At 62.1% G+C, this 57,671-nt stretch carries 31 protein-coding genes (2 of these 31 only partly in view); 16 read left to right on the forward strand and 15 right to left on the reverse strand.

Going from position 1 to position 57,671, the window contains the following annotated elements:
- On the forward strand, positions 1–958 hold the 3' portion of the coding sequence (locus JH25_RS24075) for an LLM class flavin-dependent oxidoreductase (protein WP_032880982.1). 125 nt of this gene lie to the left of the window's left edge; 958 of the gene's 1,083 nt are visible here — the last part of the coding sequence; its start codon lies beyond the left edge, outside the window; its stop codon occupies positions 956–958.
- Between the two features lie 57 nt (positions 959–1,015).
- Here the strand turns inward: JH25_RS24075 and JH25_RS24070 are convergent, their stop codons facing one another.
- Both JH25_RS24070 and JH25_RS24065 read right to left on the reverse strand, forming a co-directional pair.
- On the reverse strand, positions 1,016–1,810 hold the full coding sequence (locus JH25_RS24070) for a class II aldolase/adducin family protein (protein ID WP_005787679.1): 795 nt from the start codon (positions 1,808–1,810) through the stop codon (positions 1,016–1,018).
- Positions 1,811–1,915: 105 nt separating this feature from the next.
- Complete coding sequence (locus tag JH25_RS24065; RefSeq protein ID WP_032876242.1) at positions 1,916–2,821, reverse strand: LysR family transcriptional regulator; 906 nt, start codon at positions 2,819–2,821, stop codon at positions 1,916–1,918.
- A 213-nt stretch (positions 2,822–3,034) separates the two neighbouring features.
- On the opposite strand from JH25_RS24065, the gene JH25_RS24060 reads away from it, so the two are divergent.
- The 5 genes from JH25_RS24060 to JH25_RS24040 all read left to right on the forward strand — a co-directional run bounded on the left by JH25_RS24060 (position 3,035) and on the right by JH25_RS24040 (position 8,460).
- Positions 3,035–3,646, forward strand: coding sequence for a cysteine dioxygenase (locus JH25_RS24060; protein WP_032876245.1), 612 nt, complete (start codon positions 3,035–3,037; stop codon positions 3,644–3,646).
- Entirely contained in the window at positions 3,643–5,226 is a 1,584-nt protein-coding gene (locus JH25_RS24055) for a rhodanese-related sulfurtransferase (RefSeq protein WP_032876248.1), read from the forward strand. The genes JH25_RS24060 and JH25_RS24055 overlap by 4 nt, the downstream gene beginning before the upstream one ends.
- Before the next feature lie 82 nt (positions 5,227–5,308).
- Positions 5,309–6,283 (forward strand): ABC transporter substrate-binding protein, encoded by a 975-nt coding sequence (locus JH25_RS24050; protein ID WP_032876251.1) that lies wholly within the window; start codon positions 5,309–5,311, stop codon positions 6,281–6,283.
- A gap of 66 nt (positions 6,284–6,349) precedes the next feature.
- A complete protein-coding gene (locus tag JH25_RS24045) occupies positions 6,350–7,519 on the forward strand; it encodes an acyl-CoA dehydrogenase family protein (protein ID WP_032880983.1) in 1,170 nt (389 codons plus the stop codon).
- Complete coding sequence (locus tag JH25_RS24040; protein ID WP_032876254.1) at positions 7,516–8,460, forward strand: D-isomer specific 2-hydroxyacid dehydrogenase family protein; 945 nt, start codon at positions 7,516–7,518, stop codon at positions 8,458–8,460. Before JH25_RS24045 ends, JH25_RS24040 begins: the two co-directional genes overlap by 4 nt.
- A 44-nt stretch (positions 8,461–8,504) precedes the next feature.
- Here the strand turns inward: JH25_RS24040 and JH25_RS24035 are convergent, their stop codons facing one another.
- The 5 genes from JH25_RS24035 to JH25_RS24015 all read right to left on the reverse strand — a co-directional run bounded on the left by JH25_RS24035 (position 8,505) and on the right by JH25_RS24015 (position 13,664).
- Positions 8,505–9,386, reverse strand: coding sequence for a LysR family transcriptional regulator (locus JH25_RS24035; RefSeq protein WP_005787668.1), 882 nt, complete (start codon positions 9,384–9,386; stop codon positions 8,505–8,507).
- A gap of 180 nt (positions 9,387–9,566) precedes the next feature.
- Positions 9,567–10,184, reverse strand: a complete 618-nt coding sequence (gene ycaC, locus JH25_RS24030; protein ID WP_032876257.1) for an isochorismate family cysteine hydrolase YcaC — start codon at positions 10,182–10,184, stop codon at positions 9,567–9,569.
- Positions 10,185–10,208: 24 nt separating this feature from the next.
- A complete protein-coding gene (locus JH25_RS24025) occupies positions 10,209–12,047 on the reverse strand; it encodes an amidohydrolase (RefSeq protein WP_032876260.1) in 1,839 nt (612 codons plus the stop codon).
- Positions 12,044–12,634 carry an antibiotic biosynthesis monooxygenase gene (locus tag JH25_RS24020; RefSeq protein WP_032876263.1) on the reverse strand — a complete coding sequence of 197 codons (591 nt, stop codon included), beginning with the start codon at positions 12,632–12,634 and terminating at the stop codon, positions 12,044–12,046. Before JH25_RS24020 ends, JH25_RS24025 begins: the two co-directional genes overlap by 4 nt.
- 124 nt (positions 12,635–12,758) lie before the next feature.
- Positions 12,759–13,664, reverse strand: a complete 906-nt coding sequence (locus JH25_RS24015) for a LysR family transcriptional regulator (RefSeq protein WP_032876265.1) — start codon at positions 13,662–13,664, stop codon at positions 12,759–12,761.
- Positions 13,665–13,867: 203 nt separating this feature from the next.
- Between JH25_RS24015 and JH25_RS24010 the strand changes: the two genes are divergently transcribed.
- Together JH25_RS24010 and JH25_RS24005 are read left to right on the forward strand one after the other, a co-directional pair.
- Positions 13,868–14,266, forward strand: a complete 399-nt coding sequence (locus JH25_RS24010; protein WP_032876268.1) for a helix-turn-helix domain-containing protein — start codon at positions 13,868–13,870, stop codon at positions 14,264–14,266.
- A gap of 58 nt (positions 14,267–14,324) precedes the next feature.
- Positions 14,325–17,096, forward strand: coding sequence for an ATP-binding protein (locus JH25_RS24005; RefSeq protein ID WP_032876270.1), 2,772 nt, complete (start codon positions 14,325–14,327; stop codon positions 17,094–17,096).
- Here JH25_RS24005 and JH25_RS24000 read toward each other — a convergent pair.
- A complete protein-coding gene (locus JH25_RS24000; protein ID WP_032876273.1) occupies positions 17,043–18,548 on the reverse strand; it encodes a winged helix-turn-helix domain-containing protein in 1,506 nt (501 codons plus the stop codon). The genes JH25_RS24005 and JH25_RS24000 overlap by 54 nt on opposite strands.
- A 95-nt stretch (positions 18,549–18,643) precedes the next feature.
- Positions 18,644–19,594 (reverse strand): GlxA family transcriptional regulator, encoded by a 951-nt coding sequence (locus tag JH25_RS23995; protein WP_032876275.1) that lies wholly within the window; start codon positions 19,592–19,594, stop codon positions 18,644–18,646.
- A 181-nt stretch (positions 19,595–19,775) separates the two neighbouring features.
- Here JH25_RS23995 and JH25_RS23990 point away from each other — a divergent pair, with 181 nt between their 5' ends.
- Both JH25_RS23990 and JH25_RS23985 read left to right on the forward strand, forming a co-directional pair.
- Positions 19,776–20,498 carry a pirin family protein gene (locus tag JH25_RS23990; protein ID WP_005787654.1) on the forward strand — a complete coding sequence of 241 codons (723 nt, stop codon included), beginning with the start codon at positions 19,776–19,778 and terminating at the stop codon, positions 20,496–20,498.
- A 145-nt stretch (positions 20,499–20,643) separates the two neighbouring features.
- Complete coding sequence (locus JH25_RS23985; RefSeq protein WP_032876278.1) at positions 20,644–20,913, forward strand: hypothetical protein; 270 nt, start codon at positions 20,644–20,646, stop codon at positions 20,911–20,913.
- Positions 20,914–21,040: 127 nt separating this feature from the next.
- On the opposite strand, the gene JH25_RS23980 is transcribed toward JH25_RS23985, so the two are convergent.
- Positions 21,041–22,000, reverse strand: coding sequence for a GlxA family transcriptional regulator (locus JH25_RS23980; RefSeq protein ID WP_032876281.1), 960 nt, complete (start codon positions 21,998–22,000; stop codon positions 21,041–21,043).
- A 109-nt stretch (positions 22,001–22,109) separates the two neighbouring features.
- Here JH25_RS23980 and JH25_RS23975 point away from each other — a divergent pair, with 109 nt between their 5' ends.
- Positions 22,110–22,652 carry an acyl-CoA thioesterase gene (locus JH25_RS23975; RefSeq protein WP_032876284.1) on the forward strand — a complete coding sequence of 181 codons (543 nt, stop codon included), beginning with the start codon at positions 22,110–22,112 and terminating at the stop codon, positions 22,650–22,652.
- Between the two features lie 6 nt (positions 22,653–22,658).
- Here the strand turns inward: JH25_RS23975 and JH25_RS23970 are convergent, their stop codons facing one another.
- Both JH25_RS23970 and pvdP read right to left on the reverse strand, forming a co-directional pair.
- Positions 22,659–24,011, reverse strand: a complete 1,353-nt coding sequence (locus JH25_RS23970) for a Fic family protein (protein ID WP_032876287.1) — start codon at positions 24,009–24,011, stop codon at positions 22,659–22,661.
- A 74-nt stretch (positions 24,012–24,085) separates the two neighbouring features.
- The gene (pvdP, locus tag JH25_RS23965; RefSeq protein WP_032876290.1) at positions 24,086–25,714 is read right to left on the reverse strand and encodes a pyoverdine maturation tyrosinase PvdP; all 1,629 of its coding nucleotides are present in this window, start codon (positions 25,712–25,714) and stop codon (positions 24,086–24,088) included.
- Positions 25,715–25,856: 142 nt separating this feature from the next.
- Between pvdP and pvdM the strand changes: the two genes are divergently transcribed.
- From pvdM to pvdO, 3 genes are read left to right on the forward strand one after another with little or no spacing between them, the layout of a single operon-like run.
- The gene (gene pvdM / locus JH25_RS23960) at positions 25,857–27,206 is read left to right on the forward strand and encodes a pyoverdine-tailoring dipeptidase-like protein PvdM (protein WP_032876293.1); all 1,350 of its coding nucleotides are present in this window, start codon (positions 25,857–25,859) and stop codon (positions 27,204–27,206) included.
- A gap of 18 nt (positions 27,207–27,224) precedes the next feature.
- Entirely contained in the window at positions 27,225–28,493 is a 1,269-nt protein-coding gene (pvdN, locus tag JH25_RS23955) for a pyoverdine-tailoring periplasmic protein PvdN (protein ID WP_032876296.1), read from the forward strand.
- 28 nt (positions 28,494–28,521) lie between these two features.
- Positions 28,522–29,394: a dihydropyoverdine dehydrogenase gene (gene pvdO / locus JH25_RS23950; protein ID WP_032876299.1), complete on the forward strand. Its 873-nt coding sequence runs from the start codon at positions 28,522–28,524 to the stop codon at positions 29,392–29,394.
- Between the two features lie 121 nt (positions 29,395–29,515).
- Here the strand turns inward: pvdO and JH25_RS23945 are convergent, their stop codons facing one another.
- Positions 29,516–30,343: a formyltransferase family protein gene (locus tag JH25_RS23945; protein ID WP_032876302.1), complete on the reverse strand. Its 828-nt coding sequence runs from the start codon at positions 30,341–30,343 to the stop codon at positions 29,516–29,518.
- Positions 30,344–30,545: 202 nt separating this feature from the next.
- On the opposite strand from JH25_RS23945, the gene JH25_RS23940 reads away from it, so the two are divergent.
- Both JH25_RS23940 and JH25_RS23935 read left to right on the forward strand, forming a co-directional pair.
- Positions 30,546–32,198, forward strand: a complete 1,653-nt coding sequence (locus tag JH25_RS23940; RefSeq protein ID WP_032876304.1) for a cyclic peptide export ABC transporter — start codon at positions 30,546–30,548, stop codon at positions 32,196–32,198.
- 117 nt (positions 32,199–32,315) lie between these two features.
- Positions 32,316–34,757, forward strand: a complete 2,442-nt coding sequence (locus JH25_RS23935) for a TonB-dependent siderophore receptor (protein WP_032876307.1) — start codon at positions 32,316–32,318, stop codon at positions 34,755–34,757.
- Between the two features lie 173 nt (positions 34,758–34,930).
- Here JH25_RS23935 and JH25_RS23930 read toward each other — a convergent pair whose 3' ends face one another.
- Together JH25_RS23930 and JH25_RS23925 are read right to left on the reverse strand one after the other, a co-directional pair.
- Positions 34,931–46,780 (reverse strand): non-ribosomal peptide synthetase, encoded by an 11,850-nt coding sequence (locus tag JH25_RS23930; RefSeq protein WP_032876310.1) that lies wholly within the window; start codon positions 46,778–46,780, stop codon positions 34,931–34,933.
- A 3-nt stretch (positions 46,781–46,783) separates the two neighbouring features.
- Positions 46,784–57,671: the 3' portion of a non-ribosomal peptide synthase/polyketide synthase gene (locus JH25_RS23925; protein ID WP_032876313.1), read on the reverse strand. The gene runs 3,146 nt beyond the window's last position; the window shows 10,888 of its 14,034 coding nt (coding positions 3,147–14,034); its start codon lies off the right edge, out of view — the gene reads right to left on this strand; it ends in the stop codon at positions 46,784–46,786.

The raw sequence follows: 57,671 nt of genomic DNA on the forward strand, positions 1-57,671 counted from the left end.
CGACCGCGCCCTGGTGGCATTCCATTCCAACAGCCCGGACAGCACGTTGATCGCGGCCCATGCGGCCAGCGTCACCACCCGACTGCAATTTCTTATCGCCCACCGCCCGGGCTTTGCCCAGCCCACCCTGGCTGCCCGCCAGTTCGCCACGCTGGATGTGTTCAACGGAGGGCGTACCGCCGTGCACATCATCACCGGTGGCGATGACAACGAACTGCGTGCCGATGGCAGTCATATCGGCAAGGATGAACGCTATGCGCGCACCGACGAGTACCTGAGCGTGGTGCGCCAGGAATGGACCAGCGAGCATCCCTTCGACTTCACCGGCACGTACTACCAAGTGCAAGGCGCGCACTCCACGGTGAAGTCGCCGCAACAACCGCATATTCCACTGTACTTTGGCGGTTCCTCAGCTGCTGCGATCGCAGTGGCCGGCAAGCACGCGGATGTGTATGCGCTGTGGGGGGAGACCTATGAACAGGTACGCGAAGTGGTGACCCAGGTGCGGGCAGAAGCGGCCAGGCATGGGCGTACGATTCGCTTCAGTTTGTCTCTACGGCCGATCCTCGCCGAGACCGAGGAACTGGCGTGGCAACGTGCCGAGCAGATTCTGCAGCAGGCCACAGCACTGGCCGAGCAGCATGGCTTTGTGCGCCGTGAACCGCCGAATGAAGGCTCGCGGCGGTTGCTGGCGGCGGCGGCACAGGGGTCGCGGCTGGATAAGCGTTTGTGGACCGGGATCGCCGGGTTGCTCGGGGCGCAGGGCAACTCCACTTCGTTGGTGGGCACCGCAGAACAAGTTGCAGAGGCACTGTTGGATTACTACGACCTGGGAATTACCACTTTCCTGATTCGCGGGTTTGATCCGCTCAATGATGCGATCGACTATGGCAAGAAGTTGATTCCCCTCACCCGCCAGTTGGTCGCAGAGAGGGAACAGGCCCAACAAGTAGCTTAAGAACAATGCGGGAGGGGGCTTGCTCCCTCCCACATTTGATTTGCTGCGCACTCAGGATCAGTTCTTGTAGTCAGTATCAGTGCGCTCCAACTGGCGTACCAGCGCATTCCAATGCCGTGCCACGCCCGGCCCTTCCCCATTGCTGAACACCTTGGCCTGCTGCTCGACCTTGGCTACCACCTCTGCGGGCGGGAAAACCAACTCGGCATTCCCCGCCGCCTGCGCAGCAATCTGGATATTGCACGCGCGCTCCAGGCCTTGCAGTTGCTGAAAGGCGTGCTCGACGCTGACACCCGCCGTCAACAAGCCATGGTTACGCAGGATCATCACGCTCTTGTCGCCCAAATCCGCGACCAGCCGCTCGCGCTCGTCCAGGTCCAGGGCCACGCCTTCATAGCCGTGGTAGGCCACGCGCCCTGAGAACGCAATGGCGTGCTGGGAGATCGGCAGCAAGCCGCCCTTCTGCGCCGACACGGCAATGCCGTCGCGGGTATGGGTGTGCAGCACCGCTTGCAAATCGTGGCGCGCGCCGTGAATGGCACTGTGGATCACATAACCGGCGTAGTTGATGCCAAGGCCCGTAGGGTCATCGACGAGAGTGCCGTCCAGATCGACCTTAACCAGGTTGGACGCAGTGATTTCATCGAACAACAGCCCAAAGGCGTTAATCAGGAAATGCTCATCGGGCCCCGGCACACGGGCCGAGAAATGGGTATAGATATGGTCGGTCCACTTGTACAGGGCCGCCAGGCGATAGGCGGCGGCCAGTTTGACACGCACCTCCCATTCCTCTGGCGTAACACGTTGGCGGACAGTATTGGAAACACTCGATAGCGAGGTGACGCTGCTCATGACAAAACTTCCTGGATGGCCTTAAGGACGTCAGGCCAGCCTAGGGGAAGCAAAAAAATAATAAAAAGCACATTTTAATCTAAGCTAATTATTATTTTTTTCATATCACGCCACTTCCCGAACCTTATGCAAAGAAGCCGCCACCCATTGCCCGAACGCATCCACCGGCCCTTGCAGGTTGCCGAGAAAGTGCGGATAGATCAGCCACAAATCCATCACCGGTTTGAAATCCTTGAGCGGCATCACTGCCAGGTGCTCGCGCTGAGCGCTGCGTTCCAGCAACGGACGTGGCACCAGGCCAAGGCCCAGCCCATCCGCCACCAGACCCAGTTGCAACTCGGTGCCGAAGGTTTCCAGGTTGACCCGCAACGCCAGGCCCTGGTCCGACAAGGTGCGCTGCAACCCGGCACGGAAGCCGCAACCATCCGGGTTGAGGATCCAGCCGTTCTGGTACACGTCCGCCAGCTTGCAAGGCTTCTTCGGCAGCTGCGCCTTGGCACAGACCACTACCAGTTCCATCTTGCCGATGGACTCGCCGACAACGTTGTCCGGGAAAATCTTGCCCGCCGGGAACAACGCCACCGCCGCATCCAGTTCGCCGCGTTCGATCTTGCCGACCAATTGGCTGCCCCAGCCGGTGGCAACCTGGGCGCGCAGGTCGGCGTATTCAGTGCGCAGGTGCTTGAGCGCATCCAGCAACACCACATCGCCAATGGTTTGCGGGACGCCCAGGCGTAACACGCCGGTGGGCGGTGCATCGGTGGCCACCAGTTCGCGCAGGGCATCCATCTCACGCAAGATCAGCCGGCATTGTTCATAGACGCGGGTGCCGATCAGCGTCGGCTTGAGGGGTTTGGTGTTGCGGTCGAACAGCTCCACCCCCAGCGCCTGCTCAAAGTTCTGCACACGGCGGGTAATAGCCGGCTGGGTCAGTTGCAACGACTCGGCGGCATGGCTGATGGACTGGCAACGAATCACTTCGACAAAGGCATCGATATCGTCAATTTTCATTTGGGCCGCACATAGAGATCAGTCATTAAGATGTGCGTGAAGCATAGTTGTCGCACACCGCTCTGGATAGCCCACCTTGGGATCGATAACGTCTAACGCTATTCACGGCGGTTCTAAATTACCTGTGGCTATAAGCTAATCATTAAAAAATAGCATATTAACTATAAACATTATGCTTATATAAACCCATCACAACAGCACGATGGAATGGTCATGCCCCAGGCCCGACACCCCGAGAGACTCAGAGCCTTCATAGGCGCCCTGGCGGAATTGATCGACGCCAACCCACGTGAAGGCGACCTGCTGCACCGCGGCGGCAAGCTGCTGGCGCAACTGGTCAGCCATGATGACTGGCTCCCCGACGAGTTCGCCCAGCCCGATCCCGAGCGCTATCAGCAATTTTTGCTGCATGCCGATTCGCGCCAGCGTTTCAGCCTGGTCAGTTATGTGTGGGGGCCAGGGCAAAGCACGCCGATTCATGACCATCGGGTGTGGGGGCTGATCGGCATGTTGCGGGGCGCTGAGTTTTCCCAGGGCTTTGCACGTGCGCCCGACGGCAGCCTGGTGGCGCAAGGCTCACCCGTCCAGCTGCTGCCGGGCCAGGTCGAGGCGGTATCGCCCAAGATCGGCGATATCCATCAGGTCAGCAATGCCCACCGCGATCAGGTGTCCATCAGCATCCATGTATACGGCGCTAATATCGGTGCGGTACGCCGTGCGGTGTACCAGCCCGACGGCAGCGAAAAATTGTTTATCTCCGGTTATTCCAACGCCACGCTCCCGAACATCTGGGACCTGTCCAAAGAAAAGAGCCCTGCCCTATGACCACCGTATCGACCCGCAGCTTTGCCCAGATTCGTCAGGCCCTGTTGGACCGTGAGGAGCTGGCGTTGATCGACGTGCGTGAAGAAGCGCCGTTTGCCGAGTCCCACCCGTTGTTCGCCGCCAATATCCCGCTGTCCAAGCTGGAACTGGAGGTGTACGCACGCATTCCACGCCGCGATACCCAGGTCACCCTGTATGACAACGGTGAAGGGCTGGCCAGCCGCGCTGCCGAACGTCTACTTGAGCTGGGCTACACCCAGGTCAGCCTGCTTGAGGGGGGACTGGACGGGTGGCGCCGCGCGGGTGGCGAGCTGTTTATCGACGTCAACGTGCCGAGCAAAGCCTTTGGCGAGCTGGTGGAAAGCCAGCGCCACACGCCATCCCTGGCCGCCGAAGAAGTCCAGGCCCTGCTCGACAGCCAGGCCGATATGGTGGTGCTCGATGCCCGCCGTTTCGACGAATACCAGACCATGAGTATTCCAACCGGTATCAGCGTGCCGGGTGCCGAGCTGGTCTTGCGCGCCCGCGAACTGGCGCCAGACCCGGCCACGCGCATTATCGTCAACTGCGCCGGGCGCACCCGCAGCATTATTGGTACCCAGTCGTTGATCAATGCCGGCCTTCCCAACCCGGTCGCGGCGCTACGCAACGGCACCATCGGCTGGACCCTGGCCGGGCAAACACTTGCCCACAGCCAAGCCCGCCGCTTCGCGCCAACGCCAGAGGAACATCGCCAACCCGCCGCCGAGGCTGCACGCCGCGTTGCCGACAAGGCCCGTGTCGGCCGCGCCACCCTTGACGATCTACACCACTGGCAGCAGGACACGACGCGCACCACCTACCTGTTCGATGTGCGCACCCCGGAAGAATTCGAAGCCGGGCACCTGCCCGGGGCACGCGCCACACCCGGCGGGCAACTGGTGCAGGAAACCGACCACGTCGCCAGCGTCCGCGGTGCGCGCCTGGTGCTGGTCGATGATGACGGCGTGCGTGCCAATATGTCCGCCTCCTGGCTGGCTCAGTTGGGTTGGCAAGTGCACGTGCTGGATGATCTGCAAGCCGAGCACTTCAGCGAACGCGGCGGGTGGGTCGCGCCAGTGCCTGCGCCACCCCAGGCCGAACTGATCAGCCCGCACACCCTCGCCGACTGGCTGGGCCATGGTGACACCGTGGTGCTGGACTTCACCGCGAGCGCCAATTACGTCAAACGCCATATCCCCGGTGCCTGGTGGGTGCTGCGTGCGCAACTGCCCCAGGCCCTGGCCAAGGTGCCGCGTGCCCAGCGCTACGTATTGACCTGCGGCAGCAGCCAATTGGCACGCCTGGCGGTGGCCGAGGTGCAAGCGCTGACCGGCCAGCAGGTGTTCGTGTTGCAGGACGGCACTGCCGCCTGGATCGCCGCGCAACTGCCCCTGGAGGAAGGCGAAACCCACCTCGCCTCACCGCGTATCGACCGCTACCGTCGCCCCTACGAAGGCACCGACAACCCACGGGAAGCCATGCAGGCTTACCTGGATTGGGAGTTCGGCCTGGTCGAGCAACTGGCCCGCGACGGCACCCACGGTTTCTACGTGATCTGACCTGCTGCTGCATCGTTTTCGCCTATCCGACCCCTTCTCCAGGTGGAGGTATCCCCCTTATCCAACGCCTGGAGTGTGTCCCATGCTGTACGCCATCCCTTTCAAACACCTGCTGCTGGGCGCCGCCCTGGCCCTCGGCCTGCTGTCCAGCGTACAGGCTGCCGACCTGCAACCGCTGCGCGTGGCCAACCAGAAATCCACGATCAAGGCGCTGCTGGAAGCCTCTGGCGAAACCCGCAACGTGCCCTACGAAATCAAGTGGTCAGAATTCCCCTCGGCCTCGCCCTTGGGCGAAGCGCTGAATGCCGGCGCCGTTGATGTCGGCGCCCTCGGTGACGCTCCTTATGTGTTCGCCCTGGGCGCCGGCGCATCGCTCAAAGTGATCAGCATCATCCATGCACAAGGGCGTAACACCACCGCGCTGCTGGTGCCCAAGGACTCGCCGATCAAGACCGCGGCCGATCTCAAAGGCAAAAAAATCGTCACCGGGCGCGGCTCCATCGGGCATTACCTGGCGATCAGGGCCCTGAACGATGCGGGCCTGAGCACTCAGGATGTGCAGTTCATATTCCTGCTGCCTGCCGAATCGCGGCTGGTGCTGGACAACGGCACTGCAGACGCCTGGGCCACCTGGGACCCGTACACCACCGTGGTCACCTCACAGAGCAACGCTCGCGTGCTGGTCAGCGGTAAACACCTGCTGAGCAATCACCTGTACTTCGCTGCGACCGGCCAGGCCATTGCCGACAAGCGCGCGCAACTGGACGACTTTGTCGCACGGGTTGACCGCGCCTACGCTTGGGCCAACGCCCACCCCGATGAGTATGCCGCCGCCCAGGCCAGGATCACCGGCTTGCCGCTGGCCGTGCATATCGAAGTGGCCAAGGACACTCACCTGTCGCCGGTCGCGATTGACGACGCGGTGATCAGCGGCCTGCAAGCCACCGCCGACACGTATGTAAAAGAGGGGCTGCTGCCCAATCGCATCGATGTCTCCCAAGGCTTCGACCCAAGCTTTAACGCCAAGCGTGCCACCCTCGACCAGGCCTTGCGCTAAAGAGGGATGCAGTGCGAGCCCCGCTCAAGGCTAGACACCCTCCCACACTTGACCGAGTACATGCTGATGACTCACTCGTCTCTACGCGCTGTAGACGTCGTCGATTTCGACACCACGCTCACTCGCCTCAGCGCCGAACTGGCCGGGACCGCTCATGCCTATGACGAAAGCGGCGCCTTCCCCCACGCCAACTTCAACCTGTTGCACCAACACGGCCTGGTCGCCCTCACCGTCCCCAGCGCCCTCGGCGGCGGCGGTGCCAGCCTGGCACAGGCGCGCAAGGCCATCAGCGCCGTCGCCAAGGGCGAGCCCTCCACGGCGCTGATCCTGGTGATGCAGTACCTGCAACACGCCCGCCTGCAAGACAGCAAAACCTGGCCCCGGCACCTGCGGGTACGCGTCGCCGAGGACGCGGTGCGCAACGGTGCGCTGATCAATGCCCTGCGCGTCGAGCCGGACCTGGGCACACCGGCCCGTGGCGGTTTACCCGCCACCACCGCCGTGCGCACCGTTGACGGCTGGCGTATCAGCGGGCGCAAACTCTACTCCACCGGCAGCCATGGTTTGAGCTGGTTCAGCGTATGGGCGTGCAGCGACGACGCAGACCCGCTGGTGGGCGCCTGGCTGGTGGCCAAGGACAGCCCCGGCGTGAGCATCATCGACACCTGGGATCACCTGGGTATGCGCGCCACTTGCAGCCACGAGGTGGTGCTCGACAACGTACTGGTGCCACTGGACCACGCCGTCAGCGTCAGCCCCTTTAGCGCGCCGCAGCCGGAGCTGGATGGCGAAGGCTTGCTGTGGATGTCGGTGCTGCTGTCGTCGGTTTACGACGCGGTGGCCCAGGCGGCGCGGGACTGGTTGCTGAATTGGCTGCAAGAGCGCAAGCCATCCAACCTGGGTGCTGCGCTGTCCACTTTGCCGCGCTTTCAGGAAACCTTCGGCCATATCGACACCTTGCTGTTCGCCAATCGCAGCCTGCTTGAGGCTGCCGCTCAAGGCCACACGCCGACCGCCAACGCCGCACAATTGAAATACCTGGTGACCGGTAACGCGATCCGCGCCGTCGAGCTGGCCATCGAAGCCTCGGGCAACCCAGGCTTGTCACGCCATAGCCCACTGCAACGGCATTACCGCGATGTGCTGTGCAGCCGCGTGCATACCCCACAAAACGACGCCGTGCTGCAAGGTGTCGGCAGAGCCGTGTTTACCCAACACCAGAAGGAGCGCCCATGAGCCACGTGATAATTGCCAGCCAGTTGGACGAAGACTTCAACCAGGTCATTCGCGAACGACTGGCGCCGCTGCACCCCCAAGCTCAGGTGATCGGTGTGCCGGTGGGTGCGCCGAACGACCTGCCACCCCAGGCCAATATCCTGCTGTTGCGCCCGATCAATGTGCGCGGCTATATCGCCCCCGACACGCCCCCACCGGGCTGGCCCTACGGCGCGCAATGGGTGCACCTGGTGTCATCGGGCATCGACTTCTACCCGCAGTGGCTGTTCAACGGCCCGCCTGTGAGCACGTCCAGGGGCAGCGCGGCCGACAACCTGGCCGAATTCGCCCTGGCAGCAATCTTTGCCGCCGCCAAACATCTGCCGGACATCTGGGTGAAAGACTCGCAGTGGAATTTCACCGCCCTGCGCCCGCTCAAAGGTACCACCCTGGGTATCTTGGGCTTTGGGGCGATTGGCGAAAGCCTGGCGCAAAAAGCCCTGGGCCTTGGCCTCAAGGTGATCGCGCTGCGTCAGAGCCAGGCTCCGTTCAGCGCCGGCGTGGAGGCCGCCACTGACATCCACGACCTGTTCGCCCGCGCCGACCACCTGGTGGTGGCGGCACCACTGACCGAGGCAACGCGGCACGTTATCAACCGTGACGTGCTGGGCAGCGCCAAGCCGGGGCTGCACCTGATCAACATCGCACGCGGTGGCTTGCTGGATCAGGAGGCGCTGCTGGAGGCGCTGGATAACGGGCAGATCGGGCTGGCATCGCTCGACGTGACCGAGCCGGAGCCGTTGCCGGACGGGCATCCGCTGTATACCCATCCCAGGGTGCGGTTGTCGCCGCATACGTCGGCGATTTCTACCAACAGCAAGGAGGAGATTGCGGATACGTTCCTGGCGAATCTGGAGCGGTATGTGGCGGGCCTTGAATTAACCAACGTAGCAAACGCCTGACGCTATTCAAAGTACAGGAGCTGGCTTGCCTGCTCCCACACTTATCAGCAGCCGCCAGCCAGGCGTTCACGCAGGAACTCGACCAACGCCTGTACCGGCCGTGAACTCTGCCGGTGCTGGGGGTACACCGCCGACAACGTCAGGGCTTCGGGCGCGAACTCGTCCAATACGCTGACCAGGCGACCGTCCTTCAATGCCTCGCCGACTATGAACGTCGGCAGGTAGGTAACCCCCAACCCGGCAATGGCGGTGTCACGCAGCAAATCGCCGTTGTTGACCCGCATGCGCCCGCTCACATTCAGCGCTTGCAGCTTGCCCTTGAAACGCCATTGCACCTGGCGGCCGTGACCGTAAGGCAGGCAGTCGTGGTCGGCAAGGTCGTCAGGTTTTTGCGGCGTGCCGCGCAAAGCCAGGTAATCGGGGCTGGCGCAATACACCCTCGGGATGCTGGCGATACGGCGGGCGATCAAGGTGGAGTCTTCCAGGGTGCCGATCCGCAGCACCAAGTCGTAGCCTTCGCCGATCAGGTCTACCGGGCGGTCGCTGAGATCAACCTCCACCGACACGTCGGGATAGCGCTGCAGGAACAGCGGCAGCAGGCAACCCAAGTGCGCCATGGCAAACGAAAGCGGCGCACTGAGGCGAATCGTGCCGCGCGGTTCGCTGTTCTGCCCGGCAATACCCTGCTCCACCTGCTCGACATCACTGAGCAGGCGCAAGGCGGATTCGTAGTAACTCTGGCCCAGTGGCGTGACATCCAGGCGCCGCGTGGAGCGATTGAGCAGGCGCACGCCCAGGCGTTCTTCCAGCTGGATCAGGCGGCGGCTGACAAATTGCTTGGACAGGCCCAGTTGCTCGGCGGCGGCGGTGAAACTGCCGGACTCCATGACCTGACAGAACAGGCGCATGTCTTCGAAGGGGTTCATTGTCGCTACTCGGTGGACGATGGGCTGTTTTATAGCGGGTTAAGAGGCACACCACAAACCTGATGTGGGAGGGGGCTTGCTCCCGATAGCGGTGGGTCAGTCAATTAATCCATATCTGACTCACCGCTATCGGGAGCAAGCCCCCTCCCACAGGGATTACCTACAAGTTTCGAGAACCGGTTATTTGGTAGTAAACGCCGAGTAGCTGTTCATCAGGTTGCGGTAGTTGGGGATGCGCGGCGACAGCAGGTTGGCCAGGCCTTCCATGTCGTTGCGCCAGTCCACTTGCAGCTCGCAGGCCACCGAGAACCAGTTCACCAGTTGCGCACCCGCGGCGGTCATACGTGCCCAGGCAGCTTGTTGCACGGTCTCGTTGAAGGTGCCGGAGGCGTCAGTGACCACAAACACCTCGAAGCCTTCGGCCAGGGCGCACAGGGTCGGGAAGGCAACGCACACATCCGTCACCACACCAGCAATGATGATCTGCTTACGGCCGGTGGCCTTGACGGCCTTGACGAACTCTTCATTGTCCCAGGCGTTGATCTGGCCAGGGCGAGCGATGTACGGCGCGTCCGGGAACAGTGCCTTGAGTTCCGGAACCAGTGGGCCGTTGGGGCCGCTTTCAAAGCTGGTGGTCAGGATGGTCGGCAGGTTGAAGAACTTGGCTACGTCGGCCAGGGCCAACACGTTGTTCTTGAACTCGTTGGGGGAAAAATCCTGCACCAGGGAGATCAGACCGGTTTGGTGATCGACCAGCAGGACAACGGCGTCATCTTTGTTCAAGCGCTTGTAAGTCATGGGTTAACTCCTTCGATTTGCTGATTAAAAGGCAAAGCACGAGCAGCCGAACGCGCCCCAGAAACCCTGGAAGTCGCTGACCGGCACGCTGGAAAGACGGGCTTTTTCATGGCTGTGGGCGTGTACGCCGCACGGGCCGCTGCACTGATGTACCTGCGCCTGCATCGGCGAAGTCGGGCGCCAGTGCCCTGGCACCTTGGCCACCGGCGACCAGTCCGGCAGCACCGGCACGCGCGGCGGGGCGTAATCTTCGAAGTCGCCAGCGCCGTAGACGACCTTGCCGCCGACCACGGTGAGTACCGACTCGATCCACTTGATGGCTTCTTCATCGACACTGAAGAAGTCCGCCGACAACGCGGCCACGTCCGCCAACTGGCCGACCTTGATCTGGCCTTTCTTGCCCTGCTCGGACGAGAACCAGGCGCTGCCGTGGGTAAACAATTCCAGCGCGGTAAGGCGCGGCAAGCCCTCGGCGTGCAGCTCCAGACCGCCGACCGTGCGGCCGCTGACCATCCAGTACAACGAGGTCCAGGGGTTATAGCTGGAGACCCGCGTGGCATCGGTGCCCGCCCCTACCGGCACGCCTTCGGCCAACATGCGTTTGATCGGTGGCGTGGCTTCGGCGGCCTTGGCGCCATAGCGCTCGACAAAGTACTCACCCTGGAACGCCATGCGATCCTGGATCGCAATACCACCGCCGAGGGCGCGCACCCGTTCGATGTTTTTCGGGGTGATGGTTTCGGCATGGTCGAAGAACCACGGCAGGCCATTGAACGGAATGTCACGGTTGACCTTCTCGAACACGTCGAGCATACGCGAGATGGATTCGTCGTAAGTGGCGTGCAGGCGGAACGGCCAGCGCTGTTCCACCAGGTGGCGCACCACCGGTTCCAGCTCCTGTTCCATGGTCAGCGGCAGGTCCGGACGTGGTTCGAGGAAGTCTTCGAAGTCCGCAGCGGAGAACACCAGCATCTCCCCGGCACCGTTGTGGCGCAGGTAGTCGTCACCCTGATGCAGGGTGACGCTGCCGGTCCAGTTCTTGAAGTCGCTGAGTTCTTCCTTGGGCTTTTGGGTGAACAGGTTATAAGCGATGCGCACCGTCAACTGCTGGTCCTTGGCCAGTTGCTCGATCACCGCGTAATCGTCCGGGTAGTTCTGGAAACCACCGCCGGCATCGATAGCGCTGGTCAGGCCCAGGCGATTGAGTTCGCGCATGAATTGGCGGGTGGAGTTGACCTGGTATTCCAGCGGCAGTTTCGGGCCTTTGGCCAAGGTCGAATACAAAATCATCGCGTTGGGCCGCGCCACCAGCATCCCGGTGGGGTTGCCGTTGCTGTCACGTACGATCTCGCCGCCCGGTGGGTTCGGCGTGTCCTTGGTGTAGCCGGCCACGCGCAGCGCCGCACGGTTGAGCAAGGCGCGGTCGTACAGGTGCAGCACGAACACCGGCGTATCCGGCGCGGCCTGGTTGAGTTCTTCCAGGGTGGGCATGCGTTTTTCGGCGAACTGGAATTCGTTCCAGCCGCCGACCACGCGCACCCATTGCGGCGTGGGGGTACGGTCGGCCTGGTCCTTGAGCATGCGCAAGGCATCGGCCAGGGACGGCACACCCTCCCAGCGCAGTTCGAGGTTGTAGTTCAGCCCGCCACGGATCAGGTGCAGGTGCGAGTCGTTGAGGCCGGGGATGACGGTGCGGCCCTTGAGGTCGATCACCTGGGTGCCGTTGCCGCGCAGGGCCATGGCCTCGCCGTCAGTGCCGACAGCGACGAAGCGCCCGTCGCGAATGGCGACGGCGCTGGCGCGTGGGTTTTCCCGGTCCACGGTGTGGAACTGGCCATTGAACAGAATCAGATCGGCGTTCATAGGGTTTCCTTTACAGAGGCTTCAAGCCAGGGAGCGAACAAGCGGGTGGCTGCCGGCATCAGCAGGTACACCACCAACAGCACGATGGTGAGGGTGACCAAAAAGGTCGAGACCACGTAGTTGGACAAAAACGGATGCAGCCGCAGGATCGGCCCCCAGATAAAGGGCAGCAGCAAGGTTTGCGGCAGGATCACAAGCAGGCTGACCACCGCCTGCTTCCAGCGCGGCGGCTTAGCGGCGCCGTCGGCCTGAGGGGCGAACCAGAACTCATTGGCGCCGCCGATTTCAGTCTGATCGCCGTCAGCCAGCATCGGCGCGGCTTCGTCGATCAGGGCCTGGCGTTGTGGGGAGTCGAGCCACAGTTCCAGGGCATCGGTGGAGCTATAGCGCAATACGCAGGTGAACAGGGCCGTGCCGTTTTGCTGGCTGCGCACCACGTCGACGCCCAGGTGGCCGGGGCGTTCGCCAGCGATACGCACGATGCGGCGTAGCCAGGCTTCGTACTCTGTTTCACGGCCGGGCTTGACCCGGTGCTTGACGACCAGCGTGACGACTTCGTCAGAGCTGGTTTTAGGTGTTGGGTCCATGATTGGGTGACTCCCCCGCAGGATTGAGCGATGGGAGGAGTTTGCCGGGCCGGGGGTACTGGGAATTGGATGTATGTGCTGTCTGGGTTTCTGTGGGAGGAGATCACCGACAGTCACTTGGCAGTCAGCTCGCCGCCATATGCTCGGCAATCCGCCCGCGTAGCCAGCGCTCCGCCGGGTCATTGTCATGCACCCCGCTCCAGACCATCGACAGCTCCGCCGCATCAATCGCAAACGGCGGATCCTCGGCCCGCAAGCGGGTGCCTTCGGTCAACGCGCACGCTGCGTAGTCCGGCACGGTCGCGATGATCTGTGTACCCGCCAGCAACGCGCGCAACCCGCTGAACTGCGGCACCGCCAGCACCACCCGCCGCGAGCGACCGATGCGCGCCAGGTCCAAATCGATATTGCCGCTCAAGTCCCCTGAAAACGACACCATTGCATGGGGCCTGGCGCAGTAGTCATCCAGACTCAGCGGCGCCTCACCGTCATCCCCGCGCAACACCTTGCAGGGAATATCCCGCAGTTTCTTACGTTTGGCATTGGCCGGCAGTTCGGTGGTGTAGCTCACCCCGACCGAAATTTCGCCGCTGGCCAGCAGCGATGACATCAACAGGTAATTGGCCCGGCGCACCACCACGATGATGCCCGGGGCCTCCTCGCGCAATTGGCTGAGCAACGCGGGAAACAGCCCGAACTCGGCGTCATCAGACAGGCCAATGCGAAACACCGCGCAACTGGTGGAAGGGTCGAAATCCTTGGCGCGGCTGACGGCGCCGGAGATGGTGTCCATGGCCGGTTGCAGCTCCTTGAGTATTGCCACCGCACGTGGCGTGGGCTCCATGCCGCGACCGTTGCGCAGCAACAACGGGTCGTCGAACAAATCGCGCAGACGGCCCAGCGCCGCGCTGACCGCCGGTTGGCCCATGAAGAGCTTCTCGGCAACCCGGGTCAGGTTTTTTTCGAACATCAGGGCCTCGAAAATCACCAGCAGGTTCATATCGACGCGACGCAGGTCGTTGCGGTTCATGGCGGTATCCAGACAATTTGCAGAGGGCAAGCAAAGCATGCCCCGCACGCCTGCGATTGCATAGCCGTGCTGTCTTTTATGCGACGGCACCTGGCGAAATTAACAACGATTAACTCGTCAGCCAGGCGGCCCGGCAACAAGATAAGCCGCGTCTACACTGCATCCATTCACGGGAACGCTCCCATCGACTGCGGATATTTGTCATGGCCCGACTTGAGCAATATGCCCCTCGTTTGTCCGCCACCGGTGGCCTGTGCCCCCGGCGCGAGCGCATCGCCAAGCAATTGATCCTCGCCAATCTCGGCGAAAGCCTGGCCATCGCCGACCTGGCCCAGGCCTGCGCCTTGTCGCGCAGCCATTTCTCCCGCGCCTTCAAATGCACCACCGGGGTGTCGCCCCAGGAATGGATTCGCCAGCAGCGGATTCTGCGGGCCAAGGAATTGATCACCGGTTCGTCCTTGAGCCTCACGCAAATCAGCCTGGAATGCGGATTCTGCGACCAGGCGCACTTCTGCCATATGTTCACGCGCAGCGAAGGCGTGAATCCGATGACCTGGCGAAATCACCACTCGCGTTCCAAGCCTGACGTGATCGCCGCCTAGTGGTCTTGGCGCGGCTGGAATATGCTGGCCCAACCCCTACTCCAGAACCTGGGCAACCATGACAGACCTGAGCGACCAGGCCGTGCACTTCGGCCCCTACTGCATCCACCCGCGCCAGCGCCTGGTGCTGGAGGCTGGTCGCCCGTTGCGCCTGGGGCGGCGGGCGGTGGATATCCTGCTGATCCTGCTGGAGCAAGCCGGCAATGTGGTGAGCAAGCAGGAGCTGATCGCGCGGGTCTGGCCCACAAGCGTGGTGGAAGACGGCAACCTGCGGGTACACATGGCGGCGTTGCGCAAGGCGCTGGGTGACGGCCAGGCCGGGCAGCGCTATATCGTCACAGTCGCCCAGCGCGGCTACAGCTTTGTTGCGCCACTGAGCATCGAACCGATGACGCTACCCACTGACGGCGCCCCCCAGCGCCCGCGCCATAACCTGCCGCTGCGACGCACGCGAATGATCGGCCGCCAGGCCCTGATCGACGCGCTGGTGCAGCAACTGCCGCAGCAACGCTTCATCACCCTGACCGGCGCCGGTGGCATCGGCAAGACCACCGTGGCCCTGCGTGTCGCCGAATTGCTGATCGGGCATTACCGCGATGGGATTCATCTGCTGGACCTGGCGCCGCTGAGCGCCGCATCGATGATCCTGCCCAATCTCGCCGCCCTGCTCGGCCTCACTCCCGGCGAAAATGCGCCACTGGTCAGCTTCGCCCGCAGCCTGCAGGCGCGCCAGATGCTGCTGGTGATCGATAATTGCGAACACCTGCTCGACGACATTGCCCTGATCAGCGAAACCCTGTTGCGCCATGCGCCGCACCTGCACATTCTCAGCACCAGCCGCGAAGCCCTGCGCGCCGAGGGTGAACATGTACAACGCCTCGAACCGCTGGCCTGCCCGCCCGCCACCGGCAACCGTGCCCAGGCCCTGGGTTACCCGGCCATGCAGTTGCTGATCGAGCGGGCGATGTCTCATCAGGACAGCTTTGCCCTCAGCGAAGCCGAACTGCCGTTGGCAATCGATATTTGTCAGCGCCTGGACGGCATTCCCCTGGCGATCGAACTGGTCGCCGCGCAGATCGAACGCTTTGGCTTGCAGGGGCTGCTGGTGCAGATGGAGGACAACTTCCGTCTGCTGACCCGCGGGCGACGCAGTGCCCTGCCCCGCCAGCAAACCCTGCGAGCTACGCTCGACTGGAGTTTTGACCTGCTCACCGAATGCGAAAAAATCTGCCTGCGCCGGCTCGCGGTGTTTCGCGGTGGTTTCAGCCTGGTCAGCGCGGCGGCGGTGATCGCCGGGGAAAACATTGCCCCGGCCCAGGTGCTGGGCTCCATCACGCAACTGGTGGCCAAGTCGCTGTTGAACGTGGAAGCCAGCGATGACGAGATGGTTTATCGCCTGCTGGATATTACCCGCACCTATGCCCTGGAAAAGCTCAGCCAGGCCGGCGAGCTGCACGCCACTCGCGAACGCCACGCCGCCAGGTGCCTGGCGCTGATGGAACAGGCGCAAGGCGACTGGGAACTGATCGCCACGCAGCCCTGGCTCGACCGTTACGCACCGCTGCGCGAGGACGTGCGCGCCGCACTCGACTGGAGCTTTACCGAGGAAAACGAGCACCTGTTGGCCATTCGCCTGACGGTCAGTGCGATGCCGCTGTGGCAGGAGCTGTCGTTACTGCGCGAGCACGGCGGTTATGTGCACAAGGCGCTGGCGCTGATTGATCAGGTCAAGGCCCCTTGCACCCAATTGACCCTGCAATTGCAGTTGGCTTTGGGCAGTCTTTCGTACCATGCCTTGGGCCCCGCGCCCCAGACCGTCGCAGCCTTCGTGGGTGCCGCACGCCTGGCCGAAATGAATCAGGACCTGGCCGGCCAGTTGCGTGCGGTCTCAGGCCATATGGCCGTGAACCTGTGTGCCGGACGCTATGCCGAGGCGCTGGAGCAAAGCGTACAGTTCGAGCGCCTCGACCCGCGCACCGAACCGCTGCTGGACCTCAGCGTCCAACGCTTGCGCGCGCTGGGCCAGCACTACATGGGCAATCAGCCGCTTGCTCGTCACCATGCCGAGCAGGTGCTGCAGCGCATGACCCACAGTGGCCACGTGAACCGCTTCGCCCATGGCGTGGGCGTGCAGTACGACCAAAACGTCGCGTCCCTGACCATCTTGGCGAGAATTCTGTGGCTACAAGGCTTTCCCGAGCGCGCCTGGCGCACCGCCAGCCAGGCGCTGGAGCTGGCGCTGCAGATCAATCACGGCACATCGATTTGCTACACCCTGGCGTTGGCCAGCGTGGTAATCGCCCGCTACAACGGCGCCGAAGACGACGCACACGCGTTGCAAACGCTGCTGCTGGAGCAATCCCACAAGCATTCAGTGCAACTGTTCCAGACCTGGGCCGGGCATTACGCCGGCATCCTGGATGACAACCATTTGCAGGGTCTGGGACTGATCGAGGATACCTTGATCACACTCGGCTCCCGTGAAGCCGACGCGGCCGCCATCGAAAGGGCACGCAGTGGCGCTGCCGGCTGGTGCGCCGCGGAAATCCTGCGGGTGCGTGCCGAACAGTTGGCGCGTCAAGGTGATATGCGCGTCGCTGAAGCCCTCTTGCTCCAGGCCCTTGGCCTGGCGCGCCAGCAAGGCGCGCTCGCCTGGGAGCTGCGATGTGCGCACTCCCTGGCGCAACTGTGGCAACAGCAAGGGCGCAGCCTGGCTGCCAGGAACCTGCTGAGCCCGATCCACGCGCAATTTACCGAAGGCTTCGCCACCCAGGACTTAATGCGCGTGCGCGGCCTGCTCGACCAGTTGCAAGACAAACGGCCGGCCTGAACACACATCCAGGCAGTCTCCATAACCTTGCTGCAACCGCTGCACCTGGTCCGGATCACGCAATTGTGCCAAAGCATAGCTGCGCACGCAGTTGAGCAACCGGTAGCGCCGCGGGCCAAGCCCAGGCTCGATGACCAGCAGCGAGGTATTGACCAGACGCGCCAACAGATAGGACAGGTCGGCGTGCTCAAGCTCGGTACCGCGTACCATCTCACTCAACGTGGGCAAGCTCACCGCCATCTTGAACAAGCCCAACTGCAAGAACAGCCAGCACTGCGGCAGGCTCAGACGCTCGTAGCTCCAATCCAGGGCAGCGGTGATTGAGCGATGGTGCTCTACCGCTGTGCGGCGACCGCGCGTCAGCCCCTGCAGGCCGCTGCGCAACTGCTGCTGCACTGCGCCGATGCCCAGCGCATCGACCTGGGCGGCCGCCAGTTCGAGGGCCAATGGGATACCGTCCAGGCGTCGACAAATATCGCGCAACGGCGCCAGGTCCTGCGGCCGCAATACAAAATCCTGCTGGCTGGCGCGGGCGCGGGCGACAAACAGCTGCACTGCGGGCCACGCCATGGCCTGCTCGATACTGCGGCACACCGACAGTGAAGGCAGTGCCAGCGCAGGTACACGCAACACCCACTCGCCGGGCGCCAGCAAGGGTTCGCGGCTGCTGATCAGGATACTCACCTCGGGCGCTCTTTCGCGCAGTGTGCGCACCAGCTTTCGACAGGCGCCGAGCAACAGGTCGGCACCGTCGAGCACCAGTAGCAGTTGGCGCGAGGCCAACTGGCGAGACACCTCATCGAGGCTGTCAGTGGGCTTGAACTGCATGACCGTGGCAACGCTGGCAAGCAGTTCGCCAAGGGTTTGCATCTGGGTCAGGTCGAGCCACCACACCCCGTCGCGATAGCGCGACAACACGCGTTCGGCCAGGACCAGGGCCAGCGTACTTTTGCCGACGCCGGCCACACCGGTGAGGGTCAGCAAGCGTTGCCCGGACAAGCGCCGCGCCAGCAGGCTCACCAGCTCTTCGCGACCGAACACCGGGCTGAGCCGGGCAGCCAGGTTATGCGCGGCCGGCAGCGTCGGCACAGTGGCTTGCACGGGGCCAATGAAGCAATAACCACGCTGGGGGTGATTGAGGATCAGGCGTCGTCCGTCCAGCGCCCGGCGCAACGCGGCAATATGCACGCGCAGGTTATTGTCTTCGACGACGCTGTTGGGCCAGACCCGTTCGATCAAGGTGGCCTTGCTGATGAACTGCCCCGGCGCTTCCAGCAGTACCGTAAGAATATCCAACGCACGCCCGCCCAACGGCACCGGCCAGCCAGACTTGCTGACCAGGCGCTGTTGCCGATGAAAGGTGTAGGGGCCGAAGCTCAGCGTCGCAGAATCTTGCATGTCCGTAACTGCGCTGAAACACCCGTGCTTGAGTGCCTGCGCATCCTTTTCCATGGGCTCGGCCCTATCTTGCCAGCTAGCGATGACAGGACAATGCTGGCACGGGGAGCGATACGGACAATCGAGTGCCTCAGACGGACATTGTGTCGTTAACTGAACTGTTGTCGGTATTGGGTCGGGTTCAGGCCCAGTTTTTCACTGAACAGAAAGCGCATATGCCGCACGCTGCCAAAGCCTGCGTGGAACGCCACGGTCTTGAGCGGCAGGTCGGTGGTTTCCAGCAGTTGCCGGGCACGGTCGATGCGTGCGCCCTGCAAGAACGCCATGGGCGTCATCTGCACGTCCTTGGCGAACAGTCGCGCAAAATGGCGTGCACTCATGCCGGCCAGTTCGGCCATGGACTCGATGGTAAACGGCTGATCAAGATGCGCCAGCACGTGGTTCTGCACGCGGGTGATCGCGGTTTCCTGGGGCGCTACCGCAGCCGTCATGGGGCTGAACTGGGCCTGGCCACCCTGGCGCTTCATCACCACCAGCAAGACTTTGGCCACATCCACCGCCACTTGCTTGCCATGGTCCTGGGCAACCACCGACAGGGCCAGGTCGATACCCGCAGTGACGCCGCCGGAGGTAATCAGGCGCCCGTCCTGCAAGTAGATGCGGTCGGTCTCGACGATGGCCTTGGGAAAAGCCTTGATCAAGCGCTCGGTATAATGCCAGTGGGTGGTCACGCGGTGCGCGTCGAGCAAACCTGCATGTCCGAGCACAAAGGCCCCGGTGCAGATCGAGCCGAAGCGCCGGGCACGCGGCGCCGCGGCCTTCAGCCAAGGCAGCAACGCGGGATGGCATTCGTTATAGGCACCTGGGCCACCCGGCACCAGCAGCAGGTCATAAGCCGCCTGAGCCTGTTCCAACAGTAGATCGGTCTGGACCACCACACCATTGGATGCCCGCAACGGACCAGGCTCCGTGCCAATGGTCAGGATCTGGTAGTGATCGGCCGCCGGAAGGTAGCGGTTGGCAATCGAAAACACTTCAAGCGGCCCGGCCATGTCAAGCAGCAGGAAGTCCGGGAACAGCGCCATGGCCACGGTTTTCATAAGCGGGAAATGTCCATCGAGAAGGAGTGCGACGGGCATTATGGCACGACTTTTACTGTCAACCTGAAGTTGACAGTAATTCTATTTCCACCTTCTTAATCAATCTTTTGTTAACCATTAACCTTCTTCTCAACGCAAGCGCCCTGCATCTCGCAGCCTGCGCTCACTTGAGGACTGGACCATGCTGACCCTTCGCAAAGCTTCCGAACGCGGCGCCGCCAATCACGGTTGGTTGAAGTCGTTCCACACCTTCTCTTTCGCCAACTACTGGAACCCTAAGGAGCAGGGGTTTTCCGACCTGCTGGTGATCAATGATGACCGTGTCGCCGCGGGTAAAGGCTTCGGCCAGCACCCCCACCGCGACATGGAGATCTTCTCCTATGTGCTTGAAGGCGCACTGGAGCACAAGGACACCCTGGGCACTGGTTCGGTGATTCGCCCCGGCGATGTGCAACTGATGAGCGCCGGCAGCGGCGTGGCCCACAGCGAGTTCAACCACAGCCAGCGCCTTGGTGTGCATTTCCTGCAAATCTGGATCGTGCCCAACGAAGCCGGCGCCAAGCCACGCTATCAGCAGGAGCACTTCAGTGAAGCGCAAAAACGTGGGCGCTTGCAGTTGATCATCTCGCCGGACGGCGCCAACGGTTCGCTGAAAGTGCGCCAGGACGCGCGGGTGTATGCCGGGCTGTTCGACGCTGACGAAAGTACCCGCCTGGAGCTGGCACCGGATCGCTACGCCTACGTCCATGTGGCACGCGGCAGCGTTGAACTCAATGGTCAGCGCTTGCAGGAAGGCGACGGTGTGCGAGTGCGGGACGAGCGCCAGATCCGCCTGAGCCATGGCGAGGACGCCGAAGTGCTGGTGTTTGACCTGCGCCCCAACGAACTGCCGCAGATGCCATGACGGTCACGGTGATGGCCCCGTAAGCGGGACCATCGCTGGCATCGATAGTCACCATCAGCGCAATGAAGTTCTCTTAAAACATGCAGCGCGTAACATCAAACCCATGCCAAACGGCACCCAACTAAAGCACTCGGAGCACACCATCATGAAACGCCAAATCCTGCTTAGCCTCGCTTTCTCGGTACTCGCTGCAAACGCTTTTGCCCACCCGGTAGTCGCTGAAGGCGGTGCCGACCGGCTGATAGAAACCCGTGTTGCCGAAGGCGGCGCGGATCGCTTGCAGGAACGTGGTCTGGCCGAAGGCGGTGCTGACCGCTTGCAGGAACGTGGTCTGGCCGAAGGTGGTGCTGACCGCTTGCAGGAACGTGGCCTGGCCGAAGGTGGTGCCGAGCGTCTGCTGAGCTCCCACGTATAACCCCGCGCTGTTTGCGGGATACCCCAAACCGGCCTGATCAGCCGGTTTTTTTTGTCTGCGATTTGCTCGGCTGTCAGGTCGCCTCCGGGGGAAGTCGAATCGTCGCACCGCCCCTTCCACATTTGAGTCAGCCCTGGACGACCAGGAATTTCTTGCGATACGCCGCCGGCAACATACCCACCCGCTGCTGAAACAGGCGCCGAAACGAATTGCTGTCTTCATAGCCAACGGCATAGGTAATGCTGTCGAGCGTCATGCGCGTTGACTCAAGCATCTGCTTGGCCCGTTCCAGACGCAGGGTTTGCAGGTAGCCGATTGGCGTATGACCGGTGGCGTCCTTGAAGCGGCGCTTGAAATTACGCACGCCAAAGCCGAAGCGCCGGGCCACCTCGTCGATCACCAATGACTCGGTAAAGTGCTGCTCCAACCAGTGCTGTACGCGCAGAATCTCGCTATCCCCGTGGCTTTTGGGCAACGACCACATGGCATACACCGACTGTTCGGTGCGCCCGGTATCGATCAGCAAATATTTGCCGCAGGTATAAGCCAGTTCCGCAGAGCCGAAGCGGCGGATCAGGTGCAGCATCAAATCCATCGCCGCCGTGGCGCCACCGCAGGTAATCAAGCGGTTCTCTTCGCAGAGGATCTGCCCCTCATCCAGACAGACCTGGGCATAGCGACGACGGAAGAACTCGGTAAACGCCCAATGGGTGGTGGCGCGCAAGCCCTGCAACAGGCCCGTTTCGGCCAAGAGAAACGCGGCCGTGCACATCGAGGCCAGCACTGCGCCACGACCATGCTGCTCACGCAACCAAGGGCCGTAAGCGGCAAACGTCGGCAAGACTTCCTTGAGGGTAAACAGAAAGCCTGGGATCAATACCAGGTCGGTCCGGGCCACCTGCGCCACGCTGCAATCCACCTCCAGGCGCTGGCCGCCCCATGTCATCACCGCCTGCCCATCGAGGGAAGCCAGCACCACCTCAAAGCACGGGCTATCCGCAAACAGGTTGGCCGCACTGAGTACTTCCATGGCGAGGGTGGCATTGGCAGCGGAACATCGGTCAGCCAGAAGCAAGGTAATGTGCATTTAAAAACCAGTTTGCGCTTTTCGCATGAAATAAGTCATTTGCGCACCTACCTTATCCGATTCCTCGCCTTTACAGTGCGGTCATTGTTCAACTGTCTGGCGTCTTTTCATGAATCTCTGGTTTCGATTACTGCACATGCTATTGCGTCGCCCCTGGCGCAAACCGGTACATGGCCTGGCCATTACGGTGGTGCGCATGAGGGTTTGGCCGTTGGACCTGGATCTGAACCGGCATGTCACCAATGGTCGTTATTTCACCCTGGCAGATGTGGCGCGCATGGATTTTGTGTTGCGCACGGGTGCCTTTCGCGTAGCGCTGCGCCACAAGGCAGTGCCGATCGTAGGCGATACCTGGGGCAAGTTTCGCCGCGAGTTGAAGCTGTTCGAGGTATTTGAAGTGCACACCCGAATGCTCGGCTGGGACCACAAGTGGAGCCTGATGGAGCACCGCTTCGTCAGCCATGGCCGAGTGATTGGCGTGGTGGTGATCCGTGGAGTGTTCCGCGGCGCCAAGGGCAACGTGCCGCCGTCGGATTTCGTGCGCGAACTGGGTCTGGAAGAGACTTCGCCGCCTATGCCCCAATGGCTCAGCGACTGGGCGCGCAGTTGCGATCAGATGAGTGCGCAACTGCGGGCAGAGGAGCAAGATTGAAAAACCCTAGCTTTTCGGCTTCAGCTTCTTCAAGTTGGCTTGACCATCCTCTCTGGCAACGTACAAGAAACTCTTGCCTTCCTGCACTTTGAACAGCACCTTCATGCCGGCCAGCCTCTCCAGGTCCTTGCGTGCGGTGTTTTCCGAAATGTCATAGTCGTGCGTGAGTTCCTTGGGCGTAAAGATGCGCCCAGGGTGGTGGAGCACTTTTTTCAAGAAATGCCCTTGTCGGTAATTCAGCTCAGCCTGCAATCCAAGCGTACCCAGCCAGCCCATCAGTTCCACGGCTTCTTTACGTTTGCTTTCAAAGTACGCCATGAATTCGTTAATGGCGCGCTCGATAACCCTTAATTGATAAATGACGAAATAGGTCAAATCAAAAGCGTCGGTTTCCGTATGAACATATGAGCGCCCATATTGCATGGGTGCCTCCTTGAGCAGTGTGCTGATGGAGATGTACTCAAAGGGCCAGTAACCGCTTTTGAGCATGAACCAGTAAAATAAACACCGCGCAGTGCGCCCGTTGCCGTCCCTGAATGGGTGCTCATAACCGAGCATGAAGTGCAGGATGATCGCCTTCACCACGGGATGGATAAAATGCCTGCCGGCTTGGCCGTCATGTCGGTCATTTGCAAACCGGCAAAGCGCTTCGAGCCTGTCCGGCAGCAGCGCTGCCTGAGGAGGTTGGTGAACGACTTCTCCCGCAGCCCCGCCCACAAAAATATCGTCAGCGATTCTAAGCTGCCCAGGATGAACGTCGTCCTCTTCAATCCCCGCCGTAGCGATGCCGTGAAACTCGCAGATCAGCGCGATAGAGAGGTTTGCATCCTTGCTGTATTTGGCCCGCTTCATCAGATGATAGTTGTTCAGGATCATCCGCTCATCGTCATTCTGCGGCGTGCGCTCCTTGGCCAACATGTCCTTGGCGATCTTGCGAGTGGTAGCAGCGCCTTCCAACTGGGCACTGGAGATTGCCTCCTCCATCATCAATGAATCGACCAGATACTGAGTGTTGTCGCGGTATTGAGGAGAGGAAGCAGTCGCCCCTCCTAGCCTGGACGTGACTGACTCCACGGCATGAATCACCGCGTCGCAAAAATCAGTGATGTACAGGAAAAAAGGCCTGCCGCATTCACTGCGCAGCTCCAAGGTTTTGCTCGCACACGCACGGGACATTTTGATAGCGGCCCACGCTGCCTCTTTGTTGAGGCCCGGTGCGGGATAACGGCGAAACTCATCCCAGTGCAAATACCCACCTTTGTCGTCGATCGCCTTGAAAGTGCGAGCCAGCTCGAAAATTTCCAGGCCGTGGCGTTTTAATAACACCTCGAAATCAACCGGTTTCCGGATCTTAGCCATGGCCGAAACTCAATTTATTAAAATTGAGTTGATCGTTGCGTACGGACCTGAAGGTGTCAAGGTCTACCGCGCAGTCATGTCTCGCGCTTGACCTTCAAATGCCGCGCATACCAAGGCCGCCGCGGTACGCGTTTGAACAACCCCTTGAGCAGGTCCTCATCGGCGCCGAAGGTAATACGCAGGGCCAGTTTCATGATTTCCGGGTCCATTTCCATCGAGCGACCCTGCTGCAAGCCCGGCGTGGTGCTGCAACCGTGGGTGTCCGGGCCCAGCCAGGGGTCGCCCACTTCAACCCAACGCCCCGGCGCAAACCAGGCCACACCGTTGACTTCAAGGCGACGCACTTCGCCCGGATTGAAGCGCTCGTGGGCGCGGAACCAGTCTTCGATGCGGTCATCGATCCAGCCGTGGAAGTGCCAGAACACCGGATTGACGTGGGATGAAAACGGATCGCCAAGGAAGTCATTCTCAGGCGCATACCAGCGTGCCGAGAAGTCTGCTGGGTCACGGGCGAACGGCACAGGTGCGCCGTTGGACGGGTCGCGGGGCACCGAGGCCCACCGCATGTGCAGCCAGTCGTGCAGGCCCAGTTCCATCTCCGAGCCCAACTGGCCCAGTGTCAACTTGGCCAGGTAGCGCGGGTCGCGGTACTGGGATTCCCAGACCTGGAAGTTGCTGTGGTAGGTCTCGGCCGTCTTGATATCACTGACCCACTGGGTGTAGTCGGCGTCGTCCGGCGCCGACCAACAGGGCGGCAGCGCGAAGCCGTCGTGGTTGTCGAAGTAGCGCACAAAGCCCAGGCGATCACGCTCCAGCGCCGGTTGCGGCGCGGGGAATTGCGGCCACGACGGCAGGTCTTGCATGGAGCGCGCAGTACCGAGCATATGCCGGTGCATGAAGAAGAAGTCGATGCCCGAGCCATTGCGATCCTTGCGTTTGCCGCGGGCATCGCGCTCCTGGCCACGGGGCCCCGGTTGCCAGCCGATGCCACGCAGGGCCTCGCGTTTTTCTTCGGAGAGCTTGTGCCACTGGTCACGCGTGGCGTGCCACAGTTGGTGAAACAGGCGATGTTCGGGAGAAACCAGCCAGGCCAGCAACGTGGGATTCAGACCGATGCGTTGTCGAGCCTCGGGGAACAGCTGTTTGTGCGCGATGAAACGATTGTCGCGCTCGATCAACGCCAGGGGGCGATCGAGGTCGAGGATTTGCCCGCTGAGCGTGGCGCTGCCGGCATTGCCGAAGGCAGCCCAGACTTCATCCAGGGTCATCTTGAACTCATAGGCCGGCACACCGCCGACTGAGTCGCGGTCGATCAACCGCCAATAGAGCACGGCGCTCTCGCCCGTCAGCAGGTCGCCCAAGACTCGATAGCGTGGCTCGCCGTCGGCACGCAGGTTTTCGGCGGTATCCAGGTAACCCCGCAGCCCACGGCCACGAGGGGCGATGTCGAGCAGCAGCTCCAGGCCGTGCAACGGCAAACCCGCAAGGCCGGCATCGCGCCCTGCCAGGCGCAGGCTCCAGACGCCGCGCAGGGTGTTCGCCAGGTGCTGGCCCTGGGTGTCGGCCAGGTCCACCGTGGCTTCGCCGGGGGTGATGGGGAATTCTTCTTCCCGCGTCAGCTCGCGATGGGCATAAAAGGCCGCCGGCACGGCCGCGCCGGTCAGCGCCAGGCCTGCGATGAACCCACGTCGAGAGATTGTCATTGGCTACCTTAGGAAACGGCTTGATCAGAGCTAGAACGTTTGCAGCCCGCTGAAATTTACCGTCGCGCCAGCGCCGCCTAAATTTCCCCCGCCAGCGCTCGTTCTTCCCTGATAGCAAAGGCCGCAACTGACTGAGATGGCAATGACAAAATCACGTTCGAAAAAGGCGTTGTATATCGGCCTGCCGTTGGCCCTGGCTATCGGCGCCGGGGTCGGTTTTCTGGTCTGGGACCAATGGTTCAAGGGCAACGCCGGCTACCCGCTGGAGGTGATCAAGCAGGCCAATGAAATGCAGGATCGCCTGTTGTCGTTCGACAGCCACATCACCCTGCCCCTGGATTTCGGTACGGCAGGCAATGAGGCCGACAAGGATGGCAGCGGCCAGTTCGACCTGGCCAAGGCGGCGCGGGGCCGATTGTCGGGTGCCGCACTGACGATCTTCGGCTGGCCGGAGATCTGGAACGGCGACAACGCCCCGCACAAGCCCACCGACGGTTTTGTCGAAGAGGCCCGCCACGAGCAGGAGGTGCGCTACAAGATCATCTCCGGCATGGTGCGCGACTTTCCCAACCAGGTGGGCATCGCCTACACCCCGGACGATATGCGGCGCCTGCACGGCGAAGGCAAGTTCGCGATCTTTATCAGCATGCTCAACGCCTACCCGCTGGGCAACGACCTCAACCAGCTGGACCTGTGGGCTGCACGCGGCATGCGCATGTTCGGGTTCAGCTACATCGGCAACAACGCCTGGTCCGACTCTTCGCGCCCGCTGCCGTTTTTCAATGACTCCCCCGACGCCCTTGAAGGCCTGTCGCCGATCGGCCGGCAGGCGGTGCATCGCCTGAATGACCTGGGCGTGATCATCGATGTGTCGCAGATGTCGACCAAGGCCCTGGAACAAGTCGCGCAGTTGAGCCGCACGCCGATAGTGGCATCCCACTCGGCGCCTCGGGCGTCGGTGGATATCCCGCGCAACCTCAGCGACAAAGAACTGCAACTGATCAAGAACAGCGGCGGCGTGGTGCAGGTGGTGGGCTTCCCCGCGTACCTGCGCCCCTTGAGCCAGCCGACCCAGGACAAGCTCAACACCCTGCGCGCACGCTTCGACCTGCCACCACTGCCCAACCTGGCCATGGCCTTGATGCCCGGCGATGCAATCATTGCCGCCTGGCCCGAGCAACGCTTCGGCGAGTATGCCGGCGCGCTGTACGCCATCCTTGAAGAAGAACCCAAGGCCACCCTCAAGGACCTGGGAGACGCCATCGACTACACCGTGCGCAAGATCGGCATCGATCACGTCGGCATCGCCTCGGACTTCAACGACGGCGGCGGTTTGCAGGGCTGGGAGAACGTTGGCGAAGTACGCAACGTCACCGCCGAATTGATCCAGCGCGGCTACTCCGAAGCCGATATTGCCAAACTGTGGGGCGGCAACTTCCTGCGGGTGTGGGACCAGGTACAAAAAGCCGCCAAACCATTGGCCAATCGCTAACCAGCACGAAGTAAGTCCATGACCGACCGCCGTACATTTCTCAAGCAGGCCGGCGTCTTTGCCGCGAGCCTGCCACTGGGCGCCGCACTGCTGCCCGAGGCACTGGCAGCCACTACAAACGACCCATGGACGGGACTCAAACAGCTGTTCAACCAGGATCCGGACTACCTGCACTTTTCCAACTTCCTGGTGGCTTCGCACCCCAAGCCGGTGCGCGAAGCCATTGAACGCTACCGCCAGCAGATCGATCGCAACCCCGGGCTGGCCATGGACTGGGACCTGCAGGAGACCTGGAAGCGCGAAGGCCAGGTACGCGAGTGGGCCGGCCGCTATTTGAAGGCCAAACCCGCACAGATCGCCCTCACCGGTAGCACGTCCGAAGGGCTGGCGATGATTTACGGCGGGATCAAGGTGCGCGCCGACCAGGAAATCCTCACCACCGTGCACGAGCACTATGCCACCGAGTTCAGCCTGGATTTCAGAGTGCGCAAGGAGCAGACCCAGGTTCGTAAAATACGCCTGTTCGAAAACGCCAATCAGGTATCGGTCGATGAGGTGCTGAGCAATATCCAGCGCAATATCCGCCCCAACACTCGCGTATTGGGCATGACGTGGGTGCAGTCGGGCAGCGGCGTGAAATTGCCCATCGGCGAGATCGGCAAGCTGGTGGACGAACACAACCGCAACCGCGACGAGCCGGACCGCATTCTCTATGTGGTCGACGGCGTGCACGGCTTCGGCGTCGAGAACCTCGACTTCCCGGACATGCACTGCGACTTCTTTATATCAGGCACCCACAAGTGGATGTTCGGCCCGCGCGGCACCGGCCTGGTGTGCGCCCGCGAGACCGAAAACAAATACGTCACACCGATGATACCGACCTTCTCGGAAGACAAGGACTTCGCCACGACCATGACACCCGGCGGCTACCACGCCTTCGAACATCGCTGGGCCGCCGACGAAGCCTTCAAGTTGCACCTGCAGTTGGGCAAGGCGCCGGTACAGGCACGCATCCATGCGCTCAATACCGAACTGAAAGACCAGTTGCTGGCTCACTCGCAGATCGAACTGGTCACACCACGCAGCCCCGAGCTGTCGGCGGGCTTCACCTTCTTTCGGGTCAAGGGCCAGGACAGCGATGAAGTCGCGGCCCACCTGATGAAAAACCGCGTGGTGGTGGACGCGGTAGACCGTGACGTCGGCCCGGTCATTCGTACCTCGCCCGGCCTGCTCAACAACTCGGCCGAGATCCAGCGCTTCATGACCTTGCTGAGCCAGCGATTATGACCTTTTTCCCTTTGAACGAGATGCCCACATGACTCCATCCCGACTCAAACCCCTGACCGCCCTGGCGCTCACCGCCCTGTGTGGGGCCCTGCTGCCCAACCTGGCCCAGGCTGCCGCCCCGCAGCCGGGCAAGGTCTTCAAGGACTGCAAGGACTGCCCCGAGATGGTGGTGCTGCCCGCCGGCACCTTCACCATGGGCACCCCGGACGATGAAGTGGGGCGCGAGCCCGATGAAGGCCCGATGCATGAAGTGACCTTTGCCAAGCCGTTCGCCATGAGCCGTTTCCACATCACCGCCGGCGAATGGGACAGTTACGTGCGCCAGACCGGCGTGAAGATCGCCAACGGCGACGACCGCCCCGGCCGCGAATGTATCGCCAGCAAGCCACGCTACCCCCAGGGCCCACGCCAGCCGGCAGTGTGCATGGACATGGACGACATCAAGCAATACGTGAGTTGGTTGTCGAAGAAGACCGGACACACGTACCACATGGTCAGCGAGGCCCAGCGTGAATACGCCGCGCGCGCCGGTACCACCGGACCGTTCCCCTTCCCGTTCGACGAGGGCAAGGGCTACAGCATCGCCAGGCACGCCAACACTTACGGCCCGGCGGACGGCTATAGCTATTCGTCGCCGGTAGGCAGCTACCCGCCGAATGCGTTCGGGATGTATGACATGCACGGCAATGTGTATGAGCGGCTAGCCGATTGCGAACACCCGAACTACATCGGCGCACCGACTGATGGCAGTGCGTGGGTGGAGCCGAACTGTGAGGCTTACCAGATTCGCGGCAATGACTGGGGTGAGGCGCCGGTGTTTTCGCGCTCGGGGAATCGCAATAACATCTATCCGCAGACGCGCGGCGACTGGATTGGGTTTCGGGTAGTGCGCGAGCTCTAAATTGTGGGAGGGGGCTTGCTCCCGATAGCGGTGTGTCAGCCACCCATGCATTGACTGACATGCCCTCATCGGGAGCAAGCCCCCTCTCACATTTAGACCCCATGCATCAGCAAGATTGTGCTCAGTCTTGCTTGGCCAACAGCTCCAAGCCTTCGTGCAGCGCCGGGAACAGGCTGTTATTGAAGTTGTTCCAGCGCAGTTCGAGGATGGTGTCCTCGGGCGAAATCTCTGTCTTGAGCACGTCGTGGAACACTTCGCCGGAGTCGATACCGTTATCCACGTAATGGAACGATGCACCGGTCAGGTACAGCGGCTCGCACGGCTGCGTCTGCCTGGTCGCCCAATCTACAACCGCTTGCCCACGCGCACCGTACAACGCATTCCAGGTGGCATAGGCCCCACGGCGCTCGTAAGGCGATTCGATGCGGGTGATGCCCGGATGAATGTTCATGATGCGCCGCGCAAACGGCGCGCCCGGACGCACCAGTTCATCGAGGATAACCAGCAAACCGTCAAGCACCACGATGTCGGCCTTCAACTCCACCAGGGTGTCATGCAGGCGCCGCTCGAAATCCTGCTTGCCGGCGATATGTTCGGCGCTGCCCCGTGGCAGCCGGCGATAGGTGGACGGCACGCTCAGCAGCAGGTCATTGACCAACTTGCCCTGCACGCGCAAATCCGCCGGGTACAACCACTGGCGGCCCGGCTTGCAGGAGAAGCCATAGTCCGCGACCAACTGCTGGTCACGCGGGTTTTGCTCATCGTCGTCATACACCACGCCCACCAGGTTGTAGACCTCGCCCAGCGGCGTGTCGTTGAGCGAGCCCACCAGAAACTCCAGCACCGACTTCATGTAGCGCTCGTGGTCCTTATAGGCCACCGGCTGCCCGGCCTTGTCGGCAGCGGCATTTCTCAGGGACCAGACATACACCAGGTTCTTTTTCGTCATTTGTTTCGCTCTCGCTGAAAGGGCCACGCACAGCGTCGATACGCGTGCGCCTACACAACAAGAACGAACCAGGCCCCAGGCAATTTATCGCCCACGGCCACCGCCCGGCACAGCGAGCTAAATAGTCACGCCGGCACTTCGTTTGTCATGGGTAAGGGTCTGTGTGCCCAGCCCCCTCTTTTTCATTTCCCGGGAAGTATTTATGACCGACCCCAAGCGCGGCGCCTTCAGAGGTTTGCTCGCATTGCTCCGGCCCTTTCGCACCATTGTGACGGTCTCCGTCGCCCTCGGCATGGTCGGCGGCCTGGCCATCACCCTGCTGCTGGCAACCATCAACAATGCTCTGCATTCCGAGGGCGGCATGACACAGGGCGTGGTCCTGACCTTTGCCGCCTTGTGCGTGGTGGCGCTTATCAGTTCGATCATTTCCGACATCGGCACCAACTATGTCGGGCAACGGATCATTGCCGCCCTGCGCAAGGATCTGGGTGAAAAGGTGCTGTCAGCTCCGATCGGGCAGATCGAGCAGTATCGCTCCCACCGCCTGATCCCGGTGCTGACCCACGACGTGGACACCATCAGCGATTTTTCCTTTGCCTTCACACCCCTGGCCATCGCCGCCACCGTCACCCTGGGTTGCCTCGGTTACCTGGCTTACCTGTCGGTGCCGATGTTTCTGATGATGGTGGTCGCGATCATTGTCGGTAGCGCCGTGCAGTTCATTGCCGGCGGCAAAGGCATCCAGGGCTTCGACCTGGCCCGCAGCCACGAGGATGAATTGCAGCGCTATTACAATGCGATTGCCTCCGGCGCGAAGGAATTGCGCATGCACCGCCCGCGGCGGTTTCGCATGAACACCCATCGCATCCAGGAAACCGCTGACCGCATCAGCGACATCCAGGTGCGCTCGGTCAATATTTATATTCTGGCCAAGACCTTCGGCTCGATGCTGTTCTTCGTGGTCATCGGCCTGGCTTTGGCGATGCAGGCGTACAACCCCAACCCTGACCCTGCGGTGATTACTGGTTTCGTGCTGGTGCTGTTGTACATGAAGGGTCCACTGGAGCACCTGCTGGGTTACTTGCCGGTTGTGGGCAAGGCCAAGATTGCCTTTGGGCGCATCAGCGAACTGTCGGAGCGTTTTTCTTCGCCCGAGCCCCACTTGTTGATGGACGACAGTGAAGCGCCAAAGCCGCTGGTCAACAGCCTTGAACTGCGTGGCGTCAGCTACAGCCCACCAGCGGTAGAAGGCAGCCAGCCGTTCCATCTGGGGCCGATCAACCTCAGCATCAAGCAAGGCGATATCGTATTTATCGTCGGCGAAAACGGTAGCGGCAAGACCACCTTGATCAAGCTGCTGCTGGGCTTGTATCCGCCTCAGGCCGGCGAGATTGTGCTCAACGGCACAGCGGTGACCGACCCTGAACGCGACGATTATCGGCAGTTGTTCACTACGGTGTTTTCTGACTACTACCTGTTCGACGATTTGGTACAAGGCAGCGCCGCCCAGTCCCTGGACAGCGCGACCAAATACCTGGAACGCCTGGAAATCGCGCACAAGGTCAGCGTCAAGGATGGCGTGTTCAGCACCACCGACCTGTCCACCGGCCAACGCAAACGCCTGGCCCTGGTCAATGCCTGGCTGGAGGAGCGCCCGGTACTGGTGTTCGACGAATGGGCTGCCGACCAGGACCCGGCCTTTCGCCGCATCTTCTACACCGAGCTACTGCCGGACCTCAAACGCCTGGGCAAGACCATCATCGTGATCAGCCATGACGACCGTTATTTCGACATTGCCGACCAATTGGTGCGCCTGCGCGCCGGCCAGGTGGTGCATGAAATGGAGCCTGCATGATGCATCGGAATATTTTTTCCGGTTTTGCGAAGTAGTAACGTCTCACTAGTGGTAATGAGAACCAACCTCAATAAACACTTATAATTGCCCACTTAAAACACAGAAGAGAAAGCATCCATGCCAGCACGACTCGGTCTCAGCCCCCTGAGCAAAGCGCTATCCATGCGCCGGGCCCTGAACATCAACCTCTTGCCGAGTACCCTGGCGCTGGCTGTGTCGATGCCAATTGCAGGTTATGTGCAAGCCCAGGAGATCGAGCTGAATATTCCTGCACAGTCGCTGGGGAGCGCACTGCAGGAATTTGGCCGCCAGACCAATGTGCAAGTGCTGTACAGCCCAGGCGACGTACAGGGCAAGAACAGCCGCGCCGTCAAGGGCAAGATGCAGCCGCAGCAGGCCATTGACGCGTTGCTGGCTGGCAGCCAGACCACCTATAGCCTCAATGGCAATACCTTGACCGTTGCCGCCGCCAGCAGCGGTGGCGGGCTGGAGCTGAGCCCCACTGAGGTGACCGCCAACTACTTGGGCAACATCACCGAAGGTTCCGGTTCCTACACGCCGGGCACCATTGCCACGGCTACGCGCCTGACCCTGACGCCGCGGCAAACGCCGCAGTCGATCACCGTGGTCACCCGCCAGCACATCGAGGACTTCGGCCTCAACAACATGGATGACGTGATGCGCCACACCCCGGGCATCACCGTGTCAGCCTATGACTCCGACCGCACCAACTACTACTCTCGTGGTTTTTCGGTCAACAGTTTCCAGTACGACGGTATCCCGTCCACCGTGCGCAACGTTGGTTATTCGGCGGGCAACACCCTCAGCGACATGGCGATCTATGATCGTGTCGAAATCCTCAAGGGGGCCACGGGCCTGCTCAATGGCGCGGGCTCATTGGGCGCTACCATCAACCTGATCCGCAAGAAACCCACCTCGGATTTCAAGGGCCACGTCCAACTGGGCGCGGGCTCCTGGGACAACTACCGCAGCGAAGTGGATGTCAGCGGCCCGTTGACCGACAGCGGCAATGTCCGTGGGCGTGCGGTGGCGGCATACCAGGACAAAAAGTCCTTCATGGACCACTACTCGCGCAAGACCGAGACCTACTACGGCATCACCGAATTCGACCTCTCCCCGGACACCATGCTGACGGTGGGCTTCGATTACCAGGACAACATTCCGCAGGGGTCGAGCTGGTCCGGGTCCTTCCCGCTGGTCAACTCCAACGGCAGCATCAACAAGATGCCCCGCTCGTATAACAACGGCACCACCTGGAGTTCCTGGGAGCAGAACACCCGTACCGCCTTCGCCATGCTCGAACATGACATGGGTGACGGCTGGGTCACCAAATTCCAGCTAGACCACAAGATCAACAGCTACCATGCCGACCTGGGTTCGATTCAATTCGTCCAGCCAGCAGCCGATGGCACCGCCGAGATTAATGGCCAGAAATACACCGGAGAGACCAAGAGCACCTCGGCTGACCTCTACGCCACCGGGCCGTTCAGCCTGTTTGGCCGCGAACATGAACTGGTGGTGGGTGGCTCCATCGGCACCTCGCGCTGGCAAGGCAAGGGCTACTGGACGCCGGAATGGCCAGGCGGTAACAAGGTCGACTTCTATAACTGGAACGGCCATATCGCCAAGCCGATCTACGGCCCGGCCCAACAGCACATCGATGACACCATCCGCCAGACCGGCTACTACCTGACCGCACGCTTTAACGTGATAGACGACCTGAACGTGATCCTGGGTGGGCGCGTGGCCAACTATCACGTCACCGGCAACAATCCTTCCTACAAGGAAACGGGTCGCTTTATTCCCTACGCCGGCGTGATCTACGACCTCAACGACAACTTCTCGGTATACGCCAGCTACACCGATATTTTCCAACCCCAGGAAAGCACCTATAAGGACCGCAACGAAAAACTGCTGGAACCGGACGAAGGACAGAACTACGAGTTGGGCCTGAAAGGCGAGTTTTTCGACGGCCGCCTCAACACCAGCATCGCTTACTTCGAAGTGCATGAGACCAACCGCCCGATCTCGGACGATGCCTATAACAACCAAGTACCAGCCCCGCAAAACTGGGCGTTCAAGGGCTCCAAAGCCGTCACCAAGGGATATGAAGCAGAGATCTCCGGTGAGTTGAGCCCAGGCTGGCAACTGCAGGGTGGCTACACCCACAAGATCGTACGAGACGAAGACGACAAGAAGCTCTCTACCTTCGAGCCCGAGCATCAGGTCAACCTGAATACCACCTACAAGCTCAAGGGCGACCTGGACAAGTTCACCATCGGTGGCGGGGTACGCTGGCAGACCAAGGGCTGGAACTCAATCTGGAACGAGCCGCTCAAGCAAGATCAGGACATCACCCAGGAATCCTACTGGTTGGTGGACTTGATGACTCGCTACCAGGTCACCAAGAACCTTTCGGCCACCGTCAACTTCAACAATATCTTCGACAAGTCCTACTACAGCAACGTGGGCTTCTATAATTCGGCCGCCTACGGCGAGCCACGCAACGTGATGGTCAGCACCCGCTGGGACTTCTGATCGCACCCCTTGATCGACCGCACGCCCGGTGAGAGTTGAACGCTCACCGGGCGTTTTTTGTCGTACGAAAATAGTCTGTGGCTGCTTCATTGATCGGCATCGGCTAAAAAGACTATGCCGCTCACCCACAAAAAACCCGGATACAGGATCCGGGCTTCTCGTAAAGCGGCGGCTTACCTCATCGCATCCGCCAAACTGCTGATGAACACTGCGCTGTCGATAATGCCGTCATGATCAGTTTCAATCATCACCGAGCGCTCGATACGCCCCTGGCTGATCACCGTCGCCATTTGCTGCTCAATCACGTCCTTGAATCGCCCTGCCTGGCTCTTGGCTGCCCACCAGCAACTGATGGGAGCCTTGATCGGCTTGAAGTCAGCCTGCAGCAAGCGCTCACTCAGTGCCCGGTCAACGTCCCAGGATATCTGCGCCTCATTGCCACGCAGCAGTTCCTCTTTGACGGCAGTAAATGCTTCGCCCAAGGTCTGTTCAGCCCAGCTCACGAATCCCAGCCATTGCTGCGCTTCATCCTCGGTATCCCGCCGGCATTGCTGCCAGGCACCCTGGATGGACTCGGCAAATTCGGGGAACATCACCCCCAACAAGGCGGCACGGCGCTCATTGGCTGAGACTTCGAGGTCGTCCTCGACCTCCACAGCATCCCAGTAGGGTTTGACCCACTGCGGCGGCGCAGCGTCGATCCAGCCTACAAACTCAACCTCGCGGCCGGCTTGCTCCAGGCCGTAGGCCACTTCCATGGCCAGATTACCGCCCAACGACCAGCCGGCCAGGCGGAACGCGCCATGGGGTTGGGCCGCCAACAATTGCGCGGTGTAATCCTCGACCATCACCTGCCAATGCGGCACCGCGGCGCCGTCTTCAGCCAATGCGCGACACATTACCCCGTACACCGGGCGCTGCTCACGCAGGGCCAGAGCAATCGCGGTGTAGCAATGCACCGAGCCGAAGCTTGGGTGGAACATGAACAACGGCGTGCCTTGCGTCTGCTGGTTAAGCTTGACGATCAACGACGCTCGGCTATCGCCCTGCAAGCACTTGACCTGCCCCGCCACGGTGGGGTTAAGCATCAATTGGCTGACGGACAGGTTCACGCCGCTGACCTTGCGAATCCGCTCCTTGAGCATCAGCACCCGCAGCGAATGGCCGCCGAGTTCGAAGAAATTGTCGCGAAGCCCCACACGCTCCACTTCCAGAACCTCGCGCCAGATCGCCGCGATCTGCTGCTCGATCTCGGTGACAGGTGCCTGGTGTTGCTCAGCGCTCTGAGCCTCAGGCTTGGGCAGTGCCTTACGGTCCAACTTGCCGTTCGGGCTCAGCGGCATCTGCGTCAGCACCACCCACTGCGCTGGGACCATGTAGTCCGGCAACTGCGCGGCCAGGTACGCAACCACCGCCGCTTTCCAATCCTCAAGCGGCTGTTGCAGCACCAGGTAACCCACCAGGTGCGTGCCGTCCACCGCCAGCACTGCGGCTTCGCGGACACTGTCGAGCTCCAGCAGGCGCGCTTCGATTTCTCCCAACTCGATACGCAGGCCACGCAGTTTGACCTGATGGTCCATGCGCCCGGCATATTCGATCACGCCATCGTCGCGATAACGCGCCAGGTCGCCGGTGCGATACAGACGTGTGCCGCTACCGAACGGGTCAGTCACAAAACGCTCAGCGGTGAGTGCCGCGCGGCGATGGTAACCCCGCGCCAAGCCAATACCGCCCAAGTACAATTCACCCAACACGCCCACCGGTGCCGGCTCCAGATTGTCATCCAACACGTAGCAACCCAGGTTGGCAATCGGTCGGCCAATCGGCACGGCATCGCGGCCTTCCTCGACACAAGTCCAGTGGGTCACATCGATAGCCGCTTCGGTGGGACCGTACAGGTTGTACAACCCGGCGTGGGGTAACTTGGCGAACACCTGTTGCTGGGCGTCCACGGGCAATGCCTCACCGCTGCAGACGATGCGTTGCAGGCTCTGGCACGAAGCAACTGCCGCGTCTTGCAAGAACGCTTGCAGCATGGACGGCACGAAATGCAGCGTGGTGATCTGCTGCGAGTTGATCAGGCTCACCAGCCTGGCAGGGTCACGATGATCCCCCGGCGCCGCCACCACCAGGCGGGCGCCGGTCATCAACGGCCAGAAGAACTCCCACACCGACACGTCAAAGCTGAACGGGGTTTTCTGCAATACGCTGTCGCGGGCGTCCAGACCATAGGCCTGCTGCATCCAGCACAGGCGGTTGGTCAGTGCTTTATGGCGGTTGCCGGCGCCCTTGGGTTGGCCGGTGGAACCGGAGGTGTAGATCACGTAGGCGAGGTTTTCGCCATGCACGGTAATATCCGGGTTGTGGCTGCCGAACGCCTCCAACCAGGCATCGCCCTGCTCCAGCACCAGAGTGTTCACACCCGCTGGAACCGGCAGCTGCGCCAGCAGGTGGGTCTGGGTCAACAGCAGTTGTACGCCACTGTCTTGCAGCATGTAGGCCAGGCGGTCACCGGGGTATTCCGGGTCCAGCGGCACATAGGCGCCACCGGCCTTGAGCACCGCCAACAGGCCGACCACCATTTCCACCGAGCGCTCCAGCGCCAGGCCCACCAGCACATCCGGGCCGACTCCGGCAGCTATCAAGCGGTGCGCCAGCCGGTTGGCCCGGGCGTTCAACGCGCTGTAACTCAGGGTTTGCCCGTCAAACACCAACGCCTGCGCATCCGGCGTGCGCAATACCTGAGCCTCGATCAAGCGGTGTACTGCTTGATCGAGCGGGTAGTCCACCGCCGTGGCATTCCAATCCTGCACCACCAACTGACGCTCGGCCTGCGCCAGTGACGGCAACGCGCCAAGACGTTGACTGCCATCGGTGGCCAGGGCCAGCAGCAACTGCTGGAAGTGCTCGGCCAAGCGCTGGATATGCGCGGTGCTGAAGACCTGGCGGGCGTAATTGAATTCCAGGCCCAGTGTCTCGCCGAGGGCCAACAACACGGTCAATGGATAGTGGGTCTGCTCCAGGCTGTGCACTGCACCAAACCGCAACCCCGACGGTGCACCCTGCTCCAGCGCCTCGGACACCGGATAATTTTCAAACACCAGGATACTGTCGAACAGGGCTTCACCGCCCAGCCCGGCCCAACGCTGGATCTCGAACAGCGGCGTGTGTTCTTGCTCACGCAAGCCAACGTTCTGCTGCTGGAGTTGCTGCAACCAGTGGCTGACCGACATCTGCGCATCCGGCGTCGCCACCACGGGCAGCGTGTTGATGAACAATCCGACCTGCTGTTCAATCCCGCGAAGTTGCGCCGGACGCCCTGCCACCGTGGCGCCGAAGGCTACGGTGGCTTGCCCGGTGTGGTGATGCAACAGCAACAACCAGGCGCCTTGCACCAGGGTATTGAGGGTCACCTTGTGGCGCTGGGCAAAGGTTCTAAGCTGTTCGGTTTGCGCGGCATCCAGGCTCAAGCGATGTTCGCCATTGACCGCCAGGACCGCGTCCGCCTCAGACTGTGCGGAACGGGACAGACGCGTAGGCTCTTGCAGGCTGGCCAGTTGGTCTTTCCAGAACGCTTGACTGGCAGCTTTATCCTGCGCCTGCAGCCAGGCGATATAGTCACGATAACGCCCGGTCGGCGCGGGCAGCGCCTCGCCCGCATACTGTTGCAGCACCTCACCGAACAGCTGCGAACCACTCCAGCCATCCATCAGGATATGGTGATTGGTGTAGATCAGGTGGTAGCTCGATACCCCCGTGCGCACCACCGTCAAGCTCAGCAACGGCGCCTGCTCCAGCACAAAGCCCTGGGCCCGTGCCGACTCGGCCAAGTCATCAAGGGCCTGGTTGCAGTCTGCACGCGTTTGCCAATCCAACTGCACAAACGGCAGGTGCGCCTGCTTGTAGACCACCTGCAAAGGCTGCTCAAGCTCCGCCTGCCAGACAACACCGCTGCGCAGGATCTCATGACGCTCCACCGCCACCTGCCATGCCTGGTGGAAGCGCGCTGCGTCCAGGCCCTGCACATCAATGCGCATCTGGTTGATGTAGTCACCCGAGCCTTCGCCGTACAGCGATTGGAACAACATGCCTTGCTGCATCGGTGACAACGGGTACAGGTCTTCGACCTCGGCCACGTTCAGCGCCAGGCCATCCAACTGTGCCTGGGACAACCGCGCCAGGGGGAAGTCCGACGGCGTCACGCCCTGGTGCGTCGACTCACAGCAGTGGTCGATCAGCGCCTTGAGTTCAGTTGCATATTCATCAGCCAGGCATTGCACCGTCGCTTCATCGAACATCGCCTGGCTGAAGCTCCAGTTCAATTTCAGCTCGCCGCCAAAGACTTGGCCATTGATCTCCAGCCAGTTGCCCAAAGGCGCCTGCTGGCTTTGCTCGGCACCGCTGGCATCACCGGTCGGTGTGAACAGCCCTGGCTGTTCGCCATTGTCAAAACTGGCGTCAAACTGCCCCAGGTAGTTGAAGGTAATACGTGGGCGTGGCAAGGCCGCCAGCGTCAGTTGCGCCTCGGTATCGCCCAGGTATCGCAATGCGCCAAACCCCAGGCCCTTGTCGGGCACGGCGCGCAATTGCTCCTTGATGTGTTTCAGGGAAGTACCCAGGGAGTCAGCGGGAACCAGTTGCAATGGGTAAAGGCTGGTAAACCAACCGACCGTGCGGGTCAGGTCGATCTCATCGAACAGGTCTTCACGACCGTGGCCTTCCAGCCGTATCAACATCGAGGCCTCGCCGCTCCAGCGTGTGATCACCCGCGCCAGGGCGGTGAGCAGCAGGTCGTTGATCTGGGTGCGGTAGGCGCTCGGCGCGTCTTGCAGCAAACGTCGCGTATACGTGCCGTCCAACTGCGTGCTCACGCTCAGCGCCAGCTGATTGCTCAAGCTTGCCTGTGGATCAGCGCCGGGCAAGCCGACCGGGCTGCCTTGCAATTGCGTCTGCCACCAGGCCAGTTGGTGTTGCAGCGCAGCGCTACGGGCATAGGTCTGCAAGCGTGCGGCCCAGGCGCGGGTGGCGCTGGTCTTGGCCGGCAACGCCACAGGAGCGCCCTGCGCCAGTTGCTGGTAAGCGCTTTGCAGGTCTTCAAGCAGGATGCGCCACGACACACCGTCCACCACCAAGTGATGGATCACCAGCAACAAACGCTGGGAGCCATCGGCCAACTGCGCCAACACAGCACGCACTAACGGTCCGATAGCCAGGTCGAGGCTGCGTTGGGCTTCTTCACCCAGGGCGTCCAGCTCCTCGACGCTGTTCAAGGTGGTTTGCCACAACACCTGTTCAGCCTGGTGCTGATCGGGACCGCGGTAAGCTGCGCTCCAGCCTTGCGGCCCCTCGACGAAAGTGCTGCGCAAGGCATCGTGATGCACGATCAACGCCTGCAGTGCCGCCACCAGCAACGGCGCCTGCAACGGCTGGTGCGGTTGCAGCACCACGGACTGGTTCCAGTGGTGACGCTGGGGAATGTCATCGGCAAAGAAGCCTTGTTGCACTGGCAGCAGCAGCAACTCGCCGGTCAGGGCCGACTGGTCCAATTGCACCGTGCCCTCGCCTTCCCGGGCGACGGTCGCCAGGCTTTGCACAGTCTGATGCTGGAACAGATCCTTGGGCGTGAAGCGCACCCCGGCCTGGCGAGCCCGGCTGACCACCTGGATCGAAATGATCGAGTCGCCACCCAGTTCGAAGAAGTTGTCATGCAAGCCGACTTGCGGCAGACGCAGCACGTCGGCCCAGATGGTGGCGATCTTCTGCTCCAACTCGCTCTGAGGTGCCACATACACCTGCTGCATCTGGCTCACATCCGGCAGCGGCAAGCCCTTGCGATCGAGCTTGCCGTTAGGGGTCAGCGGCATACGTTCGAGGAACATCAAGTGCGTCGGCACCATGTAGTCCGGCAAGCGGGATTTCAACGCGCGACGCAAGGTTTCGCGGCCGTTTGATTGAGCGACTGCGTCGTCCAGAAGTGTTGAGTCCAGCGGCACGACATAGGCCACCAACTGCTTGCCGGTCGGGCCCTCCTGAGCCACCACCACGGTTTCACCGACGCTGACCTGCTCGCGCAAACGCGCTTCGATTTCACCCAACTCGATACGGAAACCCCGGATCTTCACCTGATGGTCGACACGGCCCAGGTAGTCCACCACCCCATCCGGACGCCCACGGGTCAGGTCGCCGCTGCGGTACACACGGCTGCCCGGTTTGCCGTATGGGTCCGGCACGAAACGCTCGGCAGTCAGTGCCGGGCGCTCCAGGTAACCCCGGGCCACGCCCTCGCCGCCCAGGTACAACTCGCCTGCCACGCCGATGGGTTGCAGATTGAGTTGCGAATCCAGGACGTAACCGCTGCGGTTGCCGAGCAAGGTGCCGATGGGTGCGTAGACTGCACCGCATGGATCGCCCTTGCGCGCTTTCCACAACAACGGCGTAACCACGGTTTCGGTAGGGCCGTAGCCGTTGAACAGGTACTTGGGTTTCAGCGCGCGCCAAGCCAGGTCATAGCTGGCTTGAGCAACGGCATCACCGCCAAAGCAATACACCCGTACCGCCGGTGGGTTGCCGTCGCGCTCGGCATGTTCGGCCAACTGTTGCAGGTACACCGGCGGGAAGACCGCCATGGTCACGTTATGGCGGTGCATCTGCTCATAGGTGTATTCGGGCAACCACAGGCTGTCATCACGGATCAACACGCTGGCGCCGTTGATCAACGGGTGCATCCAGCCTTCGTGGGAGCCGTCGAAGGCGAACGACATAAAGTGCAGTTCGCAATCGGCCGGCGAGGTTTCATAGCGCTCGCCGGTAGCGATAATGTGCGCCACCAACGGCCCGTGAGACACCGCCACGCCCTTGGGCAGGCCGGTGGAACCGGAGGTGTAGATCACGTAGGCGAGGTTGTCGCCGTCCAGCGCCACATTCGGTGCTGTTTCGCTATAACTTGACCAGGCGTGTACCTGATCCACCGCCAAGGCTTCCAGGCCCTCCGGGATCGGCAACCGCTGCTGCACTGCCGAATGGGTCAGCAGCAATTTCGAGCGGCTGTCCTGCATCATGTAGAGCAAGCGATCACGGGGGTACTCGATATCCAGCGGCACATACACGCCACCGGCTTTCATCACCGCCAGGAACGCCACCATGATTTCGGCACTGCGCGGCATGGCAATGGCCACGCGCACTTCCGGGCCGACGCCACGGGCAATCAGGGCATGAGCCAGACGGTTGGCCTGGCGATCCAGTTCGGCGTAGCTCAGGGTTTGCGCGTCGAACTTCACCGCCACCGCCGTCGGGTTTTCCCGGGCGCGATCGGCAAACAATTCGTGCACCCAGCGCTCGGCCGAGAAGCCAGAATCCGTGCGGTTCCAGAGTTGCAGGATCTGTTGTTGTTCGGCCGCGTCCAGCAAGCTCAACTGACTGAGCTGCTGCCGCGGGTTGGCAACCATCCCCTGCAGCAGGTTCTGCCAGTGGCGCGCCATGCGTTGCACAGTGCCAGCTTCGAACAGGTCCTGGGCATAACCCAGGGTGGCCCATATGCCTTCGGTAGACTCCTGGATATCCAGGTCCAGGTCGAAATGAGCGGTCTTGCTTTCCCACTCCAGCCCTTGCACCTGCAACGCTGGCAATTGGCGCTGAACCTGGACCTGGCCGACATCGGTCTGGTGGTTGAACATGACCTGAAACAACGGGTTGTGACTCAGGCTACGCTCAGGTTGCAGAGCTTCCACCAGTTGTTCGAACGGCAAGTCCTGGTGGGCCTGGGCCTCGACCGCGCGTTGCCGAACGTGCTGCAACAACTGCTCGACACTCATCTGCCCATGCACATCCGCCTTGAGCACCTGAGTGTTGACGAAAAAGCCGATCAGCCGCTCGGTCTCGCTGCGATTGCGGTTGGCAATCGGCACACCGACGCGTATTTCTTCCTGTCCGCTGTAGCGGTGCAACAAAGTCTGGAACGATGCCAGCAGCAACATGAACAGGGTCACGCCCTGCTCTTGCGCCAACACCTTGAGGCCCTGAGTGAGTTCGGGCGCCAGCTCGAAGGCCAGGCGCGCGCCACGGTGGCTCTGCACCGCCGGGCGCTGGTGGTCGAACGGCAACTCCAGCACGCTCTGCTCACCGCCCAACAGCTCACGCCAGTAGGCCAGTTGACGTTGCTTCTCGCCGGCGTCCATCCAGTTACGCTGCCATACGGCATAATCGGCGTACTGGATCGGCAACACCGGTAGCGGCACATCCTGGCCTTGGCTGTAACCGGCATACAACTGCACCAACTCCTCGACCACCAACTGCATTGACCAACCATCGGAGACGATATGATGCTGCACCAGCACCAACACATGCTCGTCGGCGGCCAGGCGCAGCAACGTCACGCGTAGCAACGGGCCCTGCTGCAGGTCGAACGGCTGGGCAATCAACGCTTCTACCCGGGCCTGAAGCTGGGCCTCATCGACATCAGCCTGGGTGATCGGCAAGGCCACCTGCGGTTCAATCACTTGCACCGCGCCGTCGTGATCCTGGCGAATATGGGTGCGCAAGCTTTCATGGCGCGCCAGCAAGCTATCGAAACTGTGCTGAAGCGCGCCTAGATCCAACTGCCCTTTCAAGCGTAATGCACTGGGGATGTGATACGCCGCACTCTGGGGCTCCAGTTGCCACAGAAACCATTGACGCTCCTGGGCATAAGACAACGGCAACGGCTGCTCGCGGCCCGCCGGCAGCAGAGGTGGCGCCGTCGGCATCGGGCTGTCCTGGGCCTGCAAGGCGGTGACAAATGCCTCCAGGCGTGGGTGTTCGAACACGGCCTTGAGCGGCACTTCCAGGCTCAGGGTCTGGCGAATCCGTGATACCACCTGCATCGCCAACAGCGAATGCCCGCCCAGTTCGAAAAAGTGCTGGTTCAGGCCCACGTGCTCGGCGCCGAGGATATCCGCCCAGATCGCTGCCACCTGTTGCTGCAACGGCGTGACCGGCGCCAGCCAGTCCTGTTGCAAGGCGGCGGCTTCGGGTTTGGGCAGCGCCTGGCGGTCCAGCTTGCCGTTGGGGTTCAAAGGCATGTGGTCGAGGAAGATCAGGTGCGCTGGCACCATGTAGTCCGGCAGGTGTTCACGCAAGGTCAGCATCAGTTGTTCGCCAGCCTCCGCGCGCTCGGTTTCAGACAGCGTCTGCGCCGGCACCAGGTAGGCCACCAGTTGGTTGTCAGCCGCCAGCAACAAGGCTTCACGCACACTGTCCTGAGCCAGCAGTACGCTTTCAATCTCACCCAGTTCAATGCGGAAACCACGGATCTTGACCTGGTGGTCGACCCGCCCGACATACTCCACCACGCCGTCGGCGCGATAACGCGCCAGGTCGCCCGTGCGGTACAGGCGCTCGCCTGCCGCGCCGAACGGGTCCGCGACGAAACGTTCGGCAGTCAGGCCCGGCCGTTGTAAATAAGCGCGGGCCAAGCCACTGGCGCTGGCGATATAGAGTTCACCGACTGCGCCCAGCGCCAGCAAGTTCAGGTCGCGGTCCAGCACATACAGGCCACGCCCTGGCAGCGCCCGGCCAATCGGGCTGGCACCGGCGGCGCTGACGGCGCTCGCGTCGGTGCAGTCCAGCACACTGGAGACCACAGTGGCCTCGGTAGGCCCGTAGGTGTTGAGCAAGCGCACATGGCTAAGCCCTGCGCGCTGCCACAGGAGTGGGCCATCCAACGGCATGGCTTCGCCGCCGATATGGATCTGGCGCAAGGCACCATAAGACCTCGGGCCCGCTGCCAGGCAGTCTTGCAGGAACAGCTTCCAGTAGGCCGTAGGCAAGTCGGCCAAGGTGATGCCCTGGGCGATGATCTGCCGATACAGCTCGGCACCGTCCCACAGTTGCGGGCCGCGCAGTACTACGGTGGCACCGAGGGTCAGGGCCGGGTACAACTGCTCGACAAAACCGTCGAAGTTCAGGGTGGCAAACTGCAACACCCGGTCTTGGGCAACCAGTTGCGAGTAATCCGCCGCGATGCCAACGAACTCACTCAGGGCAGCATGGCTGATGGCAACCCCCTTGGGCTTGCCGGTGGAGCCGGAGGTGTAGATCACGTACGCCAGGCTCTGGGGCTCGACATCAGTCGGTAGATTGTCCTCGGAGCACTGCGCCAATGGGGCCAGATCAATATCCACGGACGACACATGAGCCGGCAACGGCAGGCGCCCGCGCAGGTGGGATTGAGTCAACACCAGGCCGACGCCGCTGTCCTCAAGCATATGCACCAGGCGTTCGCGCGGGTACTCAGGGTCCAACGGCACATAGGCTGCGCCCGTCTTGAGCACCGCCAGCAAGCTGACCACCATGGCAAAGGAGCGCTCGATGCAGATCCCCACCGGCCCATGAGGGCCGATGCCCTGGGCCAGCAGGTAATGCGCCAGACGGTTGGCCTGGCGGTTCAGTTCGCCATAGCTGAGGGCCTGGTCATCCAGGGCCAGGGCCTGGCGGCCTGGCTGCCGGTCGGCCTGGGCTTCAAACAGCCGGTGCACCGCGTGCAGGGTGGTGGCACACGCCGGAGCATTCCAATCCTGGAGCATCACCTGTTGCTCCACGGCACTCAGCATCGGCAGCTCGCAGAGACGGCTGCGCGGTGCGTTCACCACCGCCTGCAACACGTGCTGCCAGTGCTGCGCCAAGCGCTCGACGGTAGCGGCGTCGAACAAGTCAGTGGCATAGGTCAGCGCAGCCCAGAGGCCCTCGGCGGACTCATGGGTATCCAGGCTCAGATCGAAATGGGTGGTCGGGCTGTCCCACTCCAGTTCCACCACACGCAGGCCCGGTAACTGCTGGCCTTCGCGGCCGCCCTGGGCGTCGGTCTGGTGGTTGAACATCACCTGGAACAATGGGTTGTGGCTCAAGCTGCGTTCGGGCTGCAACGCCACCACCAGTTGTTCGAACGGCAGATCCTGATGGGCCTGGGCCTCCAGGGCGCGACGCTTCGTTTGTTGCAGCAGTTCGGCAAAGCTCATCTGCCCGTCGAGGTCAGCCTTGAGCACCTGTGTATTGACGAAGAAGCCGATCAACCGCTCGGTTTCGACACGGTTTCGGTTGGCATTCGGCACGCCAATACGAATGTCCGACTGCCCGCTGTAGCGATACAACAGGGCTTGGAACGACGCCAGCAACAGCATGAACGCCGTCACACCCTCCTGTTGCGCCAGGCGCTTGAGACCGGTCACCAGAGCCGGTGGCAGATGCACCTGCACGCTTGCACCGCGATGGCTTTGCTGCGCCGGACGCGGGCGGTCCAGCGGTAGCTCAAGCACCGGCTGCTCGCCGCCCAGCAGGGCCTGCCAATAGGCCAGCTGGCGCGCCTGCTCTCCGGCCTCCATCCAGCCTCGTTGCCACAGGGCGTAGTCGGCGTACTGGATCGGCAGCTCAGGCAGTTGCAAATCATGGCCCTGACTGTGAGCGGCGTAGAACTGCACCAGCTCTTCGACCATCACTTGCATCGACCAACCATCGGAGACGATGTGGTGCTGCACCATCACCAGCACATGTTCATCTTCGGCCAGTTGCAGCAGCGTCACGCGCAACAACGGCGCCTGGTGCAAATCGAACGGCCGTGCGACTTCGGCTTCCACCCGCGCCATCAACTGTGCCTCGTCGATACGCGCCTGGTGGATCTGCACCCGCGCCTGGGGCATCACCGCTTGCCAGAGGCGTTCGCCGTCCTCGACCAGTTGTGTGCGCAAGCTCTCATGCCGGGCCAGCAGGCTGTCGAAACTGCGCTGCAATGCCGCCAGGTCCAAGTGCCCGTGCAAACGCAGGGCCCCGGGGATGTGATAGGCGGTGCTGTCCGGATCCAGTTGCCAAAGGAACCACTGGCGCTCTTGAGCGTAGGACAGCGGCAGATGTTGGCCGTCCTCGCGGATCGAGGCAATCGGCAGTTGAGCGAAACTCATGCCCCGGCTTTGCAGGCGCTGGTAAAACTGCTGGCGCTGCTCCAGAGGCAAGCGAAGAAAGCGCGACACCAAGTCGATATTAGGATTGGAAAGCATGGTTCAAATCGCCTCTAGTTCGCTCAAAAAGTCACGCAGGTCATCAAAATCTTCCACGCTGCCGGCGCGGAAAGTGGCTGCCGCCTGCACGTAGGCACGCAGCGAATCGGTCTGGAACAGTTCCATCAGCGGCACGTCAAGGCCCAATTCGGCTTGCACCCGGGAGGTGATCTGGATCGCCAGCAAGGAATGGCCGCCGACTTCAAAGAAGTTGTCGTTCAGGCCCACTTGCGGCAGGTGCAGGATGTCGGCCCAGATCGCAGCGATCTGTTGTTCAAGCTCGGTTTGCGGGGCCACGTACTGTTGCTGCATCTGGCTCGCATCCGGCAATGGCAACCCCTTGCGGTCGAGCTTGCCGTTGGGGGTCAGCGGCATTTGCGCCAGGAATACGAAGTGGCTGGGCACCATGTAGTCCGGCAGGTCGGCTTTCAAGGCTCGCCGCAGGGCATCGCGAAACTCGGCGGGGTCTGCCAGGCTGGCATCTGCCGGTACTACATAGGCCACCAACTGCTTGCCGGTCGGGCCCTCCTGAGCCACTACCACGGTTTCACCGACGCTGACCTGCTCGCGCAAACGCGCTTCGATTTCACCCAACTCAATACGGAAACCCCGGATCTTCACCTGATGGTCGACACGCCCCAGGTAGTCCACCACCCCATCCGGACGCCCACGGGTCAGGTCGCCGCTGCGATACACACGGCTGCCCGATTTGCCGAACGGGTCCGGCACGAAACGCTCGGCAGTCAGTGCCGGGCGCTCCAGGTAACCCCGGGCCACGCCCTCGCCGCCCAGGTACAACTCGCCTGCCACGCCGATGGGTTGCAGATTGAGTTGCGAATCCAGGACGTAACCGCTGCGGTTGCCGAGCAAGGTGCCGATGGGTGCGTAGACAGCGCCGCATGGGTCACCCTTGCGCGCTTTCCACAACAACGGCGTAACCACGGTTTCGGTAGGGCCGTAGCCGTTGAACAGGTACTTGGGTTTCAGCGCGCGCCAAGCCAGGTCATAGCTGGCTTGAGCAACGGCATCACCGCCGAAGCAATACACCCGCACCGGCGGTGGGTTGCCGTCGCGCTCGGCATGTTCGGCCAACTGTTGCAGGTACACCGGCGGGAATACCGCCATGGTCACGTTATGGCGGTGCATCTGCTCATAGGTGTATTCGGGCAACCACAGGCTGTCATCACGGATCAACACGCTGGCGCCGTTGATCAACGGGTGCATCCAGCCTTCGTGGGAGCCGTCGAAGGCGAACGACATGAAGTGCAGTTCGCAATCGGCCGGCGAGGTTTCATAGCGCTCGCCGGTGGCGATGATGTGCGCCACCAACGGCCCGTGAGACACCGCCACGCCCTTGGGCAGGCCGGTGGAACCGGAGGTGTAGATCACGTAGGCGAGGTTGTCGCCATCCAGCGCCACGTCTGGTGCCGTATCACGGTAATCGGCCCATTCTTCGCTGCGATCAATCGCCAGGGTGGTGAGCCCCTCGGGGATCGGCAGTTGCTGCAACGCACAGCTATGGGTCAGCAGCAGTTGCGCACGGCTGTCCTGCATCATGTACAGCAAGCGATCACGCGGGTACTCGATATCCAGCGGTACATACACGCCACCGGCTTTCATCACGGCCAGGAACGCCACCATGATCTCGGCGCTGCGCGGCATGGCAATCGCCACGCGTGCTTCCGGGCCGACGCCACGGGCAATCAGGGCATGAGCCAGGCGGTTGGCCTGGCGATCCAGTTCGGCGTAGCTCAGGGTTTGCGCATCGAACTTAACCGCCACCGCATCCGGGGTTTCCCGGGCACGGTCGGCTACCAACTCGTGAACAAGACGCTCGGCGCAGAAACCGGCGCCGGTCTGGTTCCACAGCTCAAGGATGTGCTGTTGCTCATCCTGGCCCAGCAGCTTCAATTGGCCGATAGCCTGTTGTTGGTCGGCCACCATTGCCCGCAACAGGTTCTGCCAATGCCCGGCCATGCGCTCGATGGTCGCCACAGCGAACAGGTCAGTGGCGTAACTCAGGGAGGCGCGCAGCACGGTCGGGCTTTCTTCCACATCCAGCGCCAGGTCGAACTGGGCCACGCCCTCATCCAGATCCAGGACCTCCACGTGCAGGTCGGTCAGGCGACTCAGGTGGCTGTCGGCACCGCTTACACGGTGGTTGAACACTACTTGGAACAACGGGCTCAGGCTCAGGCTGCGCTCCGGTTGCAAAGCCTGCACCAACTGCTCGAAGGGCAGGTCCTGGTGCGCCTGAGCCTCCAAAGAGCGCTGGCGTACCTGGTGCAGCAATTGCTCCACGCTCATCTGGCCATGAATATCGGCCTTGAGCACTTGGGTGTTGACGAAGAAGCCAATCAAACCCTCGGTTTCGAGACGGTTGCGGTTGGCAATCGGCACGCCGACGCGCACGTCCTCCTGGCCGCTGTAGCGATGCAACAAGGCCTGGTAAGACGCCAGCAGCACCATCGGCAGCGTCACACCCGCGCTGCGTGCCAGGCTGCGCAAGCCGTCCAACAGCTCGGGGGCCAACTCGATGCCCAACCGGGCGCCGCGATGGCTTGGCTGTGCCGGGCGCGGGTGATCGAACGGCAATTCCAGCACCGGTTGCTCGCCGCCCAAATGCTCGCGCCAGTAGGCCAATTGACGTGCCTGCTCGCCCGCGGCCATCCAGTCGCGTTGCCATACGGCATAGTCGGCGTACTGGATCGGCAGCATCGGCAGGCTTGGGGGTTGACCCTGGCTGAAGGCGGCATACAACTGCACCAACTCCTCAACCATCAGTTGCATCGACCAACCATCGGAGACGATGTGGTGCTGCACTAGCACCAGCACATGATCATCGTCAGCCAGACGCAGCAACTTGACCCGCAGCAGTGGCCCGCGCAGCAGGTCGAACGGGTGGGCGACCACTTCGGCGACCCGCGCCTTGAGGCTAGCGTAATCACTATCGACCCGGTCGATATCGACGCAGCCAACGGCCTCAATGACCTGCAACGCACCGGTGGCCTGTTGCTGAAAATGCGTGCGCAAGCTTTCATGGCGCGCCAGCAGGCTGTCGAAGCTGCGTTGCAGTGCACTCAGGTCCAGCGGCCCTTGCAAACGCAAGGCGCTGGGGATGTGGTACGCGGCGCCGGTGGGGTCCAGTTGCCAGAGGAACCATTGGCGCTCCTGAGCGTAGGACAGCGGCAAAGGCTGCGTGCGGTCGGCCTTGAGCAACGCTGGCGCAGCAGCGCCCTCCTCGCCCAAGGCCCGAACGAAATCACTCAGCAGGGGGTGTTCGAACAAGGTCTTGAGCGCAACTTCCAGTGTCAGGGCCTGGCGAACCCGCGACACCACACGCGTAGCCAGCAATGAATGGCCACCCAGCTCGAAGAAGTGGTCGTCGAGGCCGACCTGCGGCACCTCCAGCACTTCGGCCCAGATGGCCGCCACCTGCTGCTCGCGCAGGGTTACCGGTGCTATATGGCCTTTGAGTGAATCGCCAACCTCCGGTTTGGGCAGCGCCTTGCGGTCGAGCTTGCCGTTGGGGGTCAAGGGCAGGCTATCGAGGAACATCCAGTGCGCAGGCACCATGTAATCCGGCAGGCGCTCGCGCAGCGCGGCTTTGTACGCCTGCTGTGGCTGCGGTGCGGAGCTGACCAGATAGGCGATCAGGCGGTCGTTATCGGCCAGCACCACCGCTTCGCGTACACCGTCGTGCTCACGCAGACAGGCTTCGATTTCACCCAGCTCGATCCGGAAACCACGGACCTTGACCTGATGGTCGACGCGCCCGATGTACTCCACCACGCCGTCGGCCCGGTAGCGTGCCAGGTCGCCGGTGCGGTACAGGCGTTCGCCCGGCGCCCCAAACGGGTTGGGCACGAAGCGTTCGGCAGTCAGCGCCGGCTGCCTGTGGTAACCGCGCGCCAGGCCGACACCGCCGATCAGCAGCTCGCCAGACGCGCCTTGCGGGCATGGCGTAAGGCCCGGATTGAGGATAAACAACCCGGTATTGGCAATCGGCCGTCCAACGAAAGGCTGCGCTTGGTGCAGACGATGAGCCGCTGACCAGATGGTGGTTTCCGTCGGGCCATAGAGGTTCCATACGGTACCTTGCAGCTCGAGCAGGCGCTGGGCCAAGTCGGCTGGCAGCGCTTCACCACCGCACAGACAGGTTATGCCACTCAGTAAATGGGCGCGCGGGCTATCGAGCAACATGCGCCAGCTCGATGGCGTGGCCTGCAGCACACTCGCGGCCTGACGCTGGGCCAGTTCGAGAATCGCCTCAGGGTCGAGGGCCATGTCCTGGGCGCTCAGTAGCACTGTGCCGCCCATACTCAGCGGCACGTACAGCTCCAGGGCGAAGATATCGAACGAGAAGGTCGTCAGCGACAACAGCCGCGTCTGCCGGCCAATATCCAAGGTGCCGGCCATACCGCTGGTAAAGCTGCACAGCGCCTGGTGGCCTACCATCACCCCTTTAGGCTTGCCGGTGGAGCCGGAGGTGTAGATGACGTAGGCCAGATTTTGCGGTGTAACGGCAACCTGCGGGTTATATGCCTGCGTGCCGACATCCTCGACCATCAGCACCTGCACGCCTTGCGGCTGCACCAGGCGCCCTTGCAGGTGCGCCTGGGTCAGCAGCACCCGGGCGCGGCTGTCTTCGAGCATGAACGCCAGGCGCTCTGCCGGGAATTGCGGGTCGAGTGGGACATAGGCGCCACCGGCCTTGAGAGTCGCGAGCAAGCCGACCACCATGTCCAGGGAGCGCTCCACGTGCACTGCCACCAGCACGTCCGGGCCGACGCCCATGGCGATCAAACGATGGGCCAGGCGATTGGCGCGGCGGTTGAGTTCACCGTAGCTCAGGCGCTCCTGGTCGAAGTGCAGCGCGATGGCGTCGGGTTGCGCCACGGCCTGGGCCTCAAACAGCTGGTGTACGCAGTGTTCGTGTGGGTATGGGGTGTCGCTGCGGTTCCAGTCGTGCACCATTTGTTGCCATTGCGACGTGCTCAGCATCGCCAGTTCATCCAAGGGCTGGGAGGCATCGTGCACGACCGCTCGCAGCAAGTTTTGCCAATGCTCGGCCAGACGCTCCACCGTTGCAGCGTCAAACAAGTCGGTGGCGTAGGTCAGGGACGCCCAGAGGCCGTCGGCCGATTCCTCGGTTTCCAGGTTCAGGTCGAACTGCGTGCTGTGACCCGCCCAGTCCATTGGCTGCAACACCAGGCCAGGCAGTTGCACTGAACCCGAACGCAGGCTGCTTTGATGATTGAACATCACCTGGAATAGCGGGTTATGGCTCAGGCTGCGCTCCGGCTGCAACACCTGCACAAGTTGCTCGAACGGCAGGTCCTGATGGGCCTGGGCTTCCAAAGCGCGCCGTTTGACTTGGCCCAGCAACTGCTCGAAAGGCATCTGCCCGTGCAACTGCGCCTGCAGTACTTGGGTATTGACGAAGAAGCCCATCAGCCGCTCGGTTTCGAGACGATTACGGTTGGCGATCGGCACGCCGACGCGAACCTGCGACTGGCCGCTGTAGCGGTGCAGCAAGGTCTGGAACGAGGCCAGCAGGAGCATGAACAAGGTCACGTCCTGGCGTTCGGCCAAGGCTTTGAGCTCAGCCAGCATCACGCGGTCAAGATGGATCTGCCGGCGTGCGCCGCGATAGCTCTGCACCGCTGGGCGCGGATGGTCCAGAGGCAAGTCCAGCAGCGGATGTTCGTTACCCAGACGGGCGCACCAGTAATCGAGCTGGCGTTGTTGCTCCCCTGCCGCCATCCAATCCCGCTGCCAACGGGCATAGTCGGCGTACTGGATCGGCAAGGCCGGCAAGCCCGTGTCACCTTGGTACAACGCTACCAACTCGTCGATCATGACCTGCATCGACCAGCCGTCAGAGATGATGTGGTGTTGGGTGATGACCAGCACGTGGTGCTCAGGCGCAACGACCAGCAACTTGACGCGCATCAATGGGCCGTCAAGCAGATCGAACGGGCGCTGGATTTCTTCGCTGACGGCGTGCTCGATGGCATCGGCGTCGATCGCTTGCTGCTCAATCGGCACGGTCAGACTGGGGTGGACGACTTGCAAGGTGTGCTCGCCCGCCTCCACAAATGTAGTGCGCAGCGGCTCATGACGCTGCACCAGGGCCTGGACGGCGCGTGCAAGTGCCGCACTGTCGAGTTGACCGCGCACGTGCAATGCAGTCGGTACATGGTAAGCCGCGCTGGCCGGGTCCAATTGCCACAGGAACCATTGACGCTCCTGAGCAAAGGACAACGCCAGCGGCTGCTCACGTCCAAGTACTTGGAGCGCTGGCGCCGTATCGGCCGTCAAGCCTGCGCAAGCCGCCGCGAAGGCTGCCAGCGTCGGCTGTTCGAACAGGGCCCGCAACGGCACGTCCAGCTTGAGGTCGTGACGCACCCGTGAGATCACCTGAGTCGCCAGCAACGAGTGACCGCCGCGCTCGAAGAAGTGGTCGTCCAGGCCAACCCGCTCCACGTGCAGCACCGCTTGCCAGATCGCTGCCAACTGCACCTGCAAAGGGCTCTGAGGTGCCACGTACACGGCGCACGCCTGGCTCAGATCCGGTGCCGGCAGCGCCCGGCGGTCGAGCTTGCCATTGTTGTTGAGCGGCAAGGCATCGAGTACCACCCAATGTCCCGGCACCATGTAATCCGGTAACGCCTGACGCAAGCGTGTCGCCAGTGCCTGCGCTTCCAACTGCTGATCATCGGCGGGTACCACATACGCCACCAACTGAATGCCGATCGCGCTCGGCTGGGCAATCACTGCCGCTTCACGCACGTCGGGCAAGGCTTGCAGGCTGGCTTCGATCTCGCCCATTTCGATACGAAGGCCGCGAATCTTCACCTGATGGTCGATACGCCCCACGTATTCCAGCGCCCCCGCCGCGTTGTACCGGGCCAGGTCGCCACTGCGATAAAGCCGCGCACCGGGCGTGGCGGAAAATGGGTCCGGCAAGAAGCGCTCGGCAGTGAGCGCCGGGCGATCGAAGTAGCACTGGGCCAAGCCCGCCTCGGCGCCGATGCATAACTCGCCCACACCGTCGGTGCTCAGCAGTTCGAAACCGCTGTCGAGCACATACAGCGCACGCCCCGCAATCGCCTGCCCAATCGGTACGCCGTACGCGTCGTTGGCATCGGTCAACTGGCAGTCATGCACGCTGGACACCACCGTGGCTTCGGTCGGCCCGTAGGTATTGACCAGGCGCACATGACCAAGCCCTGCGGCATGCCAGGCACGTACCCCCTCCACCGCCATGGCTTCACCGCCCACATGCACCTGGCGCAGCTTGCCCAGGGAGCGGCAGTGCACTGCACATTCCTGCGCCAACAGATACCAGTAGGCCGCCGGCAAGTCGGCCAGGGTTACGCCTTGCTCGACGATCTCCCGCGCCAGTTGCCCGGCGTCCCACAGCTCATCACTGCGCATGATCAACACTGCACCCACACACAAGGGCGGGAAGCACTGCTCGACAAAACCGTCGAAACTGAAGGTCGCAAACTGCAAGACGCGATCCTCGGCACTCAAGCGGCTGTACAGCGTGGCACTGTCGCAGAATTGACCGAGGGCGGCATGATCGATGGCCACACCTTTGGGCTGACCGGTGGAGCCCGAGGTGTAGATCACATACGCCAGATCAGCAGCGGCGGCAGGGTTGGGCACGTTGGTCGTCGGGTAGCCGGCCAGCTCGTCACCGCAGGCGGTGAAATCCACACGTGCCAGTCCTTGGGGCAATGGCAGATCGACGAGCAAACCCACTTCGCTGAGCAGCAGGTTGAGTCGGCTGTCGGCGAGCATGTAGGCCAGGCGCTCGACGGGGTATTTCGGGTCCAGCGGTACGTAGGCCGCGCCACTTTTGAGTACCGCCAACAGGCTGACAATCAACTGTGGGCCACGACGCGAAGCCAGGCCCACCCGTTGTCCGGGACCGACACCAAGCTCCAATAGGCGATGGGCCAGACGATTGGCCCGCTGGTTTAGCTCGGCGTACGTCAAGCCTTCGCCACCGGCCAGTACAGCCATGGCGTCTGGGGTGGCCTGGGCTTGGGCAGCGATGCGTTGATGCACGCGCTCGTTACCCTGGGCAGCCGCAGCTGACCGGCTGAGAGCGAGCATATTCTGCTGTGCGGTGGCGTCGAGAAGGCGCAGGTTACCAAGGGGTACATGGGCATCTGCGAGCAATTGCGCCAGCAGGTGTTGAAGGTTGGCGCTCAGGCGGGCGACTTGCGGCTCGCTGAACAGGGAACGGTCGTAGCTGAACTCCAGGCGCAGGTTGGCCCCCAGCTCAATGCCCAGGGTCAATGGGTAGTGCGTTTGTTCATGGTTGTGCAGGCGGCCGAAGGTCAGGCCAGCCGGCGCGCCTTGCTTGAGCGCCTCGGCAACCGGGAAGTTTTCGAACACCAGCAAAGTATCGAACAGCGCGCCGTGATGGCCGGCCCAAGCCTGGATATCGTAGAGCGGTACATGCTCATGGTCGCGCAGGCTGAGGTTGAGCGCTTGCAACTCGCCGAGCCAGCTTGCGGCCGACTGGGCTGGCGAGGCTGCGCTGATGATCGGCAAGGTATTGATGAACAGGCCCAGTTGCTGCTCGATCCCTGGCAGTGGCGCAGAACGCCCGGCCACGGTGGCGCCAAAGGCCACGCAATCCTGGCCTGTGTAGCGCTGCAACAGCAGGCTCCAGGCGCCCTGCAACACGGTATTGAGGGTCACTTTGTGCTGGCGCGCAAACTCGCCGAGACGTCGGGTAACGTCGCTGTCCAGCGCCACGTGATGGTCCGCCATGCCGATCCCGTCCACCGGCTTGCGCAGTGCCTGGGACAGCAAGGTCGGCGCCGGCAATGCTGCCAGTGCGGCTTTCCAGAACGCTTCGCCAGAGCCTTGCTGTTGCAACCAGCCCAAATAATCGCGCCATTGCCCCAGTGGTGCGGGCACAGCCTGGCCTGCGTAGTGAGCAATGACCTCGCCAAGCAACTGCGCGTTGCTCCAGCCATCCATGAGAATGTGGTGGCTGGTAAAAATCAGGTGCCAGGCCGCGCCCGCACCGCGCACCAGGGTCAGGCGAAACAGCGGCGCGGCATTCAGTGCGAAACCGCGCTCACGTTCAGCCTGGGCCAGGGCGTCGAAGTCGGCATACGGGTCTTCAATCACTTGCAGTTGCAGGTCAACCTGGTGCTGGATCAACTGGTGAGCACTGTCCATGCCCAGCCAGTGGAAGCTGCTGCGCAGGGTGTCATGGCGGTCCAGCGCGGCCTGCCAGGCACGCCCGAAGGCCAATAGGTCGAGCCCTTCGATGTCGAGGCGCAACTGGTTGATATAAGACTGGGCCTCGGGCGCAAGCAACGTGTGGAACAACATGCCCTGCTGCATCGGCGACAGCGGGTAAAGATCGGCAATGGCCGACCCCGCCACGGGCAATGCATCCAGTTGCTGCTGAGTAAGACGTGCCAACGGAAAATCCGACGGGGTCACCTGCCCTGCCGGAGCAGCACAACAATGTTCGATCAACGCCTTGAGTTCAGCGGTGTATTCATCCGCCAGACGCTGGACGCTCGACACGTCAAACATCTCGCGACTGAAGCCCCATTGCAGCGCCAACTCACCGCCATACACCTGCCCTTCCACCGTCAACCAGTTGGCCAGCGGTGCCTCGGGATCCTGGGCTTGGCCGCTGCCTTCACTGGCCGGTACGAAGAGTACCGACTCATTGAACTGACGGTCGAACTGGCCCAGGTAGTTGAACGTAATGCGCGGTGCGGCGAGGTTCGCCAGGCTTTCGCGGGCCTGCGGCGACCCCAGGTAACGCAGCAGACCGTAACCCAGGCCCTTGTCGGGCACGGCGCGCAGTTGCTCCTTGACCGATTTGATCGCATCGGACAACTCGCCTTCGGCGCGCAGACGCACCGGGAACAGGCTGGTGAACCAGCCGACGGTGCGGCTCAGGTCGATGTCGTCGAACAGGTCTTCGCGGCCATGGCCTTCGAGCTGGATCAGCGCAGCGGGTTGTTCGCTCCAGCGGCTGATCACCCGCGCCAGGGCCGTCAGCAGCAGGTCGTTGACCTGGGTGCGATAGGCCGCCGGTGCGTCTTGCAGCAACCGGCGGGTCTGCTCGGCGTCGAGGCGGGTTTCCAGTTTGGTGCCCAGCCGGTTTTGCAGGCCGCCCTCGGGGTGGTCGCAAGGTAGATCGGTGTCGACCGATTGCGCCTGCCAGTACGGCAGTTGCTCGTCGAGGGTTTGCGCGTGGTCGTGAAGTTGCTGCGCCCAATGCTGGTACGCGCTGGTTTTCGCCGGCAGCGACTGTTCGCGGTAAGCCTGTTGCAGGTCTTCGAGCAGGATGCGCCAAGACACACCATCGACGACCAGGTGGTGGATCACCAGCAGCAAGCGTTGGCTGCCATCGGCCATGCTCACCAATGCGGCGCGTATCAGCGGGCCTTGTTCGAGGTCGAGGCTGCGCTGGGCTTCATCACACAGCGCTGCCAACTCGGCGTCGATGTTGGCGTGGGACTGCCACAGCAGCGGCTCGACGAGGGGTGCCGTATGGCTCTGATGCCAGCCATCCGCCTGCTGCACAAAACGCAGGCGCAAGACGTCGTGATGCTGGATCAGCTGGTTCAAGGCCGCTTCCAGCTGCGCGGGCTGCAACGCCTCTCGCGGGGTCAGCAGCAACGACTGGTTCCAGTGATGATGTGCCGGGATCGCCTGGGCGAAAAAGTGCTGTTGCACTGGGGTCAGAATCACCTCGCCACTGATCGGGCCCTGGTCGATCAGGCTGACTTGGTCGAAGCTGGCCACCCGTGAAAGGCTACGGATGCTTTGGTACTGGAACAGGTCCCGGGGGCTGAGTCGGATACCGGCCCGGCGGGCGCGGCTGACCACC

The sequence above is a fragment of the Pseudomonas sp. BRG-100 genome, assembly GCF_000737955.1.
Lineage (GTDB): Bacteria > Pseudomonadota > Gammaproteobacteria > Pseudomonadales > Pseudomonadaceae > Aquipseudomonas > Aquipseudomonas synxantha_A.

Excerpts from the sequence above, each read along its gene's own strand:
- pvdO (WP_032876299.1), top strand. The coding sequence starts at position 28,522 with ATGACTCCATCCCGACTCAAACCCCTGACCGCCCTGGCGCTCACCGCC.
- JH25_RS24010 (WP_032876268.1), top strand. The coding sequence starts at position 13,868 with ATGGCCCGACTTGAGCAATATGCCCCTCGTTTGTCCGCCACCGGTGGC.
- JH25_RS24000 (WP_032876273.1), bottom strand. The coding sequence starts at position 18,548 with ATGGAAAAGGATGCGCAGGCACTCAAGCACGGGTGTTTCAGCGCAGTT.
- JH25_RS24065 (WP_032876242.1), bottom strand. The coding sequence starts at position 2,821 with ATGAAAATTGACGATATCGATGCCTTTGTCGAAGTGATTCGTTGCCAG.
- JH25_RS24060 (WP_032876245.1), top strand. The coding sequence starts at position 3,035 with ATGCCCCAGGCCCGACACCCCGAGAGACTCAGAGCCTTCATAGGCGCC.
- JH25_RS24070 (WP_005787679.1), bottom strand. The coding sequence starts at position 1,810 with ATGAGCAGCGTCACCTCGCTATCGAGTGTTTCCAATACTGTCCGCCAA.
- JH25_RS23930 (WP_032876310.1), bottom strand. The coding sequence starts at position 46,780 with ATGCTTTCCAATCCTAATATCGACTTGGTGTCGCGCTTTCTTCGCTTG.
- JH25_RS23970 (WP_032876287.1), bottom strand. The coding sequence starts at position 24,011 with ATGGCTAAGATCCGGAAACCGGTTGATTTCGAGGTGTTATTAAAACGC.
- JH25_RS24045 (WP_032880983.1), top strand. The coding sequence starts at position 6,350 with ATGACTCACTCGTCTCTACGCGCTGTAGACGTCGTCGATTTCGACACC.
- JH25_RS23940 (WP_032876304.1), top strand. The coding sequence starts at position 30,546 with ATGACCGACCCCAAGCGCGGCGCCTTCAGAGGTTTGCTCGCATTGCTC.
- JH25_RS23985 (WP_032876278.1), top strand. The coding sequence starts at position 20,644 with ATGAAACGCCAAATCCTGCTTAGCCTCGCTTTCTCGGTACTCGCTGCA.
- JH25_RS23975 (WP_032876284.1), top strand. The coding sequence starts at position 22,110 with ATGAATCTCTGGTTTCGATTACTGCACATGCTATTGCGTCGCCCCTGG.
- JH25_RS23995 (WP_032876275.1), bottom strand. The coding sequence starts at position 19,594 with ATGAAAACCGTGGCCATGGCGCTGTTCCCGGACTTCCTGCTGCTTGAC.
- JH25_RS24055 (WP_032876248.1), top strand. The coding sequence starts at position 3,643 with ATGACCACCGTATCGACCCGCAGCTTTGCCCAGATTCGTCAGGCCCTG.
- pvdP (WP_032876290.1), bottom strand. The coding sequence starts at position 25,714 with ATGACAATCTCTCGACGTGGGTTCATCGCAGGCCTGGCGCTGACCGGC.
- pvdM (WP_032876293.1), top strand. The coding sequence starts at position 25,857 with ATGACAAAATCACGTTCGAAAAAGGCGTTGTATATCGGCCTGCCGTTG.
- JH25_RS23935 (WP_032876307.1), top strand. The coding sequence starts at position 32,316 with ATGCCAGCACGACTCGGTCTCAGCCCCCTGAGCAAAGCGCTATCCATG.
- JH25_RS24020 (WP_032876263.1), bottom strand. The coding sequence starts at position 12,634 with ATGGACCCAACACCTAAAACCAGCTCTGACGAAGTCGTCACGCTGGTC.
- JH25_RS23945 (WP_032876302.1), bottom strand. The coding sequence starts at position 30,343 with ATGACGAAAAAGAACCTGGTGTATGTCTGGTCCCTGAGAAATGCCGCT.
- JH25_RS23990 (WP_005787654.1), top strand. The coding sequence starts at position 19,776 with ATGCTGACCCTTCGCAAAGCTTCCGAACGCGGCGCCGCCAATCACGGT.
- ycaC (WP_032876257.1), bottom strand. The coding sequence starts at position 10,184 with ATGACTTACAAGCGCTTGAACAAAGATGACGCCGTTGTCCTGCTGGTC.
- JH25_RS24050 (WP_032876251.1), top strand. The coding sequence starts at position 5,309 with ATGCTGTACGCCATCCCTTTCAAACACCTGCTGCTGGGCGCCGCCCTG.
- JH25_RS24035 (WP_005787668.1), bottom strand. The coding sequence starts at position 9,386 with ATGAACCCCTTCGAAGACATGCGCCTGTTCTGTCAGGTCATGGAGTCC.
- JH25_RS23980 (WP_032876281.1), bottom strand. The coding sequence starts at position 22,000 with ATGCACATTACCTTGCTTCTGGCTGACCGATGTTCCGCTGCCAATGCC.
- pvdN (WP_032876296.1), top strand. The coding sequence starts at position 27,225 with ATGACCGACCGCCGTACATTTCTCAAGCAGGCCGGCGTCTTTGCCGCG.
- JH25_RS24015 (WP_032876265.1), bottom strand. The coding sequence starts at position 13,664 with ATGAACCGCAACGACCTGCGTCGCGTCGATATGAACCTGCTGGTGATT.
- JH25_RS24040 (WP_032876254.1), top strand. The coding sequence starts at position 7,516 with ATGAGCCACGTGATAATTGCCAGCCAGTTGGACGAAGACTTCAACCAG.
- JH25_RS24005 (WP_032876270.1), top strand. The coding sequence starts at position 14,325 with ATGACAGACCTGAGCGACCAGGCCGTGCACTTCGGCCCCTACTGCATC.
- JH25_RS24025 (WP_032876260.1), bottom strand. The coding sequence starts at position 12,047 with ATGAACGCCGATCTGATTCTGTTCAATGGCCAGTTCCACACCGTGGAC.